Below are 48,352 nucleotides of genomic sequence, written 5' to 3' on the forward strand. Positions count from 1 at the left end.
GTTGCAACCGGCATCATGAACGCCGAAGTAGCCGCCAGTGCAACTGGAACAGCGAAGATCATCTGGTCGTGGCCCAAGCCGATTGCCATCGCACCAACCAGCGGCAGGAAGGTCGCGGCCGTCGCGGTGTTAGACGTGAACTCGGTCAGGAACAGCACAACGGCGCCGACGACAACCACGAGTGCAGCCACTGGCATCCAGCCGAGGGTAGACAGCTGCTCGCCAATCCAGTCCGACAGCCCAGAGGCACCGAACTGCGAGGACAGCGCCAGGCCACCACCGAACAGCAGCAGCACACCCCACGGCAGCTCCAACGCATTTTCCCAGCGCATGAGCTTCACGCCATCAGGGCCACCCGGAATCAGGAACAGTGCAATACCTACCGTCATCGCGATTACCGCATCGGCAATCTTGGTGTCTGGCAGCAGCACCGGAACAAAGACCCACGCCAGCGCAGCCGCGATAAACACCATGAGCACGCGACGCTCACCCGCCGACATACGGCCGAGACGCTTGAGCTCGTCACGCATCAGTTCGCGTCCGCCTGGAATATGCGCAATCTCCGGCTTAAACAGAACACTTGTCAGCAGGAACCATGCACAGAGCATGAGCACAACCGCCACCGGGACACCCAGCAGCATCCACTGGCCAAACCCAATGTTGACACCCTGCTCCGCCATGTAGGCCGCCAGCATCGCGTTCGGCGGAGTACCAATAATCGTTCCCAACGAACCAATCGATGCCGCGTAAGCGATACCCAGCATCAGCGCGATACCGAAGTTCGACTTTGGCATCGGGTCGTAACTTGACGACGACTCCTCCGCCTCCTCCAGCGCATCCCCACCAGGGGTTTCGGCGACCGATTCACTCGCAGATCCCGCATCCTCTGCAGCAACTTTCTCATCGTGCAGCATTCGGACAATCAGGCTCAGCACGGACACACCGATTGGCAGCATCATCACGGCCGTGGCCGTGTTGGATACCCACATCGACAGGAAGCCAGTAGCCACCATGAAGCCTAGAATCAGCATCTTTGGTGACGACCCCATGAGCACCAGGACCCACAATGCGACACGCTTGTGTAGGTTCCAACGCTGCATCGCCAGTGCCAACAGGAAGCCGCCCATAAAGAGGAAGATGGTCGGGTCTGTGTACTTGCCCGAGAAATCCTTAATCTCCGCGAGGTTGAGAATCGGGAATAGCGCCAGCGGCAGCAGAGCCGTAACGGCAATCGGGATAGCCTCGGACATCCACCACACGGCCATAAGCACTGCTACACCTGCGGTTGCACGCAGGTTGTGATCGAGCTCAGCCGGCATAAAGAAGTACACGAGCAAGGACAGGATGATACCGAGTCCTAGACCGGTGCGCTTACGGAAAAGCTCCCGGCTGAGGTAACCACGGTCTTGTTGGCCAGGTGACAGTTCCGGGGAGTTGTCGCGCGTAGATGTCGCTGCCACGATTCACGCTCCTATTTAATAATCAGCAGACATCCTGTATTGCACGCATGTTCACACGTTTACCGCATGTAGGGGATGCCAAATGTGGGTACTTTCTGACACCAATATCATTACCAACACTCGGCCAAATATGAGATTTCACTAAGAAACCCCCGGCCGAAACCGCAGGCAGTTGGACTTCGGGGGTGGATTACGGGGTTAGCTCATTTCCTCATTGCGCATCTGGCATTAACCGAAAACTCCGGGCACAAAGTAACACCGCCATTGACTTCGCGTCCGAACTCACTCCGATTGCTTCTTTGGCTGGTCAGTCCCCATCTGATTGGAGATGCACTCGGCATACTCTCCAGAGGTACGCTCGAATTTCTCGCACTTCGACATCGCGTCTGATGTCGACCAGTACAGCATCAGCGACACCACGGCGGCTGCAATACCCGTCACAATGCCGACAACGCCCAATCCGAACGAACCGCTGATGACCGCGTCTTCCCCAGCAGCCTGCACGCGCTTCTTCGCGCTCAGCGCCTTCGCCATCGCGATGATGCCCAGAACAATGCCAAAGACTCCGAGGATGCCACCAACGATCATCCAGGACATCAAGAGTCCGCCGACACCAAAGATCAGTGCCAGCACGCCAATAGTCCGACTGTCATTGCCTGGTACAGCCGACAAACCACCGCCGGTCAATTCCGACGGCCTCGACTTATCACTGCTTGCCGACATTCTTCTCTCCACCATAGATTGCTCAGTTCGCTTGAAACCCTACCAATTACGCAGGTAGCTAATGCGATCGCGCAACTGCTCCTCCGTACACAGCGCAGTCGGCGGGCCACCACAGGCGCGCCGAACCTCGTTATGCACCTGACCATGTGGCTTACCGGTTCGCGCCGCCGTCATAGACACCAGCGTATTGAGTTCCTTCCGCAACTTCGGCAACACCTCACTGGCCACCTTCTGCGGCCTCGGGTACGCCGATCCCTCAATGCGGTGGACCGCGCCGCCTTCGCCTCCGCTTGACGACGATTCCCTCGCCTCCTCGCGGGCTTCCTTCTCTCGGGCACTGGCGGCTTTAAGCTGTTCATCCTGCCGCTGACGCAGCAAGAGTCGCATTTGCTCAGCGTCGAGAAGCCCGGGCAAGCCAAGGTAGTCAGCTTCTTCAGCGGAACCGGCAACGGTTGCGGTGCCGTAGGAGGAACCGTCGTAGATCAGGTAGTCGAGTTCAGCATCCGCGCCAATGGATTCGTAGGCCGGCAGCAGTTCGTCGGGCTCATCCTTACGCCGGTTAGCTTCGGCGACCAAGTCATCTTCCCAGCCCTCCGAAGGCCGATCCGGTTTACCGAGCACGTGGTTGCGCTGCACCTCCATCTGCGAGGCCAAGTCGAGCAGCACAGGAATCGACGGCAAGAAGACGGACGCAGTCTCCCCCGGCATGCGGCTTCGCACGAATCGTCCGATAGCCTGCGCGAAGAATAGCGGAGTCGAGGAACTAGTCGCATACACGCCGACCGCCAACCTTGGCACGTCCACGCCTTCGGAGACCATTCGCACAGCCACCATCCACTCGTCGGTGGACTCGGAGAAGGTCTTAATGCGTTCCGACGAGCCAGGCTCATCCGAAAGCACCAACGCCACCGGTGTGGAGGCAATCTGCTCGAGAATGCGCTTGTACGCACGGGCAGTTGCCGCATCGGAGGCGATAACCAGGCCACCGGCATCGGGAATATGCTGCCTCATCTGCGAGAGCCGGGTATGCGCTGCCCGCAGCACCGACGGCATCCACTCGCCCTTTGGATCAAGCGCGGTGCGCCAAGCTCGAGTGGTCTCCTCTGGGCTCATCACGGTACCCAGACGCGCAGCGAACTCATCACCCGCGCTATCACGCCAGCGAGCTTCACCGGAGTAAGCCAAAAAGACCACTGGGCGCACGACGCCGTCGGCAAGCGCATTGGAATAGCCGTACGTGTAGTCAGCGACGGAGCGCGAGTAACCATCGCCATCCGGCGAGTAGCGAACAAACGGAATTGCCGCGTCATCGGAGCGGAACGGCGTACCAGTTAAGCACAGGCGGCGTTCGACATCACCGTAAGCCTCAGAAATGCCGTCGCCCCAACTCTTGGCATCACCGCCGTGGTGTACCTCGTCCAGAATCACCAATGTCGGCCGAGCGGTGGCTACGGCATGGTGCTTAAACGGATGCACTGCGACTTGGGCGTAGGTCACAACAATTCCCTGGTAGGAAGGGTTTACCACACCCTTGGCGTTGGAGAACTTGGGATCCAACGCAATCCCCGAACGAGCAGCAGAGGCAGCCCACTGTACCTTCAGGTGCTCAGTAGGCACTACGACGATAATGCGCTCGACAATCCGCCGCGACAGCAACTCACTGGCGATACGCAGAGCGAAGGTCGTCTTACCTGCGCCCGGTGTCGCCACTGCAAGGAAGTCCTTGGGGTTAGTCGCCAGGTATTTGTCGAGGGCCTCCTGCTGCCATTTACGAAGCCCGCTCACTTGCGACGCAGGGACTTGTAAATCCGCTCGCAGTCAGGGCATACCGGTGAACCCGGCTTCGCCGACTTCTTCACTGGGAAGGTTTCACCGCACAGAGCAACGACGTAGGAGCCGTTGACCGCGGAGTTCACGATCTGGTCCTTCTTGACGTAATGGAAGAACTTCGGAGTGTCGTCCCTCGTCGACTCATCGACGCGGGTATCGGTGCGTTCAATCGTCTTTGTCGTCTTCAATGGAGTGCTCACAGATTCCAATTGTGCCCCATTGGTCAAATTATGCCTAGCGCCCCAGGTGCTTGCCGCTGCTGACTGCTACCTTCCACAGCCATCCACAACACCGCTGCGACTACGCGAGCATGCAGCTGCAACGGGCATAGCTAGTTGAGACACCCCCACGCCACAGGCGTATGCTAGGCAACCATGGCGCGAATCAATGACCGTCGCGACTCCGCGCTGCCGAAACGCGGAAGTTCCCGGCGACGCAAGAAAGACGCGGCGTTGATTACCGACGCCCGCGGCTCAAGGATTCGCAACTACGACCACCGCCGCCACGTCTACGCGGCCCTGCAATGGTCTCGCATTCCATTGCTACTTCTTTCCGGCGCTTTTTACCTGTGGTGGGATGTGCCGTGGATTGCGGCGATTCTCATGGTCGTCTCCGTACCCATGCCGTGGATCGCGGTTGTCATCGCCAATGGCGTTGGAGAACCCGCTGACAAGCGCAAACCGCGCGTCTACAAGCCAGGAGTTGTACGCGAGCAAAACCGCAAATGGGAGGAACAACAGCGCCAGCGCGCCCTCAAGGAAGCGGAGATGCGCGCGCTCGGTTCTGCTGCCAGTACCGAAGACACCGACGCACCGCCGCGGTCCGGTAACGAGACCACCTCAAATCCCTTCGATGACGCAAATGTCATCGATATGCCGGAAGACGACGATCCGTCGTCAAGCTCCCCTAACTAGCCCCTCCGCCCCGCTTTACGACGAAGGTAGTGCCTACGATGACCTTTTCCCCCTCCACCTTCACCCCACCGACTGATCAGCAGCTTCGTGCTTTTGTCGACTGTGCAGAGGAATTCGCCACCGCACTTAGGCGCCTTGAGTTTTCCAGCGAGTCACTGCGTCGAGTCCTAGGAGCCGAGGGGTTAGCCGCGCTGGACCGCGGTGAGCCCGGCGTTGTCGATGCTCTGCTTACCGAGACGGACGGCGTTTCTGCGGATACTGTGACCGCGTTGCGTCTTCTCATCCTGGGCGATTTCGCCGACGCAGAGCAGCTATTTGGAGCTGAGCTGACAGTCAAGTTGCTGGACAGCGGCATACTTGCCGGCACCGCCAGCAACGCACAGGTGTGTATCGATGTGCGCCCGGTCGAGATTGCGGGAGTCGACCGTATTATCTTTTCCGACCGCGACGCCTCTATGAACGATCACGTTCCTGGACCCGATCATGTCCTAGGCGTAGGGCGGGCTTCCCGCTCTCTCCTCGATATTTCGTCGACCTCGGCGGTGGAATCCGTACTCGATCTCGGTGCCGGTTGTGGCATCCAGAGCCTTGCCCAACCTGATGCAAAGTCGATTGTCGCGACAGACATTCACCCCCGCGCGCTGTTTTTTGCCCGCGCTACTTTCGCAGCTAATGGCTTCGACCAAGCGCAGGCTCTCGAAGGTTCGTGGTTTGAACCGGTTGCAGGCCAGAAGTTTGACCGCATTGTGGCCACCCCGCCGTTCGTCGTAGGACTGCCAAGTGTGGAACATGTTTACCGTGACTCAGGACTGAATCTGGACGGTGCCACCGAGCTTATGATCCGCGGTCTGGCCGACCATCTCACCGACGGCGGCACGGCGCATCTACTCGGCGCTTGGGCCCATATCGAGGGCGAGAGTTGGCAACAGCGCATCGCTTCTTGGCTCCCTGCTGAGGGCCTCGAGGTGTGGGTAACGCAACGGGATCTCGCTACGCCGGCGGAATACATTGGCACCTGGCTTCGAGACGAGTCCATCGACCCCCGCAGCCCAGAGGGGTGCGAGCGCTCTCGTGCCTGGCTGGAGCACTTTCGCAACAGCGGCGTGACAGGCATCGGGTTCGGCTACATCACAGTCCAACGCATCAACGGCCCGACTTCCGCCGTGTGCGAGGAAATGCCGCAGCCTTTGGCCGCTCCCTTCGCCGCCGAAGCCGAGGAGTATCTCGGCCGCGCCGAATGGCTTCGTGCACAAACTGCCGACACCATCCTCGAAGCTTCCTTTACCGTGCGCCCCGGTGTCGCCATCGAACGCGTTTCGCTTGCCGACGTCGAAAGCGGCCAGGGCTTCACTGAGTTCGATACGCGCCTCTCACGCACCGATGGCCCCGCCTGGACACACTCAATCGATGAGTCCGTGGCAACCATTCTGGGTGCGCTGCATCCCGAAGCTGCTCTGGGCTCAGTCATCGACATCATGGCAATGTTTGGAGCCTTCGATGAGTCCGACGTACCTGCCATCAAAGACGCCCTAGTTCCCATTGTCGTTGACCTGGTTCGCCATGGTCTGATTCTCCCCACCGAGCTCTTGGAGGATAAACAGTAAATGAAAGCCGTTCTCACCCGAGTTAAATCCGCGTCAGTCACTGTCGACGGTTCCGTTGTTGGGCACGTTGACGGAGGCGATACTGGTGCCATTTTGGCGCTCGTAGGCGTTGGCCGCGAGGACTCTGCTGATGCTTGGGAAACGATGGCCCGCAAGATCGCGGAGCTGCGCATCCTGGATGGCGAACTCAGCGCTGTCGATGCTGGCGCCCAGGTGCTCGTCGTTAGCCAATTCACGTTGATGGGGGCGACAAAGAAGGGACGGCGGCCGTCGTGGGTAGACGCGGCTCCGGGCCCAGAGGCCGAACCCGTCATTGAAAAAATTGTCGAGAACTTGCGCAATCGTGGCTTGACGGTCGAAACAGGACAATTTGGGGCAATGATGGAGGTGACATCAGTCAACGATGGCCCCTTTACAGTTCTTGTGGAATGCTAGTGACGGTAGTTTTTCTTAACATTATATTTGCATGGCAAAATTACCCTATTGACATTCATCACCTTTCACGGGAACATTTTCGTAACTCCGTGCGTTGTAGTTATTGAGTCCACTTAAAAATCCAGGAGGCAGATTCATGAAGAGTGCCGATATTCAAAATGACGAACTGGAAGGTCAGACAAGGGACAAGGGGCGCCGCACCGGCAATAACTCCAACCCGTCCGCCGATTTGGTTCGTGTGTATTTGAACGGCATCGGAAAGACTGCTCTTCTCAGCGCTGAAGAAGAGGTGGAACTTTCTAAGCGCATTGAAGCCGGTGTATACGCCGAGCATTTGCTGCAGACCGGCGCAAAAATGACCCGTGCAAAGAAGCGTGATGTCAAGATTTTGGCGAAGGAAGGTAAGGCCGCACGCGCCCACCTACTCGAAGCCAATCTCCGTCTTGTGGTCTCGCTGGCGAAGCGCTACACCAACCGCGGTATGCCGCTGCTGGATCTAATCCAGGAGGGCAACTTGGGCCTCATCCGCGCCATGGAAAAGTTCGATTACACCAAGGGCTTCAAGTTCTCCACATACGCAACGTGGTGGATTCGCCAGGCTATTACCCGCGGTATGGCTGATCAGTCGCGTACTATTCGCCTCCCTGTCCATTTGGTTGAGCAGGTCAACAAGATTTCTCGTATCAAGCGTGAGCTCTACCAGCAGCTCGGCCGTGAGGCTACGAATGAGGAATTGGCAGAGGAATCCGGCATTCCAGAAGCCAAGATTGAGATGCTGCTGCGTCAGTCCCGCGATCCGGTGAGCTTGGACATGCCAGTGGGCACTGACGAGGAAGCTCCCCTGGGAGACTTCATCGAGGACTCAGAGGCAACTGATGCTGAGGAAGCAGTTGTCGCTTCCCTGCGTCACCACGATGTCCGCAAGGTTCTGTCCACTCTCGAGATTCGAGAGCAGGAAGTTATTAAGCTCCGCTACGGTCTCGACGATGGCCTACCCCGCACGCTGGATCAGATTGGCCGCCACTTCGGCCTGTCTCGCGAGCGCGTCCGCCAGATTGAGCGGGAAGTTATGTCCAAGCTGCGCGAGGGAGACCGTGCTGACAAGCTGCGTGAGTACGCAAACTAACGCCACATGGCGGTGACATCGATAGGGTTCCCAATTTCAGCCCTGAGATAGAGCTGGACTGCAATGCCGACCCCCGTGCGGGAGTTTCATCCACACTGGCGGTCGGCGTTTTCGACTGCAAGTCGAACTTTCGACATCGCGTACGCTCCCTTACATCTCAGCAGCGCCCACCGAACCAAGCTTTTCGCTGCCTAATCAGCACCACAGCCACTGGATTTGCGAGCCCTAACATCTTTCTTACGCAAATGTGGTTATCCTAATACTTGAGTGAAAACTTTTAAGACTGCGTTATCGGAGGAAAACCGTGAGGGATTTGGTTGACACCACGGAAATGTACTTACGTACGATTTTCGAACTCGAAGAAGAGGGCATCATTCCTTTGCGTGCTCGCATTGCCGAACGCCTTGAGCAGTCGGGGCCGACCGTTAGCCAAACCGTTGCGCGCATGGAGCGCGATGGCCTTCTTGTAGTTGCCCCAGATCGCAGCTTGCAGCTTTCCGACGAGGGCCGCAGGCTGGCCACAGCTGTCATGCGTAAGCACCGCCTAGCTGAGCGCCTACTTACGGATGTCATTGGCCTCGAATGGGACAAGGTTCACGATGAAGCCTGCCGCTGGGAGCACGTAATGAGTGACGAGGTCGAGCGCAAACTTCTCGACGTGCTCGACTCTTACACACGCTCCCCATTCGGCAACCCGATCCCCGGTTTGGAAGACCTCGGTGGAACTCAGTCACCAAAGCCGTTAGAGAACGTTCGCCGGCTCTCCGACCTAAACCCCGGTGAGTACACGATTGAAATCGTCCAGATTAACGAAATCCTGCAGGTCGAGCAGAGCTACATGAAGCGTCTCCACAAGGCCGGAATTATGCCGGGTACTGAAGCACTTGCCGAGGTTGCCGCTGGCCGCGTGACTCTTGCCCGCGGTGATCATTCTCTCGACATTCCAGATACTCTGTCTCACGCGATCATGGTGATTACCAAATGAAACTCCTAGTCACTGGTGGTGCCGGCTACGTCGGTAGCGTTTGCTCGGCAGTATTGATTTCTCTTGGCCACGACGTCACCATTCTGGACAACTTCTCTGTTGGCAACCGTGATGCGGTACCGGAGGGCGCAACCCTAGTCGAAGGTGATGTGGCGGACAAGGCCTACGAGGTTCTGTCCTCCGACAGCTTCGACGGTGTCGTTCATTTCGCTGCGAAATCGCTTGTTGGCGAGTCCGTCGAAGTTCCTTCCGACTACTGGCACAACAATGTGGGCCAAACCCTGAAGCTACTCGACGCGATGCGTGATACCGGTACGAATAGCTTGGTGTTCTCTTCGACAGCCGCAACCTACGGTGAGCCAGAGAAGACACCAATTACCGAAGACATGCCAACCGCACCGACTAACCCTTACGGTGCCACTAAGCTGGCCATGGACTACGCCATCGCGTCTTACGCCAAGGCATACAACATCGGCGCTACCAGCTTGCGTTACTTCAATGTGGCGGGTGCCTGGGGCGGTTTTGGCGAAAACCGTGAGGTAGAAACTCACCTCATTCCACTGGTACTCCAGGTTGCGCTTGGTCATCGCGACAAGATTATGGTCTTTGGCAATGACTGGCCGACTCCGGACGGCACCGCGGTTCGTGACTACATCCACATCAAAGACCTCGCGGATGCGCACGTATTGGCACTGGAGTCCAACGCGCCGGGTACGCACCGTATCTTTAACCTCGGTTCTGGCGACGGCTTTTCGGTTCGCCAGGTCATCGAGACCTGCCGTAAGGTCACCGGTCACCCGATTCCCGCTGAGGATGCACCGCGCAGAGCCGGTGATCCGGCAACTCTTATTGCCTCTTCCCAGCGTGCCATGGACGAGCTCGGATGGAAGCCCAATCACACGGAGCTGGAAACCATCGTCGCCGATGCATGGGAGTACACCAAGACCCTCGGCGACCGAGCCCACTCGGCGCACCGCTAGGTACGGCAGCACAGCTTGCAGGGTCGCTATTCAATTCGCGGCATTTTCACCTTGTATACCCTGCGCAGTACCTCTTGTGCTGCCCCAAGAATTGTGCCGACGCACCTCGGCACAATTTGATTGGCGACCGCAATTTCCAGCAACTGAGTCAGTGAATGATTCGGTTGCTCCCTCGCTGCCTCATCGAGGGCTGTTTGCGCATAGTTCTCCAGTCCAGCCGCGAACTTTGCGATGGCAAAACACGCTAAAGCGTTTGCACGCAGGCTGCCGCGGTGGACAATTGCGGCCTCGCGCCAGATTTCTCCCATTGCTTGCGCCAACTGCGTAGTGATGAAAATCATGGACATATCGCGCAAGGTAACGTTGGTCAGTGCTGCAGCAATGGCATATCCTGCGTTTTCATCGCGCACCGCCTCATGTGCTTCCATCACACCATCGGCCACGTTTTCGACGGCGGTTTTTAGCATGTCGAAGTGCTCAATGAGCGCGGGATTGTCCGAACCAATTTTGAGCTTCCTCGGCTGCTCAACGGCTATCGCTCGTTCCCGGAGGCGTTCAATCAGAGCCCTATCTTTACTGTCGCGGAATTGACCACCTCGAAAATAACTGCGGTACTCCTCATAGTTTTTGAAAATCTGTTCTCCCTGCCGAGAGATTAGATTTGCATTCTCGGTCATCAGACTGTCACCGACAATGCCGACAATCTCTCCCTGCTCGTCCGTGACAACTTCCCCCGCAGCAATAGTGGCAACGCCCGCCAAACGCACCTCATGCAGACCGCCTTCTCGCAGCCAGCCTGTAATAGGTGTCGAGTCCTTTTCAATCCCCCAGGATTCGTCGATGATAAACACATCTGCGTGAGTGCAGCCTTCATCGAGCAAGAAGTCCGCAGCTGCCCGCACCAAGTCAGGATTGCTCTCCATCGAGGCCACATCCTTGATCAGCATCGGGCCAGCATGCGCTGTCGGGTCAAACTCGACCTTGCCGTCGATGAAATCTTCGACCTGCTGACGGTACAACGCCGCAATCACTACCTGCCCCCGCGGATAGAATCCAACGATTCCTGGCAGGTTCGTCAGAAAGACACTCGGCTCAATTTCAGGCATCTTTCCTGCACCGAAATTCTTTTTGTTTCCCATTGATTCCTTACCCCTTTTCCCCCATTGGGATAGCTCGACAGCGGACAATCCTCTCGCCATCTGGTGGCTCTCATTGTTATCGAATCCGCAACAGCCTTGCTTGTGCGCGACCGGAAGAATCGGCGCATCTGTGGACTACTTTCGACTTGTGGATAACTGGAATATTTTCTGCGGTATCCTGGTTGCTTACTTCAAATGACGAAAAATGTGATGCAGGAGGTAGTCGTACGTGAGTGATCCGACCGACAAGCCTCAGGGCAATATGTACGAGGTAGTTTTCCCGGTTCCTGACGTAACGGGAAGCGAGGGGCATCTGACCCTGGTCATTGCGCTTAGCGGTTATGCGGATGCCGGTAATGCAGTCTCGGAATCAGCTAGTTTCCTCTTGGATGCTCTCGAGCACCGTCCATTGGTGAACTTTTCTATCGACGAGCTGATTGATTATCGTTCCCGCCGTCCCGCTGTGACGATGAACCGCGACCAGATCGTGGATGTATCCGATTTGAACCTGTCGCTCAATGTGGTTCGCGACAACGTCGGCAAGCCGTTCTTACTGCTGTCTGGCCCCGAGCCAGACATGCGGTGGGAGGCTTTCTCGACTGCGGTCGCAGATTTGGCTAAGCGCTACGATGTCGGTCGGACCGTGTCACTGTACTCGGCGCCGATGACGGTTCCGCACACCCGACCGCTGGGCATCATCGCCCATGGCACAGATAAGCGGAAACTCAGTGATATGCATACCTGGGGCAACCGCGTCACGGTTCCGGGTGCTGCGAGCCTGAACATTGAGTACGAGCTTGCAAGCCGCGGTTGTGATGCCTTTGGTTTCACCGCGCAGGTACCACACTATGTCGCGGCCTCTGAGTATCCGCTGGCATCACTGCGGCTGTTGCAGGAGGTAGCAAAGCTAGCCAAGCTCAAGCTCCCGCTTGAGGCGTTGGAGAAGGAATCCGCGCGGGTGGCGGAGCTGCTCAATACGCAGACGAATGATTCCGGCGAGGTCTCTCAGCTGGTCAATCTTCTCGAGGAACAGTACGACCAGGAAGTTCAACGTCGTCAAGAGCTGGAGACGTCTCCCCTGCTTGGGCCTAACGGCGAGATGCCTTCGGCCGACGAGATTGGCGCTGAGTTCGAGAAGTTTCTCGCTTCCCAACCGCTGCGTCCAGTAGAGGACTCTTCCTCGCTTGACACCGAGGCGGAAACCCCGGCCAACGCGGATTCCTCGGCAACTACATCAGAGGACGCTGACGCACAGTCGGAAGAACCCGAGTCGACCTCGGCGGATGATAAGTCTGCGGAGTTTTCTGCAGACGAAACTGCCGAACAGCCTGAGTCTGAACAGCCCCGGGAAGAGCAGCCTCGGGAAGAGCAGGCAGAAAGCGAAGAATCCGGTGAACCGGAAAAGCCTCGTCGTCGGCGTGGCTGGAAGCCCTGGTTCCGCTTCTAATCCGGGGTTACCGCTAGGGTGGGAAGCGTGTCACTATCTGAAATGCTTCCCAACCTAGCTGAGGTTCCTGAGTCCCTTTTCGACGATGCGATTATGGACTCATTCATTGCCTGGACCAGGGACCAGGGCATCACGCTCTACCCGGCGCAGGAAGAGGCCGCTATCGGTTTGGCTGGTGGCGACCATGTCATCCTTGCCACTCCAACGGGGTCGGGCAAGTCGATGGTAGCTATAGCCGCCCATTTCTGCGCGCTTGCCCGTGGTCAGCGCAGCTTTTACACAGCGCCTATTAAGGCCTTGGTCAGCGAGAAGTTTTTTGCCCTCTGCGAGGTCTTTGGCGCTGAAAATGTCGGTATGATGACCGGCGATGCCACCGTCAACGGCGGCGCCCCCATCATCTGCGCAACTGCGGAAATTGTCGCCAATATCGCCCTGCGCGACGGGGCCGACGCCGATATTGACCAGGTGGTAATGGATGAATTCCACTTCTATGCGGATCCCGACCGCGGCTGGGCATGGCAGGTGCCACTGCTCGAGCTTTCCCGTTGCCAATTCTTGTTGATGTCCGCCACTCTCGGCGATACTCAAAAGTTTGAGACGGATCTGAAGGAACGCACGGGCCTCGACGTCAACCTCGTTACAGGTACGACGCGCCCGGTGCCGTTGGATTTCCACTATGTCTACACGCCAGTTCATGACACGCTGGCGGAGTTGCTGAAATCCGGAAAAGCCCCAATCTACATCGTCTTTTTCTCCCAGCGCCAAGCAGCTGAACAGGCTCAAGCACTGACCGGTCTGAAGCTGCTGACGAAGGAGGAAAAGGAGCGGATTCGCGAGGAGATTGGCGATTTCCGGTTTACCACGGCCTTTGGTCGAGTTCTTTCCAAGTTGGTGCGCCAGGGCATTGGCGTCCACCATGCGGGAATGCTGCCGAAGTACCGTCGTTTGGTTGAGCGTCTCTCTCAGACTGGTCTGCTGAAGGTTATCTGTGGCACGGATACCCTCGGCGTCGGCATCAACGTGCCTATTCGTACGGTGCTAATTACCGGTTTGGCCAAATTCGATGGCCGCCGTAGCCGTATTCTCAAGTCACGCGAGTTCCACCAGATTGCTGGACGCGCCGGCCGTGCTGGCTACGACACCGAGGGCACCGTAGTTGTCGAAGCACCTGAACACGAAATCGAAAATGCCAAGCTGCGTCGCCGTGCCGGCCAGGATGAGGCCAAACTGAAGAAGTTGCGGCTGAAGTCCGTTCCCAAGGGCGAAGTGACATGGTCGGAGAAGACCTTCGACAAAATCGTTTCTCAGCCACCAGAGCCGCTGACCAGTCGCTTTGCAGTTACCAACGGTATGTTGCTCAACGTCATTGCACGTGGGGGCGATACCTACGAACACATGCGTCATCTGCTGCGCACCAATCACGACACCCGCCACCAGCAAAACGAGGCTATTCTGACCGCAATTGAGCTCTACCGCGGTTTGGTCAACGCGGGAATCGTCGTCACGCATGGCGAGGGCGATGACTGCCGCCCCGAGCTGACAATGGAGCTGCAGCGTGACTTCGCGCTCAACCAACCACTGTCGCCTTTCGCCATCGCCGCGCTCGAACTGCTGGATAAGGACAGCCCGAACTACGCACTCGATGTCATCAGTGTGTTTGAGTCAATTCTGGAAGACCCTCGCCCGCTGCTCATCGCGCAGCAGAAAAAGGCACGCGGTGAAGAAATTGCCGCGCTCAAGGCCGAAGGCGTTGATTACACCGAACGTATGAGCATCGTCGAAGACATCACATGGCCGATGCCGCTTGCCGACAAGCTGGAGGGCGCATTCGACACCTATGCCCAAGGTCACCCGTGGGTGCGTGAGTTTTCGCTGTCGCCCAAATCTGTGGTGCGCGAGATGGTGGAAAAGGCCATGACTTTTTCGGATGTGGTATCTGAGTACGGAATCGCCCGCTCCGAAGGTATTTTCTTGCGCTACCTCACCGATGCCTGGCGCACTTTGCGACACACTCTCCCACCGGAAGCTGCTAACGAGGAGCTCCGGGACATTGTGGAATGGCTCGGCGAGCTCGTTGTGCAGGTGGATAACTCCCTGGTAGATGAATGGGCGCAGATGGCCGATCCGGACAAGCCATTGGACGAAGAAACTCTCAAGGAAGCGGCTTTTGGCACCGACGAGTCGCGGCCTCTTACCGGCAATGAGCGTGCATTTACCCGTATGGTGCGCAATCTCATGTTCCGCCACGTGCAGCTCTTTGCCTTTGAAAAGGAGGAGGAGCTGGCCGACCTGGACAACTACCTCGACGACGCACCAGATTGGCCTGCCGCGATGGATGACTACTTCGATGAATACGATGACCTAGGCATCGATGCTAAGGCTCGCGGCGGCGATATGATTTCGATTGACCGCAAGGCTGGTGAGGGCCTATGGCATGTGATCCAGATACTCGATGATCCTGAGGGTGACCACGGTTGGCGCTTTGAAGCGAACGTTGACTTGGCTGCATCTGATGAATGCGGCGAAGTCAGGTTGGCATCACTGCGAATTATTCAGGGATAAACGCTAAACCGGGCTGGAACTGCCAGCCCGGTTTGGCTTACTTCGTACGCTACTGCAACATGCGCCAAGAGAGCTTTAGGCAATAGCGTCTATGTATGCCTGCCGTACCAGTTCGGCAATTCGATTGAACTCGCCGCCGCGTACCGATGATGCCCGGTGAACCAGCCCAATGGTGCGTCCCGGCCGTGCCGGACCCTCGAATCGCGCAACAGCCAGACCGGGACGGTCCGCCTCAATCTTGACAGCCGATTCCGGCACAAGCGACTGCCCCAACCCACCGGCAACACACTGCACGACGGTCGATAGAGAAGCCGCCCGTGTTTCCAAGCCGGAGGTCTCGCCGTGAACAGCATCGACCTTGCGACAGATATCCAACACCTGGTCACGCAGGCAATGACCGTCGTCAAGTAGGAGCAAGTCCAAGTCCCTGATTGCCTCAAGCTTTACGTCTTCCTTACCTGCCAGCGGATGATCGTCTGGCACGACGATGTAGAACTCTTCGTCGTAGAGGTAAATTTCTTCAAAGGAAGGCACATCGGACGGCAGTGCCATGATGGCTGCATCAATGGTGCCGGAACGAAGTGATTCGATGAGGCGCTCGGTCGGCTCCTCGACGATCCTAGGCCTTAGATCTGGCAGCTCGTCACGAACTAACTGGAGGAAGTTGGGCAGCACGTATGGAGCAACCGTAGGGATAACACCAATGGATAGTGGTCCGGACAAATCATCTGTACGGCCAGATGCGCGAGCAACAATCTCGTCAACAATTTCAGATGCTTGGCGTGCATAAGGAATCAGACCGCGACCGAGTGGCGTCACCAGCACTCGGCGAGTCGAACGCTCTACAAGCTGCACCCCCAGTCCCTGCTCAAGGGTGGAAAGCGCTTGTGACAGGCTGGGCTGTGAAATGCCGAGACGGGCAGCGGCTTGACCGAAGTGACCGGTATCGGCAATCGCGACAAAGGCACGTAACTGAGGCAAAGTGGGCCGATAATCTCTATTACGCATACCTATAAGCTTACACGAGCTTATTAACTTTTTCCTCTTGACGGTTTGGGAATCCATAGGCATAATGGCGTGTGACCCCAGAAGGAATACATTCAGGAGGATTCCATGGCAATTTTGACTGTTGGCGACAAGTTCCCCGAGTTTTCTCTAACCGCTCTCAAGGGCGGCAACCTGCGTGATGCAAACGCTTCTTCTCCGGATGACTACTTCGAGCAGGTAACCAATGAGTCCTACGAGGGTAAGTGGAAAGTCGTCTTCTTCTACCCGAAGGACTTCACCTTTGTCTGCCCGACGGAGATTGCTGCATTCGGCAAGCTGAACGAGGAATTCGAAGACCGCGACACCGTTATTCTCGGTGGCTCTGGCGACAACGAGTTCTCCCACTTCAACTGGCGTGCAACCCACGAGGAACTACTGGACATCCCGTTCCCGATGTTCTCCGACATCCGCCACGACCTGATGCGTGCACTCGGCGTCGAGAACGCTGACGGTGTTGCAGATCGCGCAACCTTCATCATTGACCCGGACGGCATCATTCAGTTCGTCTCCGTTACCCCGGACGCTGTCGGTCGTAACGTTGACGAGGTTCTGCGTGTTCTCGACGCTCTTCAGTCTGAAGAGGTCTGCGCATGTAACTGGCAGAAGAATGACCCGACCAAGAACATCGACAAGATGGATGTTCTGAAGCAGGAGCTGAAGTAACTCATATGAGCATCGATAACCTTCGTTCCGGCCTACCGGAGTACGCCAAGGACATGAAGCTGAACCTTGGCACTCTCACCCGTTCTACGGAACTCTCCGAGCAGCAGCTGTGGGGTACCCTGCTTGCATCTGCTGCTGCCACCCGCAACGAGACCGTCTTCTCCGAGATTGCTGAGGAAGCCAAGGAGCACCTGTCTGACGAGGCTTTCGAGTCTGCGCTTGGTGCGGCTACCGTTATGGGCATGAACAACGTCGCTTACCGCACTCGCCACATGCTCGGTGATGACTACGCACAGGTCAAGTTCGGTCTGCGCATGAACATCATCTCCAATCCGGGTGCCGAGAAGGAAGACTTCGAGCTGTGGTCTCTGGCAGTTTCTGCCATCAACGGCTGTGAAGCATGCGTGACCTCCCACGCAAAGGTCGTCCGCGATGCTGGTCTGACCAAGGAGCAGGTCTGGGAAGCTGTGAAGATTGCAGGCACCGTCTCTGGTATTGCACAGGCTGTCTTCGCTGAGGCTACCCGCTAAATATTAGGAGGATACGTTCGGCTTTGATAGTCGAACGCTCCCCCGCAGGATTTCCTGCTGATCAAATAGCGCCCAAGGAACCAATTTGTACCGGTTCCTTGGGCGCTTTTTCTTATTCGTTTCGGCTACTGCTGCGGAGGGTAATAGCCCGGATTTTCCTGCGCTTCATTAATAACTCGACGGCCACCGATGAGCTGGCGGTAGATGTGCACCTGAACCAGCATAGCCAGCGGCATTGTGTACAAGATGCCAATATAGAAGAGCATCGCACCTGCGGAAGAAACAATCGACGTCAGTATGAATGCAACAAGCATCGTCCAATATTGGGGCTTTACCAGGCGCCAAGCGACAACCGGCGCCTCAAGCGCAGTTGCTCGACCATCGAAAACAAGTAGTGGCATAGTCGCTGTAATTGGCATGATGAAAATCGACGTCAACAACAAAACCAAGTAGCCCAGTGGAATCATCGCCGCGGCAGCTTCACTGCCATTGGCGGACAGGGATACTCCAGCGATGAAGAGCACCATCCCCGGCAGCATGGCGAGCAGTCCCACCAGGAACGTGACAATGTAGACACCGATAAGAGATCCCCACCTGTTTACACGGAAGAAAGTACCGTAGTTCGGCACTCTCCCATCGACAGCTTCGAATGCACCGCGCAGCATAAATGCCTGCATCGCGAACATGCCCACGGCAAATAGGAGTGCCATCGCGCCGACAGTCGCGAACATTGACCCTAGATCCTCAAACGGAACATCGCCTGGATAGTTCGGCTCAAATTCCGGATCGAAGTCACCAGAGGCAAAGAGAATTGCCGCTGCGCCAACAATCAGGGCGACTAGTACGGCGAAGAACGTCAGCATGACGCCAAGCCAAGAAGCAAAATTGCTATTTAGACTACGAAACGCTGCGGAAAAGGCACTTCCAATGTCGACCTTCGTCGGCCCTTGTGCCACAGGCTTCACCGGTGGCTCATTGCCACCTGGCATGTTGACTCCGGGAGCAAGTGCACCGGCTGCAGGATTCCCCCCTGCCGGTTGCTGCCAGTAGCTTGATCCCGCACCATAGGGCTGGCCACCATAGTTCTCGCTTGGCTCGCCAGTTCCGTAGGACGGAATATCGCCATAGGCCTGTTCCCTACCGTGAGCCTGATTCCACTGTGGCGAATCCTCTGGTCCACGCGAGCCATGTTGTGCGTCCGAATCGACCCCGTAAGGGTTGTAGTCCTGCGAACCATTGTTGGGAAAACCGTGGCTCTGGGAGTCATAGTTACTGGACGCATTGTCCCGGCTGCCGTCACCGTAAGGATCGTTGTTGCTGTATGGATTGTTTGGGGTATTCATGAAGCAGACTGCTCCTGCCAAATTGACGGATACATACAAATAATGCGCACAACGGACTATACGTGAGACAAGCCCTTGATGAGATTTTAATGGGCCAAAGTATAAGTCACGTTGTGCGCATTAATGTATTTAATTGGACGTTCTTACACGAGCTCCACCGAAGCGACTCCCTCGAATTCGTTCAATGAATCACCAACACCCAACGCGCTACCACGCACGATGATGTCATACTTGCCCGGCGCGACTCCTCCGGTCTCCCAAGAGACCTTGGCGGTGGTATAAATACCGTCCTTGGCAAATTCAATGACAGTTGCCTGGTCCCAGTCGTCGGAAACAATCTCACCGCGGTCATTCTTGATAAGTAGGTAGCCGTCTTCCAGTCGCAAGTCGTTATTCGGATTTGCCGCGACGAATTGGGCAACGGCTTTCTGCCCTACCGTGACGCTTGCCGTGGATTCAAGCACGTCACCAAAATTATTGCCCATTGGAGCGGAATCGATAACCTTTCCTCCTGCTGGCGACGGCGGGATGATGCCAGTGAGATCGCCTGCCGCACGGCCTGGCTCGACCGCAATGCCGTCGGCAAGCGCGTGAGCGAGATTGTGATAAATGGAAATCATCGCACTGAGCGTGTACTTGCCGAAAGCCGTTGCGCCGCCCTCGTAGTCCTGCTGATCGTATTCCTCTGGGGTAGCGACGTAGTGGCCATAGCTGTTGGTGTAGCCCTGGCAGATGACAGTATCGATTGGAACACCGAGGACTTCAGCGACGTGCTGACGCATGCGGTAGCCCGACATTGTGGTGGGTTCAAGGCCATTGGTGATCAAGGTGAAGCCACCGATGCGGGTGATGGAGAACATGTGGGTCTGCTGGAGAAGACCATCGATGTAGCCGACTGGCAGCAGGCACTCTTTGTTGCCCTGAATCTCCCCGATGTTTTTCGGGAGTACGACGTTATTGAGCTGGTGCACCCACGGCGTACCGCCGCGCTCGCCTTCGTTGAACCCGAGGGCTGGTTCTCCACCGCCATCCTCCTGGCTACTGGCTGCGAAGGCCGCACCGAGGATTGCAGGTCCAGTGCGGTGCGGCTGGCCGTCGGGCGTGAATTGGCCGTCGATGTCGACATCGCCAAGGTTGACCCACTTGTGGACAGTGGAGATACCGCCTCCTGGCAGTGCAATGGTCTGTCCCTGGGTAGCGTCAATCTGACGCTGACCGAGAATGCGGGCGGACTCTGCTTCGTCTCCGTTGCCTGGGCCCGAATTTGGCACGAGCCCCATGTTCGGGCTGATGTCACCCGGGCACGACATGGTAAATGCGGCGACAAAGGGGGCATCGGCCGGCTCACGGTGGGTAACCCCGCGGTCGACCTCGACCTTCCATGCTGCGTAGCCCTTGTTGTCGCCGTCGATGATGGTGTGCTCGGGACCGAAGGTGGTCGGATGAATTCCATACCAGTTAATGAATCCGACTTCGCGGCCACCGCGACTCACGTGCAGTGTATGGCTTTCCGGGTTGACTCCGTCGGGGAAGCGACGCAGCTCTTCTTCAGGGTTACGCTTAAATGCCTGCAGGGAGCGGTTGACACCCGCATCCTTGGCAATCCCCTTGGTCAGGTGGATAGTCGACGGCTGGTAATCAGCGTGTGCACGTTCAATAGCCTTGACCACACCGACGACTACAGCTTCGAAAGTGACGGGACGGAATCCGAGGGTAGTCAGGTCAACCATGAGATGGCCCGACGTACCTCCCGGCGCAACATGCGTGTGAGATGCGCAGATAAGCACGTTGCCCTCATGGTAGAGGTCTCCGAAAAGAGCTCGGAGACGCCGCAGAACTTCCATCTGGATGGACTGGAACATGAGCCCCATGTCTGCGGTGACGTGGACGACACGGTTGTCGTTGTCATCGCCGAAGATGAATGCACGCGCCATCTGGCGAAGACGCAGACCCGAGGTGATCTGATCCATGACCGCATACCCGTTCATGCCAGCGCCGAGTGGCTCGCCTGTCATATCGGCCATTCCTCGACCGACATTCAAATTGGTGGTCGAATTCCCCGCGGCGGCAGAAGCCCCGTTTGCAGGAGCGGCGTTTGCCTTAGGTGCACCACTTACGGCAGGCATCATACTCGCAGCTGACACGGCAGTTGCTCCGACGAGGAAGCCTCGCCTGCCCACTTGGTACGGGGCGCGTGCGGTTGGTTCTGCCGAATTCGACGATGATGCCATCTGGGGATCGAGCATGTCACATCCTCTTCATATTTCTTTTTGAATATCAATATGCTGGACTTTAATCAGACAATCCCCTACGCGTGGCCTAATTCACCAAAGTTTCCAAAATCCCCCCGCGACAGCAGTAACCGATACGACATTCGCAAGGCGGTATCACTACCATGGGCACAGTAGAATTTCGCAATAATTAGCGCGCTCCCCGCAGACACAACTTCAGAAAGGGCACCATGGGTCAGGCTGTCGGTTTTAACCGCGAGAAGTACATCGAAATGCAATCCGCTCATATTAAGAAGCGGCGCGCAGACATCGCAGGTGAAGGCGGCAAGCTCTACCTCGAAATGGGCGGCAAGCTATTTGATGATATGCATGCCTCGCGTGTTCTCCCAGGCTTCACACCTGACAATAAAATCGCTATGCTCGATCGCCTCAAGGACGATCTGGAAATCATGGTGTGCATCAATGCCAAGGATTTGGAGCGCCACAAGGTCCGCGCTGACCTCGACATCACTTACGAAGACGATGTGCTGCGTCTCGTCGATGTTTTTCGTGAACGCGGGTTTGTTGTCGGCAGCGTCGTCGTCACACAGCTTTCCGACGACAACACCCTGGCAAAGAACTTCATTGAGCGCCTGCAGCGACTCGGATTGAGCGTAATCCGCCATCGCAATATCGAGGGCTACCCAACAAACACCGAGAAAATTGTCAGTGAAGCCGGCTTCGGACTGAATGAATGGGCGCAAACGACGCGGGACTTGGTCGTTGTCACAGCGCCGGGCCCGGGCTCCGGAAAGCTGGCGACCTGTCTATCGCAGATTTACCACGACCACAAACACGGGATTCGTTCCGGTTACGCAAAGTTTGAGACCTTCCCTATCTGGAACCTGGCGCTCGAACACCCGGTAAATCTGGCCTACGAGGCGGCAACGGCTGATCTCGATGACATCAATCTCATCGACCCTTTTCATTTGGCCGCCTATGACACCAAGGTCACCAGCTATAACCGCGATGTCGAGGTCTTCCCACTGCTGCGCACCCTGCTGGAGAAGCTCGCGGGCGAGTCGCCGTACAAGTCACCGACCGACATGGGCGTCAATATGGCCGGTTACTGTATCGACGATGACGAAGTGTGCCGAGAGGCATCCAACCAAGAAATCGTTCGCCGTTACTACAAGGCTCTTGTCGACGAACACAAGAACAGCGCAGACGACGAAGTTTCGCAGCGCATTGCCATGATTATGAGCAAGGCCAACGTGTCGACAGCTGCCCGCCGAGTCGTCGCACCAGCACTTGAAGTTGAGAAATCTACCGGGGCGCCGGGCAGTGCAATCGAATTGCACGATGGCACAATCATCACGGGCAAGACCTCTGAGCTGCTCGGATGCTCAGCAGCAATGCTGCTCAACGCTCTCAAGAAGCTCGCCAATATCGACCCGGACTTACACTTGCTCTCCCCTGCTGCTATCGAGCCAATTCAAACGCTTAAGACGCATCACCTGGGCAGCCGCAACCCCCGCTTGCATACCGACGAGGTCCTTATCGCCCTTTCCGTGTCGGCGGCCACCAGCGACGACGCCCGCGCAGCCCTCGCCGAGCTGAAGAACCTTCGAAACTGCGATGTCCACACCACCACTATTCTCGGCAGCGTGGACGAAACAATTTTCCGCAACCTCGGTGTCCTAGTTACTTCCGAGCCCAAGTACCAGAAAAAGGCACTCTATCAGAAGCACTAAACCAGACCACCAGCTCACGTCGAAAATAGGATAACTGGGAGAGCAGACTAGAATAGTCCCCGTGAGCATCAGCAAGATTCTTCTGTACTACCAGTTCGCCCCGCTGTCCGATCCGCGTGCCATTATGCTGTGGCAGCGCGATCTTTGCGAATCGTTAGGGCTTAAAGGTCGCATTCTGGTGTCCGAGCACGGCATCAACGGCACCGTCGGAGGTGATCTCGATGCCTGTAAGAAGTACATCAAGAAAACCAAGCAGTACCCCGCTTTTCACTCCATGCAGTTCAAGTGGAGCGAAGGCGGCGCTGATGACTTTCCGAAACTCTCCGTCAAGGTTCGCGACGAAATCGTCGCTTTCGGTGCTCCGGGCGAGCTTAAAGTCGATACCGAAGGTGTCATTGGCGGCGGCACACATTTGAAGCCAGAAGAGGTCAATAAACTGGTCGAAGAACGCGGCGACGATGTCATCTTCTTCGATGGCCGCAACGCAATGGAAGCCGAGATTGGCAAGTTTAAAAACGCCGTCGTCCCGGACGTAAAGACCACGCACGACTTCATCGACGAACTGGAATCCGGCAAGTACGACTGGATGAAGGACAAGCCGATTATTTCCTACTGCACCGGCGGCATCCGCTGCGAGATCCTCTCCGCGCTTATGAAGAACCGCGGGTTCGAAGAGGTCTACCAAATCGACGGCGGTATTGTCCGCTACGGCGAAAAGTTTGGCAATAAGGGGCTGTGGGAAGGCTCTCTCTATGTCTTCGACAAGCGCATGCATATGGAGTTTGGCGATGGCATCGAAGATGAGGACTACGTACAGCTCGGACACTGCGTCCACTGCGGCAAGCCCACAAACACCTTCCAAAACTGCATCAACGAAGACACCTGCCGTCGACAGGTGCTTATCTGCGATGACTGCTGGGAGGATACCGAGACACAGCACTGTGGGCGCGAGGACTGCAAGGAAGTTGCCGAAGAGCTAGCAGCCGCAAAGTAGGACGCTTCCTGCTGCCATCGGACCATCTTGAGCGTCTCCAATCAGCACAGATGTGGGTTGTCTACCAAGACACGGCTAATCTAGTAGGCAACCATGACTACTCCTAGCCGTTCTGATAAACCAGCTCCACGTGTCCAGTCGGGAAACCACCACTCCCGCCATCGCAATTCCGCCAGGCCGCAGCGCTCTGACAAGCCTGCTAAGGACACGCGTAAAAAGGAGCTCTACCAGCTCGCTGATCAATTACCTATTCGGGAGGCCCAGTCCTTCCGACGTCGGCTAAAGCGAGCATCCGCGCCGAAGGCGCTGTCTGCAATCTCTGCAGACCTCGACTTTGCGCTGGAGCGGTTAGAAGATCGTCGTAATGCGATTCCTCGCATCACCTACCCGGCGCAGTTGCCGGTGTCCGCCCGCCGCGACGATATTGCAGAGGCGATTGAGAACAATCAGGTCGTCATTATTGCTGGTGAGACTGGCTCTGGTAAAACTACCCAAATCCCGAAGATATGCCTAGAACTGGGACGCGGGGTGCGGGGCAAGATTGGCCATACGCAGCCACGTCGTATTGCGGCGCGTTCGGTGGCGGAGCGAATTGCCCATGAGCTGGGCGAGAAGATTGGACAGCACGTCGGTTATGCGGTGCGTTTTGATGACCGCGTGGGCAAGGATACCTGCATTAAACTGATGACCGACGGTATCCTGCTGGCCGAAATTGGCCGCGACCGACTGTTGCGTGAGTACGACACCATCATCATCGATGAGGCGCACGAACGCAGCCTCAACATCGACTTCCTGCTGGGATATTTAAAGCATATTCTGCCGCAGCGCCCAGATCTGAAGATCATTATCACTTCGGCGACGATTGATCCGGAACGGTTCGCCCGTCATTTCGCGCCTGACGACGAGCACACTGCGCCCATCATCGAGGTGTCAGGGCGCACCTACCCGGTGGAAATCCGCTATCGCCCTCTGGTGCGGACTGTTGTTGCGAAAAATGGGCAAGAAAAGGAAGTCGCCATCGAGCAGATCGATGGTGTTATCGCTGCGTGCGAGGAGCTCATGCGGCTTGGCGACGGCGATATCCTGGTGTTCTTTTCGGGTGAGCGCGAGATCCGAGAAGCAGCCGAAGCCATCGAGGGCAGGCGCTGGAAGGGTGTAGAAGCCGTTCCACTGTTCGGTCGGCTATCTAATGCAGAGCAGCACCGAATCTTCACCCCGCACTCCGGGCGCCGCATTGTGCTGGCGACCAATATCGCGGAGACGTCGCTGACGGTGCCGGGTATTGAGTACGTCGTCGATACTGGTACCGCACGCATTTCCCGGTACTCCACCCGCACGAAGGTGCAGCGCCTGCCAGTCGAGGACATCAGCCAGGCATCCGCGAATCAGCGCTCTGGACGCTGTGGTCGTGTAGCTGATGGCGTGGCGATTCGTCTCTACAGCGAGGAGGAATTTCTCTCTCGCCCCGAGTTTACGGATCCGGAGATTCTGCGCACCAATCTCGCTTCGGTTGTACTGCAAATGATTTCGTTGCGGCTTGGCGCGATTGAGGCCTTCCCCTTTGTCCAGCCACCAGAGCACAAGGCAGTGCGCGATGGCATTAACCTGCTCACAGAGCTTCAGGCTATTACCACCACGTCGGCGTCTGGGAGAGGCCGTGAATCTGACTCCGGCGCCAGTGCCGACGCCCCCGAGCTGACGGACATCGGCCGACAGATTGCCCGTATACCTGTCGACCCGCGCCTTGCCCGCATGCTGGTCGAAGGGTACGAAAACACCACTCTTGGGGCTGTGACCGTCATTGTCGCCGCGTTGTCTTTGCAGGATGTTCGCGAACGTCCGCTGGAGTTCCAAGCTCAGGCAGATCAGCTACATGCCCGTTTTAAGGACACCACCAGCGACTTCAACTCCCTGCTGAAGCTCTGGGAATACCTGGAGGAAAAGCGCCGCGAGCTTAGCGGTAACCAGTTCCGCAAGATGTGCAAACGCGAGTACCTCCACTATCTGCGCGTTCGCGAGTGGCAGGACTTGGTGCGTCAGCTCCACCAGGCAACGGCTGAGCTGGGCTGGAGTCTTTCGGCCCGCAGCTTAACCAGCGGTGTCGACGATCCCGACGAGGTGGCAAAGTCGCTGTTACCGGGTCTGTTATCGATGATTGGTACGCGCGAGGGCGAGGGCAAGGAATTTACTGGCACCCGAAACACGAAGTTCCTCATTCACCCCTCGTCCGCGCTGGCGAAGAAGCCACCCCGCTGGGTGATGGCTGCGGAGATCGTCGAGACTTCTCGAACTTTCGCTCGAAACGTTGGCACCATTCAGCCTCAATGGGTCGAAAAGGTGGCTCCTCACCTGCTGAAACATCAGTACTCGGAACCGCACTGGTCGGCTAAACGCGGTGCGGCTATGGCTTACCAGAAGTCGACGCTCTACGGCGTGCCCGTAGTCGTTGACCGACTGGTGCCTTATCACCGTGTTGATGCGGATGCCGCACGCTCTATGTTCATCCGCTGCGCACTTGTCGACGGCGAGTGGAACACTCATCATGAGTTCTTCAAGAACAACCAAGACAAGCTGGCCGAAGCTGCGAAGATCGAGGAAAAGCAGCGGTCCCGCGGGATTGTCGTCGACGACGATGTTCTTTACGCGTTCTACGACTCCAAGTTGCCTGCTTCCATTACCACTGCAGCCAATTTTGACCGCTGGTGGAAAAAGACCAAACCCAAGCAGCCGAATCTCCTCGATTTCGATCCGAACAAGCTGCTCAATCCGGATGCCGGCGATATCGATGACAATGCCTTCCCCGAAATGTGGCAGCAGGGCTCCGTCGATTTCTCGCTGTCCTATAAGTTCGAACCGGGAGCTCCTGATGACGGCGTAACCCTTCGCGTCCCGGTTCCTCTCCTGGCGGGTCTGCGTGAAGATGGCTTCGACTGGCAGGTTCCCGGTCTGCGCGCCGAGCTCGCAGAAGCCTATATTCGCACTCTCCCGAAGGCTCTGCGTAAGTCAGTTGTCCCCGCGCCGGATTTCGCACGCCGCGCGCTGGAGACAATGACGCCGTATTCAGGGCGCTTCGTTGATGTTTTCGCCGATGCTTTACGACGGCTCGGAGGCTCCGGCATCAATGGAGCCGATTTTGACCCGTCCAAGCTGCCAGCGCACCTGCGCTTTAACTATGCGGTTATCGACCGACACGGCAATATTGTCGATCAGAGCCGTGATCTCGCCCCCTTGCGCGCTAAGCACGCGGCAACTGTCTCGACTGCCGTTTCGAAGCGTGCAAAGTCTGCAGCCCACGAAGCCGTGAAAAAATGGACTTCGGACAATCTCGGCACTGTGGCAGAGACAGTCAAAAGTACTGTCGACGGTCAATCGGTCACCATGTATCCGACGCTTGTGACCACTAAGGATGGCGTGGCCGTCGAAGTCAAACCAACTAAGGCCCAGGCCGAGGCCACATTGGCAACTACCAACCTGACTATGTTGTTGCGCGAATGCCCCGTCAACGCTGCACAAATGACTAAGGGACTTCCACTTCAGCAACGCGTTGGTGTGGATGCGTGGCCGCATGGCGGCGCAGATGGACTCGTCGAAGACTGCCGCGTCGCAGTAATCCGCGATTGCATGATAGCTGCTGGTGGCCCGGTACGATCCCCCGAAGAATTCAACAAGCTACTTGAACAGGTTCGCTCCGGTGTCGCCTCGGAGGTACGCCAGTTGGTTGTCGGCATTGCACAGGCCATGCCGGCCTATGTCTCGGTGACTAATCAGCTGGATAAGTGGGAAGGCGATGCTATTGACGATATGCGTCGCCAGCTGGAGTTCATGTTCCCCAAGGGAGCGGTGGCCAAGCACGGATGGCAGCACCTGCGTCATTTGCCACGCTATCTACAAGCGATGGAGATTCGCCTTGAGGAAATGAACCGCGATCCCGGCCGTGATGCGGACCGTGAAGATGAGGTTACTGAGGCTCGTGAATATTTAGCTGCGAAACTCGAGCGGCTGCCCAAGGGGCGAGCGCATTCTGCGGAAGTTCGGGATATTCAGTGGCTTATCGAAGAGCTACGCGTCAGCCTCTTTGCCCAGCGTTTGGGAACAGCCCACAGTGTTTCCCTGACCCGAATAAAAAAACGTGTGGATAAGCTGCGCTAAGGCATCTCCGCTTCCTTGCCATGCGCCTGTGGTTTCTTTCCTTTGCGCATGCTGGAGATTTCCTGGATGAAGTCATCCGCCGAAGAAAATGACTTGTAGACGGAAGCGAACCGGAGGTAACCCACCTCATCCAATTCTTTCAATGGTTCAAGGATGGCGAGACCGATATCATTTGAGTCCACCCGAGGCGTGCCTTTCTCGCGGAGGCTCTCCTCCACTTTTTGTGCAAGCTTCTTCAGCTGAGACTCTGATACTTCACGCCCCTGGCACGCACGTCGAACACCCTGGATAACCTTTTCACGGTTGAACTCCTCAGGGATTCCATCCCGTTTAACAACCATCAGCTGCGAGCGTTCAATCGTAGAAAAACGTTTACCGCAATTCAGGCATTCTCTCCGGCGACGAATCCCCATACCGTTATCTATTAACCGTGAGTCCAAGACTCGTGTCTGATCATGGTGACAAAACTGGCAATACACAGCCTCCAGTCTACGTCCAACCCCAACGCCGGAAACCGGAATGATTATTGCGCGGAGTAGGAAGCGTACGTAGACGTAAAGGTGCTTTCGACTGTCTCACTTTCCCCTTGTTCAAAGACCACGCTGCCGAAAACTCCGAAGAAAACACCAAGCCCTAGAGCCCATACCGCCATCAAACGAGTCAGGTTAGTGCCTGAGGATACATCACTACGATTGGACTGCTGCGCCCTGCTAACAGGTAGAGACGGGCGCCCGTAGTTGACCGAGACATGACTAGGCCGCGACCTGTCCCTCCGCATTCGCGCCGATGAAGCCCCATCGCGATTGCGCTGTGCAATACGTGCACGCTGACCGGGCCGAACGATGTGCTGCGTGCAAGACGCACTACGTTCACCCCACACCAACGGGGCTTTCCGTGTCGTCCGAGCAGAGGGCTCGGAAACTTGAGAAAAGTCAATATCAGATGCGCTGCTAACACCTAGTGCGGTTGAAACCGTAGACATCATGTTTTCTCCCTTTCCAACGTTGACTCTCCCACCGTTGCCGGCCTGGAGAGAATAAGAGTTGTACGACCGTTTCCCGACGCTCTGGAGACTATGTCCAAGGGCGGATGCAGAGAATCCGTCTAGACCTTTTCATCAAACGACTGTTCGAGTAACTTGTCATGTTCGATTTATAACACCATGTTCGAACGTTGTCTACTGCTATCCGGTTTTATTTTCGATTTTCGGAACCGCCACGGCCTCCGAGCACGGATTACGCAGACTTTTTCCAAAGAATCCAAGGACGTGCGGTGTTCGATGCTCGACGATTCGAACAGTTTTGAGCTATCATTCATTCGAAAGAGTTTGAGAAGGGATGTTCCATGGCTCAAAAGAAGAAAGCGAACCCTAAAACACTCACCGATCGGCAGCGTCGCATTCTTGATGTCATTTCGGATGCCGTCGTACTTCGCGGATACCCACCGAGCATTCGAGAAATTGGAGATGCCGTGGGCTTGAATTCCACCTCGTCGGTGGCATACCAACTCAAGGAGTTGGAAAAGAAGGGCTTTCTCCGCCGCGACCCACACAAACCCCGTGCGGTAAACGTAAGGGATTCGAAATCCTCAGCTGGCACTTTCACTCCGGTAAAGCCTGGGCCAAAGGCCACTGGCAGCACCCAAACTCCCGAGATACCAGAGGACATGCCAGAGCCAATCTTCGTTCCTATCGTTGGACAGATTGCGGCTGGCAACCCCATTTTGGCGGAACAGCATGTGGAAAGTCATATGGCACTTCCGATGGAGATTACGGGCTCTGGTCAGCTGTACCTACTCAAGGTCGTGGGTGATTCCATGGTTGACGCAGGCATTCTCGACGGAGACTGGGTGGTAGTCCGTTCCCAAGACGTGGTCGAACAGGGCGACTTTGTTGCAGCCCTGTTTGAAGATGAAGCAACAGTCAAGGAATGGCACGAAGACGCTGCTGGCAAGTGGCTAATGCCCCATAATCGCGCATTTGACCCGCTCCCCGCAGAGCACGCCAAGATCCTCGGCAAGATTGTCAGCGTCCTACGCAGTCTCTAATTTCCCACATTTTCGTTGCCCGAAACAGACACAAACGGGCATACTGGAAACAGGTAGTAAAGCTGAGAATTCTTAACAGCTAAGGAGCGGGGAATGTACGCAGAGGAACGCCGCCGGAAGATTGCGTCTTTGACAGCAGTCGAAGGGCGCGTGACGGTCGCTGATCTTGCGGAAGCTTTCGATGTCACAGCAGAGACGATTCGCCGTGACCTAGCTCAGTTGGATGCAGAGGGCGCAGTTCACCGTGTACACGGTGGCGCTGTAGCTACTCGTTCTTTTCAGACTGTTGAGTTTTCAGTTGCCGCTCGAAAGAACGCGCAGAAAGACGCGAAGCTCTCTATTGCCCGCTGTGCTGCCGATTTTCTACCTGACTCTGGTGGTGGAATTTTTCTCGATGCCGGAACTACCACCGAGGCTCTTGCAGAGCTGATGGTCCACTCCCCTGATAACCGCCGTTGGTCGGTTGTCACAAACTCTCTTCCCAACGCCATCACACTCGCAGGATCGAACCGCATTGAGCTTCAACTCCTTGGCGGCCAAGTCCGCGTCATTACTCAGGCGGTTGCTGGCGATACCGCACTCCGTACTCTTGCGGTTATGCGTGCCGATGTCGCTTTCATTGGTTCTAATGCCTTGACAATTGACCACGGTCTTTCTACTGCTGATCCGCAGGAAGCAGCGGTAAAGCGCGCGATGATCACGAATGCGCGCAAGGTCATCGTTATGGCGGACTCGACGAAACTCGGCCGTGACTTCCTTGTCAGTTTTGCGGCATTGGAAGATATCGACGTCGTGATTACAGATTCCTCTGCCCCGGAGCAATTCGTGAACGATCTCAGGGAGCAAGGTGTCGAGGTCGTGGTTGCTTCATGATCCTGACCTTGACTGTAAATCCGTCAATCGATCGACTTGCTCGCCTCGATACGGAGCTCAAGCGAGGTGGAGTGTTCCGCCTACCAATGGCTGAGGACATGGCTGGCGGCAAGGGAATTAATGTGTCCAAGGCGTTGCACTACGCGGGAGAAAAGACGCTCGCGCTCTACCCGGCATCAGACTCCGGAAAATTCACACGTCTGTTGGAAGTCTCTGGCATCCCCCACGAAGCCATCAACACGACTAACGAAGCCCGCGTTAATCTCACACTCGCAGAGCCAGATGGGACGACCACCAAGCTCAATTCCCCTGGCATGACATTGACAAAAGCGCACCGTAGACGTGTCCTGGAGAAGCTTATCCACCATGCTAAACGCGCCACGTGGGTAGTTTTCGCAGGTTCACTGCCCCCTGGCGTCCCCCGGGATTTTTACGTTCAATGCACCGAAGCGGTGTATTCGGTCAACCCGAATATTCGTGTTGCTATGGACACTAGCGACGGCCCACTGACTGAGGTCGTTCGCGCATTTCCGAAGGTGCGGCCTTTTTTGATGAAGCCAAACGCCTACGAACTTGGCCAAATCATTGATCAGGACGGCGAAGAACTTGAGGCCGCTGCAGCCGAAGGGAACTATCTTCCCGTAGCGCAAGCTGCTCGTGCACTGAACGAACTTGGTGTTTCCGAAGTCCTTGCCACTCTCGGCGAGGCAGGGGCGGTACTTTCAGTGAAGTCAGGCGGTTGTTTCGCTGCTACCTCACCCTCGATAGTCGCTCAGTCCACGGTCGGTGCTGGAGACTGTGCTTTGGCCGGCTACGTTATGTCCCGCGAACGCGGTGATAGTCACCAAGATTCACTAACCACCGCCGTGGCTTATGGGGCGGCGGCAACCAGTCTTCCCGGTACGACCATCCCCTATCCAGAACAGGTTCGCCCCGAGGCTGGCCGGTTATGGCAGCTCGACGCTTAGCTTTTCGATGCCTAGATAAGGAACATTAGAAAACCATGTCTTCTTCGGCAGATTCTTCCGCTATTGCATCAGACCTGGCCGATGAGTCGACAGTGTACCTTGACCTAGATGTCGGTCCACAAAAGGAGAAGATCCTTAACTACCTCATCGCTAAAGCCGTAGAGACCGGCCGCGCCACCGACAGCAACGGCATCGTCGCGGCAGCCCTCAAACGCGAAGAGAAGGCCCCGACAGGTCTGCCGGGCGGAATAGCCATCCCCCACTGCCGCCATGAGGACTGGTCGACGCCGACCCTGATGTTTGTCCGCTTAACAAGCGCTACGGAATTCACCACACCAGATGGGCCGGCGGACCTGCTTTTTTTCATTGGTGTCCCAGCCAGCAACAGCGATGTCCACGTCGATATTCTGGCTGCACTCGCAAAAGCACTTCGCGATAAGGGGTTTCGAGCAGCTCTTCGCGGTGCTGAAAGCGATGAAGAGGCCGCCCGGATTATTAGCGAGCACATCACCAAGGCGCCTCGTCGGAAAGCGAAAAAACCTCCGGCGAAGACCAATATTGTCGCCATTACGGCCTGCCCCACGGGCATCGCTCACACTTATTTGGCAGCCGAAGCGCTTACTGGCGCGGCAGAAAGCATGGCTGATGTCACGCTAACTGTAGAGACTCAGGGCTCGGCAGGAACCCAGGAAGCCCCCGCAGAAGCAATTGACCGGGCCGACGTGCTAGTAATCGCAGCCGATATTGGAGTTACGGGGCTTAAGCGCTTCAGCGATAAACCACAGGTCAAAGTGCCAATTCGTAAGGCAGTCAATGAGCCCACTGCGGTTATTGAACAAGCGAAGGCGGTAGCAGAACAATCACGTGTTCGCGCCTACGACCGAAAGGCGCCGCAACCTAAGAATGACCACGACAAAGAGGCCGCTTCGCAAACCGGTAATGCAGGTGCAGGCCCTACATCTGAGAGGGTACGAGCAACTACGAAGGTGGGGGCGCGTAAATCGTCGTTAAGCGGCGATAAAGCCTTCGGACACTGGGTTCGTGACGCCATTATGACCGGTGTCAGCTATATGGTGCCGTTCGTAGCCGCTTCGGGGTTGTTGATTGCGCTGGGATTCCTCGTCGGCGGTCATCAGGTTGGTCTAGTAGCTGACGCCGTGACTAGGGATTTGCGGCTGCCGGAGGTTATCGGACTCGATGCTCCGATTACTGTGCCGACAGAAAATCTCGGCACCGTGCTAGTTGACCGTAGTGGGCTGTGGCTGTATCTCGGCTCGACGCTTTTTGCAATCGGTAACCACGGCATGCAGGTCATTGTGGCTGTAATGAGTGCTTATATCGCCTTTGGCATGGCTGGCAGAGCCGGTATTGCACCCGGCTTCATTGGCGGTGCCATCGCGGTCACGGTTGGCGCCGGCTTCCTTGGGGGCCTGGTGACAGGCATTCTGGCGGGACTAGTTGTAGCCCTACTGTTGAGGATGAAGGTCCCGGACTGGCTGCGACCGCTGATGCCGGTTGTCGTGATTCCTATGCTCGGGGCTATGGCCGTTGGGCTCACCATGTACCTGCTTCTCGGGATGCCGCTGGCATGGCTGATGACGGCCCTGCAGCAGTGGCTGCAATCACTGGATACGACAGCGGCGTTCCTGTTCGGTGGTCTTCTCGGCGCAATGATGTGCGTAGATATGGGCGGAATGATCAACAAGGCTGCTTATCTTTTTGCCGTCGCAAACATCGCCTCGGAAGATCCAGCATCATGGAAGATTATGGCCGCTGTGATGGCGGCGGGCATGGTACCTCCGTTGGCGACATCGCTGGCAGTTGTACTCCGACCAAAGCTGTTCAGTTCAGCTGAGCGTCAAAACGGCAAAGCGGGCTGGGTGCTCGGTGCGGCCTTCATTTCAGAGGGAGTGATTCCCTTCGCCGCCGCAGATCCGCTGCGAGTGATTCCGTCGATTGTGATTGGCGGTGCCGTCACCGGTGGCACTTCAATGGTTTTAGGAGCCGCCACACGCGTTCCACACGGAGGTATTTTCGTGCTGTTTGCAATCGACAATCCTGTCGCATGGCTTGCTGCAATCGTCTTGGGCAGCATAGTGGCAGCAATTCTCGTTGTGGCAGCTAAAAGCCTGTGTCCGCGGCAAGTCAGTACCGATAATCAAAACCTAGAAGCAGACATTTCAGCGGACGCCTAAATTCTTTCGCTAAACCCAGCTGCGTCCGCAGAAGCATTCCTGCAAACTTCACCAAACATGCCCCATCCCAACCTGCCAAGCGATTAAGCTCTGAACAGGTGTCGAGGAAATCGAGAAGCAGAAAGGCAAGGTGCCGCCCCATGGCTACGCAACACGTCCACGTCGGCTCCAAGGTGGGTATTCACGCCCGCCCCGCGTCGGTAATCGCTGAGCGTGCCTCCCGATTTCAGGAAGAAATACTGATCGAACTCATTGATTCACCCGAACCCGACAACGAACCGGCTGATGCTTCCTCAACGTTGATGCTGATGGCACTCGGCGCAGGATATGGCGATGAAGTCACAATCACCAGTACAAACGCGGTTGCGGTGGAGCAGATTGCACAGCTGATCGCCCAAGATTTGAGCGATTAAAAGCAATATGCTTAACGACGGAACATCGTGGCAACGGTCACGGGGTTCCGTCGTAAAGCATTCGTACAAGATCCTGCTCTGGACGGGTGGCCTACGAGCGGTTCTCGCCGATGCGGTTATAGAGCCAGTTTAAAATTGGATAGCCGATAATAATGCCGACCGAACCCCAAGCAATGCCCTCCAGCGTCAGCGAACCGATGTCGAGGGTGAGGTTGCCGATACCCGCAATCAGCGCGGTGGCGGCAGCGGTGAGATTGACCGGGTTGTTGAAGTCGACCTTTTCGTCCATCCAGATGCGCACACCGAGCAGACCAATCAGGCCGTAGAGCACCATCGTTGCCCCACCGAGCACGCCGGTAGGAATGGTCAAAATGAGTGCGCCGAACTTTGGAATGAAAGCCAGTGCAATGGCCGTGAAAGCTGCCACCCAGTAAGCGGCAGTCGAATAGACACGGGTAGCGGCCATAACCCCGATATTCTCAGCGTAGGTAGTGGTACCAGAACCACCAGCTGAACCGGCGATGGTGGTGGCTAGACCGTCTGCAATAAGAGCATCGCCAGCGATGTCATCGAGGTTTCGGCCGGTCATGGCAGCAACAGCCTTGACGTGACCGACATTCTCGGCGATGAGCACTACGATGACGGGCAGACCAATCAGCATCGCATTGAAGTGGAACTCCGGCGCGTGGAATGCGGGCAGACCAATCCAGGCGGCATTGCCGACGGTTTCTGTAGCCTCGGGCGAGAGATTTCCGGTGGCAGCGGCGAAGACCCAGCCGATTAGTACGCCGATGAGAACACCCAGACGGCTGACCATACCGCGGCCAGCGACGGTTGCAAAGACAATGGATACCATCGTGACAAATGCGACCAACGGCTGAGTGGCGAAGTTCTCCGTGGCAGCAGGCGCCAGGTTAAGTCCGATGAGAGCGACGATGCTTCCTGTTACTGCAGGTGGCATCACTGCATCGAGGACACGCTTGCCGGCGAACTTTACTACGAAGCCAACGAGCATGAGCGCGATGCCGGCGCAGAGCACGACACCGAGCTGAACACTAATGCCCTGCGCCTGTGTCGCGGTCAGTGGCGCGATGAAGGCAAACGACGAGCCCAGGTAAGAGGGCAAGCGATTTCGGGTTATCAGCAGGAAGACAATCGTGCCGATACCCGAGAACAGCAGTGTGGTGTTGACTGGAAAGCCGGTCAACAGCGGCACCAGAAGAGTTGCACCGAACATGGCAATGACGTGCTGTGCGCCAATGCCAATCGTGCGAGGCCAATCGAGGCGTTCGTTGGGAGCCACCACGGCTCCCGGTGCAATCTTTCGACCGTCACCGTGAATATCCCAACCGAAAAGACGGCCACGTTCGGCATTTTCAGCAGGCGGATTTGCGGAGGTTCCCTGTTGGGTCTCCGCGTCAGAAGTAGAATTCATGGTTGTAATGCTAGTGGATGCCCACCGCAGTTCCCGCTACGGTTCGATGTGGTATGCCGACAGTTCATCCGCGAGGCTAGTGGGCAAACGCACGTCCATCTGGGTGCCTTGCTCCGTCCATGTTTCCGACAGCACGGTCGCATCTTCGTGGAGCATGGAGACAATATTGCCCTTGTCATAGGGGATCAACATGTGAACGTGAGACTCCAGCTCATTGAGAGCAAGCTCGAGTCGGGTCTCCAGTTCACCAATCCCCTCACCCGTTCGCGCAGAGACAAAGACCGCATCATCGAGCTGGTGGCGTAGCTGGGCCAGAGTGATGCCATCGGCCTTGTCAACCTTGTTGACTACCAACAGTTCGGGCGGAATCTCGGCGTTTTCTTCCTCCGCGATTTCGTTGATGACTTTGTTGACAGCCTTAATCTGCTCCAGCGGGAATGGGTCAGAGGAGTCTACGACGTGCATGATGACGTCGGCTTCGAGTACCTCTTCCAAGGTCGAGCGAAAAGCTTCAATGAGCTGCGTCGGCAAGTGACGCACAAATCCGACCGTATCGGTCATAATCACCGTGCGACCGTCGCGAAGCTTGGTGCGACGAGTCGTCGGATCTAGCGTTGCAAACAGCGCGTCCTCCACCAGCACACCAGCGCCTGTCAGTGCGTTGAGCAACGAAGACTTCCCCGCGTTGGTGTAGCCGACAATTGCCACGCGCGGCAGGTGACCAGCCTTACGACGTGCGCGCTTAATCTCACGCGCAGTTTTCATACCAGCCAATTCCTTGCGAATCCGCGCCATATCTTGGCGTAGTCGCTGACGATCGGTTTCGATCTTAGTTTCACCTGGACCACGCAGACCCACGCCGCCGTTGGAGCCCGCGCGACCACCAGCCTGACGCGACAGGTTGCCACCCCAACCGCGCAGACGCGTGTAGAGGTACTGCATCTGTGCCAGCGAAACCTGCGCCTTGCCCTCCTTGGACTTCGCGTGCTGAGCGAAGATGTCCAGAATCAGCATGGTGCGGTCAATAACCTTGGCGTCAAGCCGGTCCTCCAGCGCCACCAATTGGCCAGGAGACAGCTCACCGTCGCAAATAACTGTATCTGCGCCGGTAGAGGCGACAATATCGCGAAGCTCGTTAAGCTTGCCGGATCCCACGTAAGTACCAGGGTCTGGCTTATCGCGGCGCTGCAGCACCATCTCTAGAACTTCCGAACCTGCAGTCTCCGCCAGCGCAGCGAGCTCCTCCATCGCCACTTCGGCTTCCTGTAGGGTCCCGGATGTCCAGACACCGAGCAGCACAACGCGTTCCAGTCGGAGCTGACGGTACTCGACCATCACCTCTTCAGACTCAGTATGCGCTACTGACCTGGTCAGCCGGCGCAGAGAGGATCGCGCCTCCAGATCCAAGTCACCGACGGTAGGTTCCCTTTGCGTGCCGACGTTCGTCGCGAACGCATCCCCGGAGGCACTATCGGCGTTTTTGTCAGCATCATTAGCGTCGATGAAAAAATCGTCCATCTCGTGCGAGGTGCTGGCTTGCTGCGACATTGCGTCGCTGACCTCATCAAAGTTGTTGGAAAAATTCGTCATACTAGCTGCTATTGTCGCATGACAAGCCAAATTCTCCGCATTGTGCGCGGAGAATACCGAGCCGAAGCTCAAGACTTAGGCTGCAGAAGGTGGCCTGCGAGTCAGAACCAGTGCGACCGGACCACTATTAGAACTACCGCCAGCACACGTACCACTGTCGGACATTCCGCAGTTGGAGCAGCCTCCGCCTGGGCACATGCCGCCGAGGGATTCCCTTCGCAGTTGTCCGGTGTATTCCATTCGGTCAAGGATGAGGTCTACCGTTGTTCGCTGCAGGCCGGTGATTTCGCAGATTTTGCGTCGGGAGCTAATACCCTGCGCAATTGCATCTTGGACAGCTTCTGAAGGCCGACGAGTGACCGTCGTATTCTTCTTGGCTCTAAAGAGTCCCACGGCGATAGCTCCTTTCCGTATCGGGATTCTTGTTGGACCTGATTTCTAGTTCGCAAGTGTGACTTAGTAGCTTGGCCGAAGCTACTAGGAATCTACGAGGCTTTACAGGAACAGTTTCAACCCTTGAAAAACAATCACGGCCAGTGCCCATGCTACGACCAGCTGCGCTAGCAAACCGAAGCCCGTCCACTTCCAGCCGATCTCGCGACGTTGTGCCGCGAGCGTAGCCACGCATGGTGTGTAAGCCAGCAGGAAGATCATGTATGCCCAGACTGCTGCCAATCCGTGTCCATCGGATGCATTGTCAAAATCACGTCGAATATTGTCCGCGAGTGGACTGGAGGCCTGTTCGGTCGAATCCGAGTCGGTGACGTCCTCTACTGCATAGGTCTGTGCCCAGGTAGAAATGACGGCTTCCTTGGCCACAAAGCCCGTCACCAACGGACCTGTCAGGGACCATGTGCCGAAACCTGCCGGGTTAAACACAGGAGCAATAGTTGCGCTGACTGCACCGTATGCGGAGTCCTGCGGTGCCAGATCTTCATCGGCAAAGGAGTGCCCGGAGACAACCGGGATAGACATCAGTAGCCAAACGACGATGACAGTGCTGACGATGATTCCACTAGCGGTCTGCAGGAAGCCCTTCAGGCGCATCCACATCACAGATAGTGCCAGTCGTGCGGTCGGTAACTGATAGGTTGGCAGATCAATGACCAGCGGTTCCGACGGCATGGTGCGCCACAAGGTATTACGCAGTGCAAGGCCGGTCAGAACGATCAACAGAATCGAGATCACGTACATAGCGAAGACAACTGTGCCCGCGTGTTCCGGGAAGAACACCGCACCCAACATGACATAAACGGTTAGGCGCGCCGAGCAGGAGGTAAACGGAACCAGTAGTGCCGTCAATATGCGGTGGCGCGGATTACTCAGCACACGTGTCGCCGAAATCGCTGGCACGTTACAACCAAAGCCGACGATGAGCGGAATAAATGCCTTCCCCGGAAGACCAATTGCTCGCATGACACGATCGGCCACCACGGCTGCACGCGCCATATACCCTGAATCCTCGAGCACCGCAAGGCACAGGAACATGAGTGCCATCAGAGGAACGAAGGTCAGCACCATGCCGACACCGCCGATGATGCCGTTCACAAGCAGCCCCGTGACAATCGGATGGTCCCATCCCATTGCTTCCAATCCACGGGTAACCAGATCTGCGAAATTACCGGTAATAAGGGTTTCCAAACCGTCCTGCAACGGTGCTGCAACCGTCGTCGTGATCTGGAAGACTGTCCACATAACTGCCAGGAACACAATCGGTCCGAGCACCGGATGGAGAACCACGTTATCAATACGGTCGGAGAAAGTCTGGCGATCTTCTACCCCGCCCGTAGATGCCGCAACCGCCGCATCAATCGCGGCAAAGCGTGCGTCGTCCAGGCGTTCAATCGATTCACCATCGGCCTGGCGAATCGGTGACGACACCGAACTGCATCCGTCCAGAGCCGCTGCTACCGCGTCGGCCAATCGTGCCATTCCCGCTTTACGACGGGGATCCAGCGCCACCACTGGCATCCCCATAGCTGACTGCAATGCGTTCGGATTCACATCGATGCCCTTGGCCTTGGCCACATCGAGTTTGGTCAGCGCCAGAACGATGCGCTGAGGCTGCTCCGCCAATTCCGCGGCCATGTAGAGGCCACGCCCCAGTGCCGTGGCATCGACAACAACGACGACGAGATCCGGGCGTTCTTCTTCCGGTTTCTCGATGAGCATCTCGCGAGTGAGCTCTTCGTCCGGGCTCATGGCATCCAACGAGTAGGCGCCCGGGAAGTCGATGACATCGTACTCAGCGGCATCGGTCTTCCACGCGCCACGGCTGACCTCCACGGTCGTACCAGGCCAATTGCCCATCTGCGCTTTCGCGCCAGTCAAACTATTGAACAGTGTTGACTTACCGGAGTTCGGTGCGCCTACGACTGCGACAACAGGTGCACCATCCTTTGCTGGTGCTCCGCCGCTGCATGCATGGCAGCTGGGCGTGGATGCGAATTTTCGCGTTGAGGAATCCGTAGGTGTTGTCATTGTTAACTTTCAGGAGGGAGGTGAGAAAAAGAGTTGTAGGGGACCTAACCCACGACGGACATCTTGTGCAGCGTACTGGCGTCGATGGCGTAGCGCGTTGCGCCTGCATGGACGATTCGCCCACCGCCGCTGGTGCTCCGTCCCACCGTGACACTCATTCCAGGACGAAGCCCCAATTGCGAAAGCCTGCGACACAGGCGCTCATCCACATGCGACACCCCCAGAGTGACGGTTTCCCCCACCGGGACGTCGGCAAGCGACTGAATGTCATCCGACTGTTTTCGCGACCGTAATCCGAGCATGAGAAACCTCGCCTATATAGATAAGAATTAAGCTAAGCAAATGATGTTTACAGGGACGAGCCTACTCTTAGGTATGCCTAAATGGAATAAACCGGGCGCACCTAAGGAAAGTTATTTATGCCACACTTAACATTTGCTTATTTAGCGTGGCAGAATTGTTAGTCCCATCCGAATAGTTGCCGCGGTGTGAAGGAATGGTTTTAGGTACCCCAGAGCACAATGTGCTCACGTGCGATTCGTTAGTTCGCAGATGAAGATATGGGAAGTATCATCGAAAAGTATGACTACTGACTTGCGAAGCATTGGCATGGACTACCCCAGCTGGCGAGACGCGATGGAAGCCGCGATTGCCAGTGAAAATCTGTCGGTCATCGGCGAGGTCCGCGGTGGCCAGCTGGTCCGTTTCGAAGATTCCTCTGGTGCGCGTTTGCACATCCTTGGTGTTGAACCATATTCTACCTACGCCGGCTTCGCGGGCAGCCCGACCGTCACCGCCCATGTATCCAGCGTGGACGACGTCTTGGCACTCGTGGAAATCGTCGAGGATGATCCCTCCTCTGATGACTTTGACAAGGTCATCGAGGTAGCCAGCTGCCTGCTGTCACAGGGGCCAATGATTGTTGATGCCGGAACTCAGACTTTTGAGCATGTCGCGCTGTCAGCTCTGGCAACCGATTTCACCCTCGACGCATCCGCTGAGGAGTACGAAAAGCGCACTGGGGCGACCCCGACATCATTGGACTTCGAAGGTGCTAAGGCGATTGTCGGAGATCAGGTCGGCAAGGCATCGCCTAGCGCAACCGTGAAACTGGCTGGTGTTATCAATAACTCCCGCAAGCATGTCAATGAGCTAACCGGAAAGAAGTTCTGGGTGCTCAACCTTGCTCTGCCGACTCCCATGGACGTACTTGTCCCCGGCGGCGACGAAGCTCCCCAGCCGGGCATGGTCGTCTCCGGCACCTTCTTGCTGACGGGTGAAATTATCCCGCCGCAGGGCTGTGGCGGCGGTTGTGGCGATGGTGGCTGCGGCTGTGGCGATAGTGGCTGCGGCGGACACTAGTCCGCTAACTCCCCACTGCTTCCGCTACCCTGCTAGTTCTCCTGCTGCACTAGCTACCAGTCACAGGGCTTCCAGTTCAATATCGCCGAGAGTGTGAATCACGCTCGGTCCAGTTAACGTTGCTGAGAAGGCCCCATCAGTATTGCTGGCCTTGCGTACATCCACAGTCACCGCTCCACCGGGCACCTTGACTGTCACAGCTCCCTCGGTCCGGCCGGCATCGGCCAGCGCGGCAATAGCTGCCGCAACCGTGCCGGTGCCACACGAGCGGGTTTCACCAACTCCGCGTTCAATTACTCGCATGGACACCGAATCAGAGGCATCCAGCGGGGTGACAATTTCCACGTTGAGGCCGTTCGGGAACATGGCTTCGTCGGCACGCACTGGCTTCGCAGCACTACCCGCCGCTTCCAATTCTAGCTCCGCCAGAGCGGCGGCATTCAGACCAGGAATGACACAGGCCAAATGCGGATTTCCCACGTCGACACCAATCCCGGCGAATTTCTGCGCGTTGTTGCCCGAACCGATGAACGCAGTAGCGAGGCCGAGGACCTCCGGCTGCCCCATGTCCACCCCGACAACCGCATGCCGACCGCTGAGCTCATCAATCGAGACAGCGCGCAGTCCTGCTCGAGTGCCCACCCGCAATGTTCCGTCGACAACACTGTCCGGGCTGTGAATCGCGGCAATATAGTGTGCAAAGACACGCACGCCATTACCGCACATCTCAGCAATAGAACCGTCACTATTGCGGTAGTCCATAAACCAATCGTCGGCTTCAACCCCCTCCGGCAATGCCGTCAAAACACCGGCATCCACGAGTTTCCCCGCACGGGCAACCCGCAGGACGCCGTCAGCGCCAAGACCACGTTGTCGATCGCACACTGCTGCGACCAATGATTCGGTCAATTCGATCGACACCAAATCATCTGGAAAAATCAAAAAATCGTTTTGCGTACCGTGACCTTTGGCAAATGAAACCATGCCCTCGATGCTAGCGGGACAGCCGAACCGGCTAAAGCCCAAGCGCAGAAAAAGCCTGTCCCGGCACGTCGCCGGCAGCGTCTAGCCACGTGATTCGATGATCACGGTTGAACCAAGAGCGCTGACGCCGCACATACCTGCGCGTCCCAGTAATCGTGCGTTCACAAGCCGTATCCAGGTCGTAAACCCCATCGAAGTAGTCCAGCACCTGTGCATAGCCGATCGCGCGACTAGCGGTCACACCTTCGCGCAACCCTTGCGCCATCAAACTCTCAGTTTCCTCCACCAGACCAGCGGCAAACATGCCCCGCGTGCGCTGTTCAATCCGCGGATTTAGCCATTCCGCCTGCGTGCGCAATCCCAATATGCGGGTGTTCCACCGCGGCGGATTATCAATTGACGGTTTCGACGCTGCAAACGGCTTGCCTGTCAGCTCGATAACCTCTAAAGCTCGGACGGTGCGTCGCGGGTCGTTGGTCTCAATAATCGCCGCCGCATCCGGATCAATCTCTGCCAGCCGATCATGTAACGCCGCCGGACCGATCTCGTCCTGCACTGCCTCCCATTTCGCACGTACCTCAGGGTCCGTAGGCGGGAACTGCCAGTCGTCCACCAACGCCTGCACATACATCATCGACCCGCCGACAAGGATCGGGACTTTCCCCCGCGCGCGAATGGCCTCAACATCCGCGACCGCCTCACACTGATACGTCGCCACACTCGCCGGCTGCGTCACGTTCAGAACATCGAGTTGGTGGTGCGGAATCCCCCGCCGCTGATCTACCGACAGCTTTGCTGTTCCGATATCCATTCCTCGATACAGCTGCATCGAATCAACATTGACGACCTCACCGCCAAGCTGCTCCGCAAGTACCAGCCCCAAATCCGACTTTCCCGATGCCGTTGGCCCCACCACAGCAATCGGCACCGGCAAGCTCTCACTCTCGAAAGCCGTCACGACCCAGTTCACACTCCTGCACAAAAACTAAAAACGCGAGCTCTTACTCCGCAACACACTGCCAGCTGGCCACGTGGTAACCGATGCCATAAGGCGCTCCGTCATAGTAAGAACGCTTTACGACGGTCATTCCAGACCCCATCCAGCTTTCAGCAGCTTTACTCAGCTGCTGCCATAACTCGGCTGCGTACGCGCCGGGAGCTGGAAACACAATATTTTCCACGTTAACGGTGGAGCAGTCCTGCCCAGCAATCAGACTGCACAGCGCATCAACCTCCGCTGCACCCTCAATTACGCCGACCGGGGAATCGTCTGCAAGGCCGAATGCGCCGTCGACAAGCACAAGCAGACGCGTGTGACCGGCAGCGAGTGCCTCGTCGATAGACTCGAAGCACGTTGCCTGAATGACGCGGCCAGTGTGTCCTTCAGAATTCCGTCGCGCGTAGTCTTCGATAAGCCAGCGCCCCAGCAGCTCAGGTAATTCGGTTCCGCCGGACACCGTGACATCAACCCCATACGGGGAGAAACTGCCGGGTGTGCTGTTCTGATGCGGGGACTTCGCCTGCATTCTGCCAGTGATAATGGCGACCGCGCCGGGCTCCCCGGGTTCGTCATCTGTCCACAGCGTCGCAACAGTTTCACGGGTTTGACGGCGCAATTTCGTGGCGATAGCTGCAAAACCACCCAGCTCCTCGACGATGAGGAGCGCACGCGGAACGATAACAAGCCGAGGCAAACGCGAATTCACGTCCTCAACGCTACCGTGAGGGGCTAGTCGATGCCTTATTCCGGCGGTGTTACGCGCGCTGTGCCAAAATTTTTGGGATACTCGAGCACATACCGTAAGTGTTTGATGGCAGCCGTGTCGCGCGGCAGTTCTGCATGAAGATTGGAAGAGGTTTACCCACTATGACCGGTACCAGCAATTCCCCTAAGCCAGGTCCACGCCCGGGTCCACGTCCCGGACCTCGACCAGGCGCAATGCCGGCTCATCGTAAGGCCCCTGGAACCACTCAAGCGCTTGCGGGGTCGGCCGCTGTGACACATGCCGTCCACAATGATCCAAAGAAGTTTGGCCTCATTGACGAAGACGGCACTGTTTGGTTGGTCACCAACGCCGGAAAGCGCAATATTGGTTCCTGGCAGGCCGGCACCGTAGAAGAGGGTTATGCCCACTACGGCAAGCGCTACGAGGATCTGGCCACCGAGGTCGAGTTACTGGAATCTCGTGTAGTCTCCCACCCGCAGGAGGCAAAGACCATTTCCCACAACGCAGTTGAACTGCGTGAGAGCCTTTCCACCGCCGCAGTCCTCGGCGATATCGATGCGCTGGATAAGCGCCTTGCAGAGGTCATTGCCACCTCCCACGTCGCAGAGGAAAAAGTCGCTCACGACAAGGCAGAGCGCCGTAAGAACGCCATCGCACGTAAGGAAGAGCTCGCCGCAGAGGCCGAGGAGCTCGCAGAGAACTCCACCGAGTGGAAAGTCGCCGGCGACCGTATCCGCGAGATTCTCACGGAGTGGAAGCAGATTCGCGGCATCGACCGCAAAACTGATGATCAACTCTGGCGCCGTTACTCCCGCGCGCGTGATTCTTTCAACCGCCGCCGCGGTGCCCATTTTGCGGAACTGGACCGCAACCGTGCGGCTGCTCGCCGCGTTAAGGAGGACATCATTGAGCGAGCTGAGGCCCTGAAGACCTCCACTGATTGGGGTGGCACCGCTGCTGCCTTCCGCGACCTGATGGCTGAGTGGAAGGCCGCTGGTCGAGCGCCACGCGAGGTCGATGACAAGCTGTGGGCGCATTTCAAGGCCGCTCAGGATGAGTTCTTTGGTGCTCGCAACGCGGTCAACGAAGCTCGAGACAAGGAGTTCGAGGAAAACGCTGCGGCCAAGGACGCACTGCTGGCTGAATATGAAGACCGCATTGATCCGTCCAAGGGCCTCGATCACGCTCGCAACGAACTGCGTCAGTTGCAAGAGAAATGGGAGGCCATCGGCTTTGTGCCGCGTGGTCGTGTGCGTGAGTATGAAAACCGCATTGGTGCACTGGAAAAGCGCGTCTCCGATGCGGCTGATTCGCAGTGGCGCCGCACCGACCCCGAAGCACAGGCTCGCGTCCAGCAGTTCGCCGACCGCGCAGCGGAGTTTGAGCAGAAGGCCGCCGAACTCGAGGCGAAGGGCAAGGCTTCTCAGGCCGCCAAGGCTCGGGAGCAGGCCGAACAGTGGCGACAGTGGGCAGAGCAGGCCGCGGCGACTCTCAAGGAGCTCTAACAGAAGCTTGGCTCAGCTATGCTCTGGCAACGCGTGGATGATTAAAAGAAAGGGGCTCTCTTCCGTGAACTAGCCCCCGAAAGTTGGACTGAGAAATCAGTTACCGACTAGTGGGGAGCAGTGCAGTGGAAGAGAGCCCCTTTCTTACTGCGCTAGTTAAAGAATCTCACTACTCGTCGCTGATCTGCTCGTCCTGTTCGCCAGCCCGTTGAGAGACATTGTCCGCGCTACTGCCCTGCTGGCCACGATTGCGTCGGCGTGCGCGTTCACGGCGGTCGTCGACGACCTCTACATCAGTAGTTGTATTCGGTGTCAGGCCCGCACGCAGGTAAACCTGCTGCGCTCGCAGTACCGGATCGGTGTCAGCGTGCTTGCGACGTTTCGTCGCGATTGCGAGCTGCTCCTTACTGCGTCGGAAAGCGATGAAAGTCACGGAAATGGCCAGTAGAAAACTGCAGAAAATGCCGAGCATCAGGCCAAAGGAAATACCCTCGCCGGCCAGTTCCTGTGGACGAGACTGGCGCATCCAGCCAGCGAAGACTGAGTAGACCATCTGAATGCAGGCAAAAAACCAGGTGACAAACGCGAGAATCGTCGTCCGCGTAATCAGCGTGGCAATAGCCAGCAGTACGCCTACCACCACAAGAATGGAGTAAATTCGTTCCGGGCGCGTCGTGAAGTACTGATGTGCAACATCCGTATCCAGCAGCACATCAAAGCCCAAAACGACGCCCGAATGTGGAAGGAAGAAGCTCGTAATAAGGCCGATGACGGCAACCATCATCGGAATCACCGCACGGCCGAGATCCAGCTCGCCGGCGGCCTTGCGCTCCTGAACCCGCAATGCCTGCGCGGATTCCACGGACTGCTCGCTAGTGGATTCCATATCACTTTCCGGCGAAGCCTTGTCACTACTCACAACCGCATCCCTCACTTACCTTCGTTTTCTCCGGGCGCCCAATCTTTGGCAAGCCCAGACCAACTCCAATCGGAGCGGTCGTCGGAATCTGACCGACCTCCACATTATCCCCCGCTTTAGTGCGACGGTGCGTCAGCACGCCGGAGTCGGCAATCAGGAAGTGGGGTGCAGAGTCGGTCACGCACACTGTCACGTAGTCACCTGGGCGAATCTTTCGGTCAACGACACCAGGTTCGCTTTCCGACGGGCTGAAGTGCACCAGGCGACCATCCCGACTCCGACCTGACATGCGATGAGTCTCCGCATTCTTACGGCCATCGGACTGGCTGACCAGCAGCTCGACTTCCCGGCCGACTAGCTTGGCGTTTTCTTCCTCGGAAATACGCTCCTGAAGCGCTAGCAGCCGACCATAGCGTTCCTTCACTACCTCTGGTGGAACCTGCTCAGTCATGGTCGCCGCCGGAGTTCCCGGGCGGGGCGAGTATTGGAAGGTGAAAGCCGAGCTAAAGCGAGCCTTTTCCACCACGTCGAGAGTTTGCTGGAAGTCCTCTTCAGTCTCGCCAGGGAAACCGACAATGATGTCAGTGGTAATAGCCGCATCCGGCATTTTTTCCCTAACCTTCTCCAGAATTCCCAGGAATTTCTTGGTGCGGTAGGAACGGCGCATGTCTTTCAGCACTCGGTCGGAACCGGACTGTAGCGGCATGTGCAACTGATGAACCACGTTCGGTGTCTCCGCCATGGCGTCGATGACATCATCGGTGAACTCAGCTGGGTGCGGAGATGTAAAGCGCACCCGCTCCAGCCCCTCAATCTGGCCGCAGGCGCGCAGCAACTTGGAAAAAGCCGAGCGGTCGCGTTCCATGTCAGGGTCGGCGAAGTTAACACCATAGGCGTTGACATTCTGGCCGAGGAGGGTGACGTCAGTAACGCCCTGCTCCACGAGTGCCTGGACCTCAGCGAGAATCTCGCCTGGCCGACGATCGCGTTCCTTACCCCGCAAACTGGGGACGATGCAGAAGGTGCACGTGTTGTTGCAGCCTACGGAGATACTCACCCAACCTGCGTAAGTGGATTCACGCTTGGCCGGCAGCACCGAGGGAAATTCTTCCAGCGCGTCCTTAATCTCGACTTCAGCCCGGTCATTATGAGCGGCGCGTTCCAACAATGCTGGCAACGAACCCAAGTTATGCGTACCGAAGACGACGTCCACCCATGGGGCTTTCTTTACAACGACGTCCTTATCCTTCTGGGCCAAGCAGCCACCGACGGCAATCTGCATGCCTGGGTGAGCATCCTTGACCGGTTTGAGCTGTCCCAATGTGCCATAGAGTCGGTTGTCCGCATTCTCTCGAACGGCACAGGTGTTGAAAACGACCAGATCGGGATTCTCGCCTTCTGCAGCCGCTACATAACCGTTTTCTTCCAGCAAGCCAGACAGTCGTTCCGAGTCATGGACGTTCATCTGACAACCGAACGTACGCACCTCATATGTGCGAGGCGAAGACTGCTGCTGAGGGTTCAAAGAAGGGGTAGTCACGGCAGTTTAGGTTAGCTGTTTATGGCCCATTTCCCCAATCAGCGATTCCTTTAAACCTGACCGGTCCGCAGCCGGCGTGCTAATCCAGCGTGAAATGGTACCGGCGCTAATCTGTGTCCTCTTCGAGTTTCCGGTATCGCTCTTCTAACTGATCCCGAGCAATGCTCATGGACAATTCAGAGGGGAAACCGCGCCGCGCCAGCACACCGACAACTTTGCGTAAATCCTTTTGCTTGGAGTTGAAGTCAGGCGCTACTGATTTAATAGTGGCCGCCTTCTTCGCCGCTAGCTTCCGTGCGACTTCTTCTTCCGCGTTGTGCGTGATCTGCTCCAACGCATCAGCACGAAGCGAAGCATCAATACCCTTTTCCTGCAGCTCCCGGTTCAAAACCATCTTCGACTTGCCGCGACTGGCAAAG

Annotated in this window: 39 protein-coding genes and 1 pseudogene; 20 read left to right on the forward strand and 20 right to left on the reverse strand. The window is 56.9% G+C overall.

What is annotated here, in order from left to right; all coding sequences use genetic code 11:
• The 4 genes from HMPREF3011_RS05600 to HMPREF3011_RS05615 form a co-directional block, all read right to left on the reverse strand.
• Positions 1 to 1,460 (reverse strand): SLC13 family permease (locus HMPREF3011_RS05600; RefSeq protein WP_246821432.1); only part of this gene is annotated, 1,460 nt, incomplete at its 3' end.
• 282 nt (positions 1,461 to 1,742) lie between these two features.
• The gene (locus tag HMPREF3011_RS05605) at positions 1,743 to 2,183 is read right to left on the reverse strand and encodes a hypothetical protein (RefSeq protein ID WP_038628824.1); all 441 of its coding nucleotides are present in this window, start codon (positions 2,181 to 2,183) and stop codon (positions 1,743 to 1,745) included.
• A 39-nt stretch (positions 2,184 to 2,222) separates the two neighbouring features.
• A complete protein-coding gene (locus HMPREF3011_RS05610) occupies positions 2,223 to 3,968 on the reverse strand; it encodes a DEAD/DEAH box helicase (RefSeq protein ID WP_038628822.1) in 1,746 nt (581 codons plus the stop codon).
• A complete protein-coding gene (locus HMPREF3011_RS05615; RefSeq protein WP_005509477.1) occupies positions 3,965 to 4,213 on the reverse strand; it encodes a DUF3039 domain-containing protein in 249 nt (82 codons plus the stop codon). The genes HMPREF3011_RS05610 and HMPREF3011_RS05615 overlap by 4 nt, the downstream gene beginning before the upstream one ends.
• A gap of 174 nt (positions 4,214 to 4,387) precedes the next feature.
• Here HMPREF3011_RS05615 and HMPREF3011_RS05620 point away from each other — a divergent pair, with 174 nt between their 5' ends.
• The 6 genes from HMPREF3011_RS05620 (at position 4,388) to galE (ending at position 10,057) form a co-directional block, all read left to right on the forward strand.
• Entirely contained in the window at positions 4,388 to 4,927 is a 540-nt protein-coding gene (locus tag HMPREF3011_RS05620) for a DUF3099 domain-containing protein (RefSeq protein ID WP_038628820.1), read from the forward strand.
• A 38-nt stretch (positions 4,928 to 4,965) separates the two neighbouring features.
• Positions 4,966 to 6,531, forward strand: a complete 1,566-nt coding sequence (locus tag HMPREF3011_RS05625) for a DUF7782 domain-containing protein (protein ID WP_070841280.1) — start codon at positions 4,966 to 4,968, stop codon at positions 6,529 to 6,531.
• Positions 6,532 to 6,966, forward strand: coding sequence for a D-aminoacyl-tRNA deacylase (gene dtd / locus HMPREF3011_RS05630; protein WP_038628816.1), 435 nt, complete (start codon positions 6,532 to 6,534; stop codon positions 6,964 to 6,966). It begins immediately after the preceding gene.
• 136 nt (positions 6,967 to 7,102) lie between these two features.
• Positions 7,103 to 8,092 (forward strand): sigma-70 family RNA polymerase sigma factor, encoded by a 990-nt coding sequence (locus tag HMPREF3011_RS05635; RefSeq protein WP_038628815.1) that lies wholly within the window; start codon positions 7,103 to 7,105, stop codon positions 8,090 to 8,092.
• A gap of 304 nt (positions 8,093 to 8,396) precedes the next feature.
• Positions 8,397 to 9,077: an iron-dependent transcriptional repressor DtxR gene (locus HMPREF3011_RS05640; protein ID WP_038628813.1), complete on the forward strand. Its 681-nt coding sequence runs from the start codon at positions 8,397 to 8,399 to the stop codon at positions 9,075 to 9,077.
• Positions 9,074 to 10,057: a UDP-glucose 4-epimerase GalE gene (gene galE, locus HMPREF3011_RS05645; RefSeq protein WP_070586021.1), complete on the forward strand. Its 984-nt coding sequence runs from the start codon at positions 9,074 to 9,076 to the stop codon at positions 10,055 to 10,057. The genes HMPREF3011_RS05640 and galE overlap by 4 nt, the downstream gene beginning before the upstream one ends.
• A 26-nt stretch (positions 10,058 to 10,083) precedes the next feature.
• Here the strand turns inward: galE and HMPREF3011_RS05650 are convergent, their stop codons facing one another.
• A complete protein-coding gene (locus HMPREF3011_RS05650) occupies positions 10,084 to 11,196 on the reverse strand; it encodes a DUF4192 domain-containing protein (protein WP_038628808.1) in 1,113 nt (370 codons plus the stop codon).
• Positions 11,197 to 11,425: 229 nt separating this feature from the next.
• Between HMPREF3011_RS05650 and HMPREF3011_RS05655 the strand changes: the two genes are divergently transcribed.
• Positions 11,426 to 12,643, forward strand: a complete 1,218-nt coding sequence (locus tag HMPREF3011_RS05655) for a PAC2 family protein (RefSeq protein WP_038628806.1) — start codon at positions 11,426 to 11,428, stop codon at positions 12,641 to 12,643.
• A gap of 42 nt (positions 12,644 to 12,685) precedes the next feature.
• Positions 12,686 to 15,205 carry a DEAD/DEAH box helicase gene (locus tag HMPREF3011_RS05660; RefSeq protein WP_141764761.1) on the forward strand — a complete coding sequence of 840 codons (2,520 nt, stop codon included), beginning with the start codon at positions 12,686 to 12,688 and terminating at the stop codon, positions 15,203 to 15,205.
• Positions 15,206 to 15,280: 75 nt separating this feature from the next.
• Here the strand turns inward: HMPREF3011_RS05660 and HMPREF3011_RS05665 are convergent, their stop codons facing one another.
• Positions 15,281 to 16,213 (reverse strand): hydrogen peroxide-inducible genes activator, encoded by a 933-nt coding sequence (locus tag HMPREF3011_RS05665; RefSeq protein ID WP_038628799.1) that lies wholly within the window; start codon positions 16,211 to 16,213, stop codon positions 15,281 to 15,283.
• Positions 16,214 to 16,318: 105 nt separating this feature from the next.
• On the opposite strand from HMPREF3011_RS05665, the gene HMPREF3011_RS05670 reads away from it, so the two are divergent.
• Positions 16,319 to 16,915: a peroxiredoxin gene (locus tag HMPREF3011_RS05670; RefSeq protein WP_016422637.1), complete on the forward strand. Its 597-nt coding sequence runs from the start codon at positions 16,319 to 16,321 to the stop codon at positions 16,913 to 16,915.
• Positions 16,916 to 16,920: 5 nt separating this feature from the next.
• The gene (locus tag HMPREF3011_RS05675; RefSeq protein ID WP_038628796.1) at positions 16,921 to 17,445 is read left to right on the forward strand and encodes an alkylhydroperoxidase, AhpD family; all 525 of its coding nucleotides are present in this window, start codon (positions 16,921 to 16,923) and stop codon (positions 17,443 to 17,445) included.
• A 125-nt stretch (positions 17,446 to 17,570) separates the two neighbouring features.
• Here HMPREF3011_RS05675 and HMPREF3011_RS05680 read toward each other — a convergent pair whose 3' ends face one another.
• Together HMPREF3011_RS05680 and HMPREF3011_RS05685 are read right to left on the reverse strand one after the other, a co-directional pair.
• Positions 17,571 to 18,788, reverse strand: coding sequence for a hypothetical protein (locus HMPREF3011_RS05680; protein ID WP_070841282.1), 1,218 nt, complete (start codon positions 18,786 to 18,788; stop codon positions 17,571 to 17,573).
• A 143-nt stretch (positions 18,789 to 18,931) separates the two neighbouring features.
• On the reverse strand, positions 18,932 to 21,034 hold the full coding sequence (locus HMPREF3011_RS05685; protein WP_070841283.1) for a neutral/alkaline non-lysosomal ceramidase N-terminal domain-containing protein: 2,103 nt from the start codon (positions 21,032 to 21,034) through the stop codon (positions 18,932 to 18,934).
• 215 nt (positions 21,035 to 21,249) lie between these two features.
• Here HMPREF3011_RS05685 and HMPREF3011_RS05690 point away from each other — a divergent pair, with 215 nt between their 5' ends.
• The 3 genes from HMPREF3011_RS05690 (at position 21,250) to hrpA (ending at position 27,895) form a co-directional block, all read left to right on the forward strand.
• Complete coding sequence (locus tag HMPREF3011_RS05690) at positions 21,250 to 22,752, forward strand: DUF1846 domain-containing protein (protein WP_038628787.1); 1,503 nt, start codon at positions 21,250 to 21,252, stop codon at positions 22,750 to 22,752.
• Positions 22,753 to 22,813: 61 nt separating this feature from the next.
• Complete coding sequence (locus HMPREF3011_RS05695) at positions 22,814 to 23,746, forward strand: oxygen-dependent tRNA uridine(34) hydroxylase TrhO (RefSeq protein ID WP_038628784.1); 933 nt, start codon at positions 22,814 to 22,816, stop codon at positions 23,744 to 23,746.
• A gap of 93 nt (positions 23,747 to 23,839) precedes the next feature.
• Positions 23,840 to 27,895: an ATP-dependent RNA helicase HrpA gene (gene hrpA / locus HMPREF3011_RS05700; RefSeq protein WP_038628782.1), complete on the forward strand. Its 4,056-nt coding sequence runs from the start codon at positions 23,840 to 23,842 to the stop codon at positions 27,893 to 27,895.
• Here hrpA and nrdR read toward each other — a convergent pair.
• On the reverse strand, positions 27,892 to 28,374 hold the full coding sequence (nrdR, locus tag HMPREF3011_RS05705) for a transcriptional regulator NrdR (protein WP_038628780.1): 483 nt from the start codon (positions 28,372 to 28,374) through the stop codon (positions 27,892 to 27,894). The two genes, hrpA and nrdR, sit on opposite strands and share 4 nt — an antisense overlap.
• Positions 28,375 to 29,239: 865 nt before the next feature.
• Here nrdR and lexA point away from each other — a divergent pair.
• The 5 genes from lexA (at position 29,240) to HMPREF3011_RS05730 (ending at position 34,390) form a co-directional block, all read left to right on the forward strand.
• On the forward strand, positions 29,240 to 29,941 hold the full coding sequence (gene lexA, locus HMPREF3011_RS05710; RefSeq protein WP_038628778.1) for a transcriptional repressor LexA: 702 nt from the start codon (positions 29,240 to 29,242) through the stop codon (positions 29,939 to 29,941).
• A gap of 93 nt (positions 29,942 to 30,034) precedes the next feature.
• Positions 30,035 to 30,814 (forward strand): DeoR/GlpR family DNA-binding transcription regulator, encoded by a 780-nt coding sequence (locus tag HMPREF3011_RS05715; protein ID WP_016422628.1) that lies wholly within the window; start codon positions 30,035 to 30,037, stop codon positions 30,812 to 30,814.
• Positions 30,811 to 31,782 carry a 1-phosphofructokinase family hexose kinase gene (locus HMPREF3011_RS05720; protein ID WP_038628776.1) on the forward strand — a complete coding sequence of 324 codons (972 nt, stop codon included), beginning with the start codon at positions 30,811 to 30,813 and terminating at the stop codon, positions 31,780 to 31,782. Before HMPREF3011_RS05715 ends, HMPREF3011_RS05720 begins: the two co-directional genes overlap by 4 nt.
• A 35-nt stretch (positions 31,783 to 31,817) precedes the next feature.
• Complete coding sequence (locus HMPREF3011_RS05725) at positions 31,818 to 33,977, forward strand: PTS fructose transporter subunit IIABC (protein ID WP_052155605.1); 2,160 nt, start codon at positions 31,818 to 31,820, stop codon at positions 33,975 to 33,977.
• Between the two features lie 140 nt (positions 33,978 to 34,117).
• Positions 34,118 to 34,390, forward strand: coding sequence for an HPr family phosphocarrier protein (locus HMPREF3011_RS05730; protein ID WP_038628774.1), 273 nt, complete (start codon positions 34,118 to 34,120; stop codon positions 34,388 to 34,390).
• Positions 34,391 to 34,481: 91 nt separating this feature from the next.
• Here the strand turns inward: HMPREF3011_RS05730 and HMPREF3011_RS05735 are convergent, their stop codons facing one another.
• The 5 genes from HMPREF3011_RS05735 to HMPREF3011_RS05750 form a co-directional block, all read right to left on the reverse strand.
• A complete protein-coding gene (locus tag HMPREF3011_RS05735) occupies positions 34,482 to 35,825 on the reverse strand; it encodes a uracil-xanthine permease family protein (RefSeq protein ID WP_080972883.1) in 1,344 nt (447 codons plus the stop codon).
• Positions 35,826 to 35,861: 36 nt separating this feature from the next.
• Entirely contained in the window at positions 35,862 to 37,415 is a 1,554-nt protein-coding gene (gene hflX / locus HMPREF3011_RS05740; RefSeq protein ID WP_224786652.1) for a GTPase HflX, read from the reverse strand.
• Between the two features lie 75 nt (positions 37,416 to 37,490).
• Positions 37,491 to 37,808, reverse strand: a complete 318-nt coding sequence (locus HMPREF3011_RS11095; RefSeq protein WP_141737497.1) for a hypothetical protein — start codon at positions 37,806 to 37,808, stop codon at positions 37,491 to 37,493.
• A 102-nt stretch (positions 37,809 to 37,910) separates the two neighbouring features.
• The gene (gene feoB / locus HMPREF3011_RS05745) at positions 37,911 to 39,896 is read right to left on the reverse strand and encodes a ferrous iron transport protein B (RefSeq protein WP_038628772.1); all 1,986 of its coding nucleotides are present in this window, start codon (positions 39,894 to 39,896) and stop codon (positions 37,911 to 37,913) included.
• A gap of 44 nt (positions 39,897 to 39,940) precedes the next feature.
• Complete coding sequence (locus tag HMPREF3011_RS05750) at positions 39,941 to 40,198, reverse strand: FeoA family protein (RefSeq protein WP_052155604.1); 258 nt, start codon at positions 40,196 to 40,198, stop codon at positions 39,941 to 39,943.
• A 280-nt stretch (positions 40,199 to 40,478) separates the two neighbouring features.
• Between HMPREF3011_RS05750 and HMPREF3011_RS05755 the strand changes: the two genes are divergently transcribed.
• Positions 40,479 to 41,258 carry a hypothetical protein gene (locus HMPREF3011_RS05755; protein WP_038628770.1) on the forward strand — a complete coding sequence of 260 codons (780 nt, stop codon included), beginning with the start codon at positions 40,479 to 40,481 and terminating at the stop codon, positions 41,256 to 41,258.
• Between the two features lie 60 nt (positions 41,259 to 41,318).
• Here HMPREF3011_RS05755 and dapF read toward each other — a convergent pair whose 3' ends face one another.
• Genes dapF through HMPREF3011_RS05770 form a run of 3 tightly spaced genes read right to left on the reverse strand, consistent with a single transcriptional unit; the run spans position 41,319 to position 43,948 of the window.
• Positions 41,319 to 42,242 carry a diaminopimelate epimerase gene (dapF, locus tag HMPREF3011_RS05760; protein WP_038628768.1) on the reverse strand — a complete coding sequence of 308 codons (924 nt, stop codon included), beginning with the start codon at positions 42,240 to 42,242 and terminating at the stop codon, positions 41,319 to 41,321.
• Positions 42,243 to 42,273: 31 nt separating this feature from the next.
• The gene (miaA, locus tag HMPREF3011_RS05765) at positions 42,274 to 43,200 is read right to left on the reverse strand and encodes a tRNA (adenosine(37)-N6)-dimethylallyltransferase MiaA (protein ID WP_081914046.1); all 927 of its coding nucleotides are present in this window, start codon (positions 43,198 to 43,200) and stop codon (positions 42,274 to 42,276) included.
• Between the two features lie 43 nt (positions 43,201 to 43,243).
• Positions 43,244 to 43,948 (reverse strand): class III extradiol ring-cleavage dioxygenase family protein, encoded by a 705-nt coding sequence (locus HMPREF3011_RS05770; protein WP_038628766.1) that lies wholly within the window; start codon positions 43,946 to 43,948, stop codon positions 43,244 to 43,246.
• 290 nt (positions 43,949 to 44,238) lie between these two features.
• On the opposite strand from HMPREF3011_RS05770, the gene HMPREF3011_RS05775 reads away from it, so the two are divergent.
• Positions 44,239 to 45,474: a DUF349 domain-containing protein gene (locus HMPREF3011_RS05775; RefSeq protein ID WP_246818273.1), complete on the forward strand. Its 1,236-nt coding sequence runs from the start codon at positions 44,239 to 44,241 to the stop codon at positions 45,472 to 45,474.
• A 169-nt stretch (positions 45,475 to 45,643) separates the two neighbouring features.
• On the opposite strand, the gene HMPREF3011_RS05780 is transcribed toward HMPREF3011_RS05775, so the two are convergent.
• The 3 genes and pseudogenes from HMPREF3011_RS05780 to HMPREF3011_RS05790 all read right to left on the reverse strand — a co-directional run.
• Positions 45,644 to 46,393 (reverse strand): Rv2732c family membrane protein, encoded by a 750-nt coding sequence (locus HMPREF3011_RS05780; protein WP_224786671.1) that lies wholly within the window; start codon positions 46,391 to 46,393, stop codon positions 45,644 to 45,646.
• Complete coding sequence (miaB, locus tag HMPREF3011_RS05785; protein WP_049181215.1) at positions 46,386 to 47,933, reverse strand: tRNA (N6-isopentenyl adenosine(37)-C2)-methylthiotransferase MiaB; 1,548 nt, start codon at positions 47,931 to 47,933, stop codon at positions 46,386 to 46,388. Before miaB ends, HMPREF3011_RS05780 begins: the two co-directional genes overlap by 8 nt.
• Positions 47,934 to 48,039: 106 nt before the next feature.
• Positions 48,040 to 48,352 (reverse strand): annotated as a pseudogene (locus HMPREF3011_RS05790) (regulatory protein RecX); the annotation flags it as partial.

Source organism: Corynebacterium sp. HMSC074C04 (assembly GCF_001838295.1).
GTDB classification, from domain to species: Bacteria; Actinomycetota; Actinomycetes; order Mycobacteriales; family Mycobacteriaceae; genus Corynebacterium; species Corynebacterium amycolatum.

Coding starts and splice junctions, on each gene's coding strand:
- HMPREF3011_RS05605 (WP_038628824.1), bottom strand. CDS start 2,183: ATGTCGGCAAGCAGTGATAAGTCGAGGCCGTCGGAATTGACCGGCGGT.
- HMPREF3011_RS05620 (WP_038628820.1), top strand. CDS start 4,388: ATGGCGCGAATCAATGACCGTCGCGACTCCGCGCTGCCGAAACGCGGA.
- HMPREF3011_RS05625 (WP_070841280.1), top strand. CDS start 4,966: ATGACCTTTTCCCCCTCCACCTTCACCCCACCGACTGATCAGCAGCTT.
- dtd (WP_038628816.1), top strand. CDS start 6,532: ATGAAAGCCGTTCTCACCCGAGTTAAATCCGCGTCAGTCACTGTCGAC.
- HMPREF3011_RS05635 (WP_038628815.1), top strand. CDS start 7,103: ATGAAGAGTGCCGATATTCAAAATGACGAACTGGAAGGTCAGACAAGG.
- galE (WP_070586021.1), top strand. CDS start 9,074: ATGAAACTCCTAGTCACTGGTGGTGCCGGCTACGTCGGTAGCGTTTGC.
- HMPREF3011_RS05650 (WP_038628808.1), bottom strand. CDS start 11,196: ATGGGAAACAAAAAGAATTTCGGTGCAGGAAAGATGCCTGAAATTGAG.
- HMPREF3011_RS05660 (WP_141764761.1), top strand. CDS start 12,686: ATGCTTCCCAACCTAGCTGAGGTTCCTGAGTCCCTTTTCGACGATGCG.
- HMPREF3011_RS05665 (WP_038628799.1), bottom strand. CDS start 16,213: ATGCGTAATAGAGATTATCGGCCCACTTTGCCTCAGTTACGTGCCTTT.
- HMPREF3011_RS05670 (WP_016422637.1), top strand. CDS start 16,319: ATGGCAATTTTGACTGTTGGCGACAAGTTCCCCGAGTTTTCTCTAACC.
- HMPREF3011_RS05675 (WP_038628796.1), top strand. CDS start 16,921: ATGAGCATCGATAACCTTCGTTCCGGCCTACCGGAGTACGCCAAGGAC.
- HMPREF3011_RS05680 (WP_070841282.1), bottom strand. CDS start 18,788: ATGAATACCCCAAACAATCCATACAGCAACAACGATCCTTACGGTGAC.
- HMPREF3011_RS05685 (WP_070841283.1), bottom strand. CDS start 21,034: ATGCTCGATCCCCAGATGGCATCATCGTCGAATTCGGCAGAACCAACC.
- HMPREF3011_RS05690 (WP_038628787.1), top strand. CDS start 21,250: ATGGGTCAGGCTGTCGGTTTTAACCGCGAGAAGTACATCGAAATGCAA.
- hrpA (WP_038628782.1), top strand. CDS start 23,840: ATGACTACTCCTAGCCGTTCTGATAAACCAGCTCCACGTGTCCAGTCG.
- lexA (WP_038628778.1), top strand. CDS start 29,240: ATGGCTCAAAAGAAGAAAGCGAACCCTAAAACACTCACCGATCGGCAG.
- HMPREF3011_RS05715 (WP_016422628.1), top strand. CDS start 30,035: ATGTACGCAGAGGAACGCCGCCGGAAGATTGCGTCTTTGACAGCAGTC.
- HMPREF3011_RS05720 (WP_038628776.1), top strand. CDS start 30,811: ATGATCCTGACCTTGACTGTAAATCCGTCAATCGATCGACTTGCTCGC.
- HMPREF3011_RS05725 (WP_052155605.1), top strand. CDS start 31,818: ATGTCTTCTTCGGCAGATTCTTCCGCTATTGCATCAGACCTGGCCGAT.
- HMPREF3011_RS05730 (WP_038628774.1), top strand. CDS start 34,118: ATGGCTACGCAACACGTCCACGTCGGCTCCAAGGTGGGTATTCACGCC.
- HMPREF3011_RS05735 (WP_080972883.1), bottom strand. CDS start 35,825: ATGAATTCTACTTCTGACGCGGAGACCCAACAGGGAACCTCCGCAAAT.
- hflX (WP_224786652.1), bottom strand. CDS start 37,415: ATGACGAATTTTTCCAACAACTTTGATGAGGTCAGCGACGCAATGTCG.
- feoB (WP_038628772.1), bottom strand. CDS start 39,896: ATGACAACACCTACGGATTCCTCAACGCGAAAATTCGCATCCACGCCC.
- HMPREF3011_RS05750 (WP_052155604.1), bottom strand. CDS start 40,198: ATGCTCGGATTACGGTCGCGAAAACAGTCGGATGACATTCAGTCGCTT.
- HMPREF3011_RS05755 (WP_038628770.1), top strand. CDS start 40,479: ATGACTACTGACTTGCGAAGCATTGGCATGGACTACCCCAGCTGGCGA.
- dapF (WP_038628768.1), bottom strand. CDS start 42,242: ATGGTTTCATTTGCCAAAGGTCACGGTACGCAAAACGATTTTTTGATT.